The sequence below is a fragment of the Flavobacterium sp. M31R6 genome (assembly GCF_013284035.1).
GTDB lineage: Bacteria > Bacteroidota > Bacteroidia > Flavobacteriales > Flavobacteriaceae > Flavobacterium.
Map to the genome: position 1 here is coordinate 230,686 of NZ_CP054141.1, position 57,671 is coordinate 288,356.

Genomic DNA, 57,671 nt, shown 5'->3' on the forward strand with positions numbered 1-57,671 from the left:
AATATTCTACTTGTATGTAAAAGCAGTTTGTCATTCAGATTTTCAATTAAAACCAAAACATTTAACGCTATTAATTCCGTTTGTAATTGCAAATTTGATGTTTATTCCAAGGCTTTATTTAGCAACTTCCATCGAAAGCATCTATATTTATGAGCACTTTAAGCAAATGTTAGAAATACGTTTTTTTTATATATTAGGGGAACTACAATATGCTTTTTATATTGTTTTGGTATTTATAATTTTAAAAAAATACAAAGAAATTTACTTAGAGAATTACACCAATACAAATAACTCATCGTACAAATGGTTATTTCAAATGACCGTATTTTTTCTAATTGCCCATTGTATTGTTTTATTCAAATCGGCAATAAGGTATACAGATTACAATGTCTTTCTTAACTCATCAAATGTAATTATTGGAACTATTGCACTACTTATAAGTTGTTGGTTTGTATTAAAGGCCCTGAACAATCCTGATCTTTTTAAAGGTGTTGACTCAAATATGCTATTGGTAAATGAAGTAGTTATTTCAACAGAAAAAGAATTAGTAGAGACTCCAAAATCGGCAGAAATTGCTTCTCAAATCGAACTTGTAAAAAAGTATGTTTTAGAAAACGAACCGTTTCTCGAGCCCTCATTAACGATACAAGAATTAGCTAAACAAGTTAACATTCCTGTTCGTGATTTATCTGTTTTGATTAATCATCATATGAATCAACATTTTTTTGACTTTATAAATGAATATCGAATACAAAAAGCGATGCTAATTTTAAAAGACCCGTCTAAAAATAAGCTTACTATTTTGGAAATTCTTTATGAAGTGGGTTTTAATTCGAAATCGTCTTTTAATACTGCTTTCAAAAAGTACACCAATCAAACACCTACAGAGTTCAGAAACTCCTAATTATAAAGGCTTTGTAAAAAGGCGAACGTTACTAAAATAAAGTCGAACCAATTTAATTACAGCAAATTGGTTCGACTTTATTCATTCGGTCGCCAACGTTAAGCTTATGATGCAATTTTGTTTCAAATTAACACAAACAATTAAAAATTTGAAATCATGAAAATTACATCCTTATTTATTTTATTCCTTGTCCCTTTTTTATCCTTAGCACAATTAAAAGAAAACACAAAAGGCAGTAACACTCGGTTGTCATCTGCAAATCCCCAAACTGAAATTATCTTAAAAGATTCTGACCTAAAAAATCAAATTTCTGAAGAAAAATACGTTTTAATAAATGGAATAGAACAATGGGTTACCATAAAAGGGAACCGTTCAAAACCTATTATTTTGTTTATTCACGGAGGGCCAGGAAGTACAATAAGTCCTTACATTGATGTTTTATATAAAGATTTAGAAAAGGATTTTATCATTGTCCAATGGGATCAACGAGGAGCTGGAAGAACTTATGGCCGCAACACACCTCCTGAGGAATTAACCCCGGAATATTTAAAAGCTAATCCTTTAACGCTTGAACAAATGACTAGCGATGGAGTTGAAGTCTCAAAATATCTTTTGAAACATTTAGGAAAACAAAAAATCATTCTTGCCGGAACATCATGGGGTTCTGCTCTTGGAGTAAAAATAGTTACAAAACAACCAGATCTTTTTTATGCTTATGTTGGACATTCTCAAATTGTCAATCCTAGTATTGATCTAGAATTTTATTCTAAAATTTATAAAATGGCTGAAGACAGAAATGACAAAGAAGCTCTTGACATATTAAATTCTATTGGCAAACCTCCTTATAACAGAGCAAAAAATGTAGGCTTCTTATTTAGAGTTTTAAAGAAATATGAAAAAGCAAATTCAACTCCTGCTCCAGACAATTGGTTTGTGCTTGATCCAGCTTATGACAACAGTATTGACAATAAAAACAGAGAAGATGGAGACGATTATTCGTTTGTAAATTATGTTGGTGATGATAAATTAGGAATTCAACCAATAATCACAACCATTAACTTAATGAGAGATAATTTAGAATTTAAAATTCCGGTATATCTAATACAAGGCAATGAAGATATTATGACGCCAAAAGAAAACTCAAAAAAATATTTTGATAAAATTCAAGCACCTAAAAAAGAATATTATTTGTTACCAAAAGCGGCTCATGGTTTTAATCAATCAGTTGTAGAAACACAATATAAAATATTTAAGAGTATAAAAACTTTGTAAATTAAAAACAAAAATCAAGTACTGGATACAATAGCGGTTTAGGAAGATTTGGCATCAAGGATGATTTGCTTCGCCTGTTCGCTATCGCTAGGGTGGCAAATACACGCTATCAGCGTTGTGTGTCATTGCGAAAAAGCGAAATCTCTCTCCTTAGCCCCGATTGAAGTGGAAATCCTTATGAGCTGGGGTTCGGCTTATAAGATTGTAACGAAAAGCGGGACTAATGCTTCCAAAAAAGCCAAATGTTTCTGCTCCAAATCATAATCAAACTCTGATTTATTCCAATAAAAAAGCCTGTCTTGAATTGATCTTGACAGGTTTTTTTTAATTGTAAGAGACAAAAATTATGCTCCTATTTTCTTAGCAATATCAGATGGAACAGCACCTTTATTAACCATCAATGAAGTCGTTTTGTATTTTACAAAATTCTTAGTTACATACAAATAACCTTTATAGTCATTGGTCGCTCCCCAAGAGTTTTTTACAATATAGTACTCTTTCCCCATTTGATCTTTGGCAATACCTACAATATGCATCGCGTGATCATCTGTAGTTTGATAATTATCGAATGCTTTTTGACGAATTTCTTCAGTGATTTCCAATTCTTGTTTTGGACCGTTGAACATATTTTCTTTTTCTTCAGCAGTCATTTCCTCATACTTTTTGGTTGGAACATAAGCTACCCCATTTTTCCAACTAAAGCTTTTCTCACTCACATCTGAAGCCCAAGCTACTGTATAACCATTTTTCAATGCATTATCAATGATAGTAGTCATATCATTCATCTTAACATTGTAAACCAAATCAAATGACCAGTTGTCAGGAACCATCATCATCGTTTTTGTATACAACGGAACGTTAGCATAAGATGCAAATTCTACATATTCGTCTGGATTGATTCCCACTACTTCCTTAGCAAATGTCTGTGGTGTATAGCTTTTTCCTTTATACGTGAAATTCTCTGGAACTTGTCCCAAATAAGAATCAATTACTGCAGCGTATGCTTTTTCCCAATTAGGAGTTAATTCCCCATTTGGATTTTTTACAACTGCTGCCAACATAGCTTCAGTCAAAGAGGCCATTTCAGCAAACTTATTTTTTGAAGTACCATAGTTCAGACCAGTATAAACTTCTTGAGGTACAGCACCATATTTCTTGTACATATTAGTCACGTCGTGCAATTCTCCGCCATCTCCCAATGTTACGGCTCCGTGCATACGCACATAGTTTTTACCTTTTTCAACATAAGCATTTCGAGCAGAGAAAACTTGTGATAATTCTACGGGCTGTTTTCCCATTCTAATCATTTCTGATTCTAAAAAGGAATTGGTAGAATAACTCCAACAAGTCCCTGAAGACCCTTGATTTTTAATTGAAGTATTAGCCAGATTAATTACATCTGTAAACTTGAAACTTTCAGCGCTTTTTTCGCTAACATTTACTTTCAATGAATTGACTAATCCATCTTGAGCAGTCATCGTATTCATACCAACAACTAAAGTAGTTGCGATAAGAAACGATTTGATTGGTAATTTATACATCTTTAAAATTGGTTAAGGTTTTGTAATATGTAACAAAAAAGCATATTTTGTTACATTTCTGTTACTGAATTATTAATTAATAAGGTTTCTTTAAGCCATTTATAAAACTCTTTTTGCCACACCAGAGCGTTTTGAGGTTTTAGAACCCAGTGGTTTTCTTCTGGAAAATAAAGGAATCTACTTTTTATTCCGCGTATCTGTGCCGCTTGAAAAGCTTCTTGACCTTGTCCAATAGGTACTCTGTAATCAATTCCTCCTTGAATAATCAAGATTGGTGTGTTCCAGTTTTGAACATTATTTATAGGATTGAATTTTGTATACGCTTTTTGTGCAGCCGCATTGTCTTTTTCCCAGTAAGCTCCTCCAAAATCCCAGTTGTTGAAGAAAACTTCTTCGGTGGTTCCAAACATACTTTGCGTATTGAAAACCCCATCATGAGCTATAAATGTTTTGAATCTATTGTTGTGAATTCCTGCCAAATAAAATACAGAATATCCACCATAACTAGCACCAACACAACCTAAACGAGCTTTGTCAACATAGTTTTCTTTGGCAACATCATCAATAGCCGAAAGATAATCGTCCATCACTTGTCCGCCCCAGTCTTTACTGATTTGCTCATTCCATTCTACCCCGTGACCTTGCATTCCGCGTCGGTTTGGCGCTACAACTACATATCCATTTGCAGCCATTAATTGGAAATTCCAACGGAATGAATACGATTGGGTTAAAGGAGATTGTGGTCCACCTTGACAATACAACAGCGTTGGATATTTTTTAGTGGCATCAAAATTTGGAGGCAAAATTACCCAAACCAACATTTTCTTTCCGTCGGTTGTTGTTACGTAACGTCTTTCGGTTTTACTCAATGCCAATGTTGAATAAGTCGCAGTATTTACATTGGTCAATTGTTTCCAAGTGTTTTTCTTCAAATTATATGAGAAAATTTCAGCAGCATGATTCATATCAGTCCTAGTAACGATTATATCCTCTCCTGAAAAACCAACCAAATCGTGCACATCAAAATCACCGTTTGTAACTTGTTTTACATTGATAGCGATTTTTGTCAAACCAGGAAAATTAACTTCAAAAAGCTGTAATGTTCCATCGATTGGGGCAATAAAATATATTTTTTTTTCATCATTACTCCATTTGAAACTACTTACTGTTCCATCCCAATTGGCAGTAAGGTTCATTTTCATTCCTTTGAAACTAACAATTAAATCGTTTTTATCCGCTTCATAACCATCGCGTTTCATTTGCAACCAAGTCAAATCACCAGAAGGAGAAAACTGTGGAGCTGTATCGTATCCTAAGTTCCCTTCAGTTCTATTGATAGTTTTTCCAGTTTCAAGATTGTACTCATATATATTGGTATCTGTAGAAAGTGCATATTGAGTACCCGCTTTTTTCTTGCTCACATACACAATACTTTTTCCGTCTGTAGACCAATTGTAATCTTCATCACCACCGAAAGGTTTTTGTGGACTGTCAAAGTTTTCTCCCTTCAAAATATCAATTCCTTCCGCACCTTCTTTATTTTCTTTGTAAAAAACGTGATTGAATTTACCTTCGTTCCAAGTATCCCAATGGCGATAATCAAGGCCATTATAAATTTGAACGTTGGATTTATCTAAATTAGGGTAATAGTCTTTACCTAAAACATTATCGATTTTTACTTCTTGATTGTAAACTACGTATTTTCCATCAGGAGAAATATTTTTATCACCCAAAACATCTTTTGTATCCTTAATTTCTACAGCTGTTCCACCATTAACCGAAACAGTATAATATTTGGAGCTAGATTTGTTTTCTTCGACTGAAGGTGTCGACACTTTGTAAACAACATTTTTACCGTCTTTTGAAATTCCTAAAGGAGTAATTCGTCCTAATTTCCACAGTAATTCTGGAGTCATTACATTTTGAGCACTTGCAGTTAAACTCATCATAGTTAGCATTAAAAGGATTGTTTTTCTCATAATTATTTAAAATACATATTCAGTTTTCAAATATAACATTATAATCATCAATTAGAATAAATGGCGACACATAAAAAAAACTTAAAAAAATGATTCCTTTTAGTGCCGAAAAAAATTGTAAAAAACTAAGTGGTTTTAAAAATTTCAACCGTTAATAGCGTGATAAAAAAACACAACACTAATACGATGATACTGGCAATCATTATTTTTTTCAGAAATGACTGTTCAATTTTTTTGACTTGTGAATCGATATTAACAATGCTCTTAAATTTTGCAAACGATTCAACAGTTTCCAGATATTTATTCCATCCCCCACTCTCATAAATCTGTTTACCAAAATCAGTCAAATCACAGCGGAATCCTTGATCTTTTTCTAATACGACAAGGCCTTTATGGTCTAAAATTTCTGCAAAGACTTTGGAATTTTTTAAGTTAAAACCGCATTCGTCCTTAAAATTGATTCGCATCATAAATTGAGATTTCGATGTATATAGCAGTTTCAAGTTTACTTCTATAAGTTCATCTATATTTTCAAACATAACCAATTATTTAATTTTATTATTATATTTTGACTTAGCCAATAGTTTATTCTAACAATCTAGAGAATATGCCCCTTTTTAATATCTAATTTTACAACACAATTATGATGCCAAACCCCTATTGTTTGAAATCTTAACACATTGCTAACCTTAAAAATAATATTTCAAAAAAATAATCCATATTGACTAACATATTCAAAAGAGTAGTATTCAAAAACTAGAAAATTTATTTAATTTTATAAAAAAAAGTCAAATGCAACTAAGCTATTGGGAATTAAAAAATTGGTTTACTAATATAGACTTCACTATTGTCGGCAGTGGTATTGTGGGTTTACATGCTGGCTTGCGTTTGCGTGAAAAACACCCTGACAGCAAAATATTGATACTCGAAAAAGGAATGTTACCGCAAGGAGCCAGTACCAAAAATGCTGGATTTGCCTGCTTCGGCAGTATTTCAGAAATCATCGAAGATTTAAAAACACATACCGAGGAAGAAGTTATCCAACTCATCCAAAAAAGATGGAATGGCCTACAATTATTGAGAAAACGTCTTGGCGACAATACAATAGATTTCAAACCTTATGGTGGTTATGAGTTGTTTTTAAAGGATGATGAAAGCAGTTTCAGCGAATGTTCCAATAAGTTGTCGTTTATAAATCAAATCTTAAAACCACTTTTCAAATCCGATGTATTTGCCAAAGAAGTTGATCGTTTCGGTTTCGGAGACATCAACGAATATTTGATTTTCAATCCTTTTGAAGCTCAAATTGACACTGGAAACATGATGCAAGCCTTATTAAAACAAGCCTATGAGAAAGATATTTTAATCCTGAACCAACAAACCGTTACCTCTTTTTTAGATAAAGAAAATGGTGTTGAAGTTGCACTCGACGATTTTAGTTTTACTACCAAAAAATTATTGTTTGCCACCAATGGTTTTGCCAATGAACTAACCAAAGGCGGAGTAAAACCAGCAAGAGCTCAGGTTTTAATCACAGAACCTATTCCGAATTTAGACATAAAAGGAACTTTCCATCTAGATAGAGGTTACTATTATTTTAGAAATATTGGTGATCGTATACTGCTTGGAGGCGGTAGAAATCTGGATTTTGAAACCGAAACCACTACAGAATTTGGACAAACAGAAATTGTACAAAAAAAATTGGAAGACTTATTAAAAAAAGTAATTTTGCCCAATCAAGATGTCCGAATTGAACACCGCTGGAGTGGAATTATGGGCATTGGAAACAGCAAAAACCCTATTGTTTCCCAACTCTCTGAAAACGTGTATTGTGGCGTTAGACTAGGCGGAATGGGAGTGGCAATAGGCAGTTTAATAGGAACCGAACTCGCAGATTTAGTATAAAAAATGGCAACCAAAATAACACCCAAAAAAACAACAAAAAAAACACCTGCCAAAAAACATAACAAAAGTTTTATGACCAAAATAAAATGGTTTCTACTAAAAACTTTGTTGTGGTTTTTTGGGATTTCAATTTCTTTTGTGGTGCTTTTTAAATTTGTACCTGTTCCTTTCACCCCATTAATGGTGATCCGTTATTTTGAAAATAAAGCAGCTGGAAAAGAAATATATTTCAGCCATAATTGGGAACCAATCGAAAAGATTTCCGTGAATTTACAAAAAGCTGTGATTGCCAGTGAAGATGGAACTTTTCTGACTCATAATGGCTTTGATTTTATTGCTATGCAAAAAGCATACAAAAGCAATGAAAGAGGTAGAAAGATAAAAGGCGGAAGCACCATATCACAACAAACAGCCAAAAATGTTTTTCTTTGGCAAGGCCGTAGCTACCTCCGAAAAGGTTTGGAAGCTTATTTCACGGTTTTAATTGAGGCTATTTGGGGCAAAAAACGAATTATGGAAGTTTACCTCAACAGTATCGAAATGGGTGACGGCGTTTATGGAGCTTATGCAGCAACAGAACATTGGTATCGAAAAGATGCTTCAAGCTTAACAATGGTTCAAGCAGCCGGAATTGCTGCAATATTGCCCAATCCGAGAAAATACAAAGCCACAAGTTCCTCCTCATACATCAACAATAGAAAGACAAAAATTGTTCGGATTATGAGGCATATCGGAAAGATTGAGTATTAACCCAAGTTCAATTAAAGAGAGCAGAAACATTTGGCATTTTTGGAAGCATCGTCGCGCTTTCTGTTTCAATCTTATAAGCCGAACCCCGGCTTATAAGGATTTTTACTTCAATCGGGGCTAAAGGGAGATATTTAGCTTTTTTGCCATCATTACCTCAAAAAATAAACCCCAATAACAATTTGTTATTGGGGTTTATTCTTTTGAGAAAATTTAAATCTTAGAATTTAAAGGCAACTCCTAAAACAAAGTTTCTTCCCAGATTGGGTATTCCCGAAGTGGCTAAACGAGATAAATGTGGAATATAAGTTTTATTAAACAAATTGTTTCCATTTAAGTTTAGGTCAAAAGCGGTTTTACCCAACTTTACTTTACCTCCAAAACCCATATTCACCAAGGTATAACCATCTGAGGAAATGTCATAACCACTTACTTTCTCTTGACTGAAAGTGGTCGAAACATTTAAAGTGGCAAAAGCATCTTCAATCCAATTTCCAAGTTTAAAATCGGTTTTTATGGTGTTGTCCCAATTGTTTGCCGGAATTTGAGGTAAGTAACCTCCATCTTGCAGTTTCCCTGTAACGGTTTCAAAACTGGATTCAATATGCAACCAATCCAAAGGGTGCGGATGAATATGCAAAGCGACTTCTCCTCCATATAAATTGGCATTATTTTGGATATAGTTATATACATTGAACCCGTCAATTTCTGCTCCAGACGGTGACGAATAAATGTAATCGTTTATGTGATTGTAAAAACCACTCACACTAAACTCAAAATGGGTGCTTTTATATTCCAAATCCAAATCGGTTTGAAGGTTTTGCTCGGTTTTTAAATCAGGATTCCCTATTTCATAACGAAAAGTTCCTTCGTGAACGCCATTCGAAGACAGCTCAGCCAAATTTGGAGCCCTGAATCCTGTTGCAGCATTCAATCGGAAAGACAAATCCTTGGCAAAATAGGTTTTGTAACCCAATGAAGCGTTGAAGCTATCATAGTTTTTATCGAGTGCCTCAAAATATCCTTCCTCACCAACAATACCGTGTTCTTCGGAAACTAAGTGTCGGTAATCAAAGCGAAGACCTCCCTGCAATGAATTCACACCCCAATTGTAAATCCCGGTTCCAAAAACTCCAAAATCATTTGTTGTTGCATTTGGAATTAAAAATTCATCAGCCAAATTTTTATTTTCCTGAGACATTCCTTGGATACCAAAAATGCTTTCTACTTTTCCAATTTTTGGCAAATAGTATTTGATATTATAATCAAATGTGTTTAAAATCATATGCAAAATCGCAACGTTACTGTCTTCAAATTCGCTTCGGTCATTCTTGATATAACCTAAATTTACATCCAATTTTGAATCGCTAAAAAACAGCGTGTTATTCAAAGAAAGCAAATTATTGAAAACACCTTGTTTTGGAAAGGTAGTTTTCTTGGTTGTGGTTTGCTCAGCAATTCCATCTTCGGGAATTCCAACATCGAGATTATTGTAATTGTATCTGAAAATACTAGAAAACTTAGCATTGCTATACCCTATTCCGGCCTTGAAATCCATTTCCTGAAAACGTGTATTTGTAACACGGTCACCATCTGGAATTTTATAATCGGATTGGGTGTTGTAAGCGCCACGTATTAAATATTTCCAATTATCGGTAGATGTTTTCAAGCCTAAAGTTGTGCTCGCTCCAAGCGTATTTGAAAACAATCGTTGCCCAAAATCCCCTTGAAAAGTATTTGCCAAAGCAAATTTTTCGGGATTAAAAAACAAAACGCCTCCCAATGCATCCGAACCATAAAGCAAAGATGCGGGACCTTTAATGACCTCAACATTATCCACCCCAGAATCGTTCAATCCTAAGCCGTGTTCGTCTCCAAACTGTTGATTTTCTAATCGAACGCCTTGTGTATAGACCAAAACTCGGTTGCCACTCAATCCCCTAATTACCGGTTTCCCGATTGACGTCCCAGTTGAAACTTGTGAAACTCCTGGAATAGTCGCCAAGCCTTCAATCAAAGTAGCACTCCCCTTTTCTTGCATTGATTTGACACTTTCGCGATCAACTTTCATTACATTTTGGGATTGCAATTTGGAAAAAGGAGTTGAAACAATAACCTCATCCATCTGAAAAGCCAATTCGTCCATAACGACATCAAGCGTTGGGGCATTTTGAACTTTTTCAATCTTTTTATCTTGGGTTGAAAATCCTACGTATGAAAACACAAGTGTTAAATCTCCACTTGGGAGTTCGGTTAAAGTGTACTTACCGTTTTGATCAGTTTTGGTTGATTTATGCAATTCGGATGCATCAACGACAACTCCTGCCAAAGGATTATTTTTGGAGTCTGTTACCTTTCCACTTATCGAGTTTTGTGCGTGTAAAAATGTGGTAAGCCCTAGTAATAGAGCCACTATATATCTTTTCATTTGAATGTTTGTATTGTTCCAATCAAAGCCCTTTACAAAAAGGCAACTAATGATTGAAAATGTTTTGTGAATAATAGAACTACTGACAAAATCTCTTTTGAAAGCAAGCTCTAAATATGTTTGATTTAAAAACGAACAACCCGAATAAAACCAGGCTCATATTGAAATTATTTCCAAAAAATGGCCTATGCTGGCTCTTTAGCCCTGATGGAAGCGGCATTCCAGCTCGTTTTTTCTACGAGATGGAATATAGCGGACAGCAGGAACAATGTTTACTGATAAAGCCTATTCTTTCGCTCCTAGATAAATTTATCTGTGGAATGTTGTGAAGTGAGTGATAAACTGGGTCGCTTAGATACAATTTGGGGGGCCACGATGGGAATACAAACTACCCGAAAACGAAAAAACGTTTTGTGCAGTTGCAAAGAAATAAGGTATTTTCCAGTTCCCAGCAAAGAATGCGTAGGAATAATTTATTGGCGTTACAAAACTGCTGAACCCAAATTGACAAACATAACAATGGTCAAAACTGTGGTGCTGGTGGGTAAACTCTGAACTGGAATTATAGGTATGATTACAGGTTTTCTCAGAAAATTTTTCTTTTAAATGGCCGATACTGTCAACCGATTGAAACAGTATTGAGAACAATACCGCAACAACCAAAGAAAAATTTAATATGAGCTGTTTCCTTTTCATCAACGCAAAGGTAAGAAAACAAAAAAACTACAACCGATTAAAGTTGTAGTTTTCTTATGAATTAAATATCTATAAAATGGATTAAACCAATTTTGCAGCAATTAAGTATTCTGCAATTTGAATGGTATTGGTTGCTGCTCCTTTTCTCAAGTTATCGGCAACAATCCACATATTCAACGTGTTTGCTTGGCTTTCGTCACGACGAATACGTCCAACGAATACATCATTTTTACCTTCCGCATATTTTGGCATTGGATAAGTAAAAGTATCCAAGTTGTCTTGAACCGTCACACCATCCGTTTGGCTCAAAATAGTTCTTACTTCGTTTACATCAAAATCATTGCTGAATTCAACATTTACCGCTTCACTATGTCCACCAACAACTGGTACACGAACAGCAGTAGCCGTTACTTTGATTGAATCATCGCTTAAGATTTTTTTGGTTTCTTTAACCAATTTCATCTCTTCTTTAGTGTATCCGTTATCTTCAAAAACGTCACATTGTGGGATACAGTTACGGTTGATTTCGTATTTGTAAACCATATCACCTTTTATTCCCGCCACTTCATTTTCAAATTGTTGAACTGCTTTCACACCTGTTCCTGTAATGGATTGGTAAGTAGAAACAATCACACGTTTTATGTTGTATTTTTTATGCAATGGAGCCAAAGCTAGTACCATTTGAATAGTAGAACAGTTTGGGTTTGCAATGATTTTATCTTCTTTTGTCAATTGATTTGCATTGATTTCCGGTACCACCAATTTTTTGGTTGGATCCATTCTCCAAGCTGATGAATTATCAATAACTGTAGTTCCTGCTTCGGCAAATTTAGGAGCCCATTCTAATGATGTTCCTCCACCAGCAGAAAATAACGCAATATCCGCTTTCATATCAACGGCTGTTTGCATACCAACGACCTTGTATTTTTTTCCTTGAAATTCAATTTCTTTTCCAACTGATTTCTCAGAAGCAACTGGAATTAATTCGGTTACAGGAAAATTTCTTTCTGCCAATACTTTCAACATTATCTCGCCAACCATTCCGGTAGCTCCTACAACTGCTATTCTCATCGTAACTATATTATTATATGTGTATATTTATTTTTGAAGTACAAAAGTATGTAATATTCAAAACATAACAAGCGTCTTCACAAAAATTAACAAATTGTTACAAATTAAACAAAATAGAAAAACCACCCATTTATAGAGTGGTTTAGTTAGAATATATAGTGTAGAGCGGTATTGTTTTTTTATAGTTTCTAAGATTCTGAGACTCTAAGTTGCTAAGATTTTAAATAGCACAATTTTTTATTTAACTTAGAATCTTAGCAACTTAGTCGCTTAGCATCTCAGACTTATTTTTTCAGCAAATCTCTAATTTGGGTAAGCAATTCTTCCTGTGTTGGTCCTGCAGGTGGAGCTTCTACCGGAGCTTCTTGTTTTTTGGTTTTTTCATAAGCTTTCAGCACCATAAAGATACAAAAACCAATGATTACAAAATCAAAAACCGTTTGAATAAAAGCGCCATAATTTATGGCAACTTCAGCAATTGCGGGCACTTTTTCCGTTCCATTTTCCATAACAGCTGGAACACCGTCCTGGAGAACAACTTTCAGGTTTTTAAAATCTACCTTTCCTAATAGTAGTCCAATTGGCGGCATCAAAACGTCATTTGTAAAAGAGGTGACAATTTTTCCAAAAGCCCCACCAACGATTACCGCTGTTGCCAAATTCACTATTTCGCCTTTCATCAAAAAGGCTTTGAAATCACTAATAAATCCCATAATGTATTGATTTTGGTTAGTTTATAATGTAACGAATATACTTATTTTTGGGAAATAAATTACTATTATTCTCTATAAAAAACACGTTTCACTCTTTGTGAAATACTCGTAAGGATTTCATACGGAATCGTTTTCAATTGTTCAGCCATATAAGTTACAGTTGGGCTTTCGCCAAAAATCACTACTGCATCTCCTTCTTTACATTCAATCTCGGTCACATCAACCATTAACATATCCATGCAAACGCTTCCAAGAATGGATGCTTTTTTATTTTTTATCGTTACAAAACCAACCCCATTTCCCCAACTTCTGGCAATACCATCGGCATAACCAATAGGAATTGTGGCAATTTTAGACTCCCTGTTTGCCATAAATCGTCTGCCGTAGCCAACACTTTCTCCTGATTGAATTGTTCTGATTTGGGAAATAATGGATTTTAAGGTTCCCACATTCTCAAGGTATTTTTGTTCTTCTGAATCATTGGAAACACCATAAAGACCAATTCCCAAACGAACCATATCGTATTGTGCTTCTGGAAAATTACTAATCCCAGATGTGTTCAAAATATGGCGAATAGGAGTAATAGCCAATTCGTTCATCAATTTCGACGATAATTTCTCGAATAAATTAATTTGATACTCCACAAAATCCTTATGTTGCAAATCATCACTTGTAGCCAAATGTGATAAGACACTCTGCACTTTGACTGTTGAGTTTCCTTTCAGAGTGGCTATTAAATCATCTATTGTATTTGCCTCAAAACCCAGACGATGCATTCCGGTGTCCAACTTTATATGAATCGGAAAATCTTTTAATTTCTTTTGCTCTGCAATTTTGAGGAAAGCATTTAGTCCTTTCAAGCTATAAATCTCAGGTTCCAATTGATGCTGAATTATAGCCGGAAAGCTCGTATTTTCAGGATTCAAAACCATAATTGGCAATTTGATGCCTGCAGTTTTTAATGAAATCCCTTCATCGGCGAAAGCCACTCCCAAATAATCTACTTTGTGATGTTCCAGTAATTTTGCAATTTCAAATCCTCCGCTTCCGTAACCAAAAGCTTTTACCATTGCCATCATTTTAGTAGCGGGTTTTAGCTTTGATTTAAAGAAATTAAAATTATAACTTATTGCATTCAAATTAATCTCAAGAACTGTTTCGTGTGTTTTCTCTGCAAATGCTGCCACGATTTCTTCAAACTGAAAAGATCGCGCTCCTTTAATCAGTATGGTTTCATTTTCGAAATGCAATTGCTCCAAATGCAATAAAAACTCGTTGGTGTCTTTAAAAAAGATAGCATTCGGCAGTTTTGTTTTCAATGTCGAAATCGTTTCACCAATTCCAATAAAACGGCTGATGTTATTGGAAACGATTAACTCGGCCACTTTAGAATATAATATTTCATTAGACAATCCGCTTTGAAAAATATCCGAAAGCACGACAGTTTTCTTCTGATGTTGCTTTTGACTTTCTAGGAAATCCAACGCTATTTTTAAAGATTGAAAATCGGAACTATAACTGTCATCTATAAGACTGCAATTATTGTTTCCTTTTTTTACTTTCAAACGCATTTCTATCGGATACAATAATTCGATTCGGTTTTGAATGGTTTTGGCATCGTATTCAAAATACAATAAAACCGATAGACAAGTAATCACATTTTCGACCGAAGCATCGTCCACAAAAGGAATTTTCAAGGTTGAAATATTTCCTTTATAAGTATATTCAATGAGTGTATGATCGTGAGTATGTTCTTTCTTGGAAACAAAAACAGTCGCAGTTGTATCTGTAAAAGACCAAGAAAAAAGCCCCCTAGCCCCCGAAGGGGGAATATGCTCACTCAAATAAGATAAACAGTTATCAACCAATTTGCTTTTTTGATAAATCAAAACCTTCGATTGTTGGAAAAGCAGCATTTTTTCTTTGACTTTTTCTTCCAGATTTTTAAACCCTTCATCGTGGGCAGAACCTATATTGGTTAAGATTCCAATTGTTGGCTGAATGATTTTCTCCAGTTTCTCCATTTCTGAAACAGTTGAAATTCCGGCTTCGAAAATACCTAGATTGTGTTTTTCATTAATAGCAAGTACCGACAACGGAACACCAACTTGAGAATTATAACTTTTAGGACTTCGGATAATATTGTAATCGGGACTCAATAAAAAATTGAGCCATTCCTTTACGATTGTTTTGCCATTGCTTCCTGTCACTCCTATAATTGGAAACGAAAAAAGACTGCGATAATGAGCGGCAATGTGTTGTAAAGCTTCCAATGTATTTTTGACAATCAAAAAATTGGCTTTTGCCTTAAGACCATCGGGAATATGGGTCACGACAAAATTCCGAACGCCTTTATCAATTAAATCTTTTAGGTATATATGAGCGTCGTTATTGGTTCCAACTAATGCAAAAAAAAGTGTTTTTTCATTGTTTTGCAAAGAACGACTGTCAATGGAAATATTATCAATTTCTAAATTATTGGTGTTTCCAATTTCTTCAGTATTCAGAATTGACGCGATTTTTTTTAGGGATAAATTCATTTTGGAGAAGATTTAAAAATTGTAAAACACATTATTTTGTTCTTTTAATTTTTAAAGGTTCTTGCCGGCAATCAAAGACATCGACAATTTCGATTAAATTTATTTCTAAATTCACATAATAAATTATCTTATAGTTGGCATATAAAAAATAACGAAATTCTTGTTTTCTATCAACCAACAGCTCTTCTTTTTGACCTATAAATGGATACTTCTGAAGTATAAGTACTTCTTTTGAAATTTCTTTTACCTTGTTTTTTGCTGTTTTTAAATTGGATTTGCTTTTATAATATAAAAATATTTTTCGCAATTCATTTTTGGAATATTCTGTCCAATTTAATGTTAACTCCATTTTTCAATCTCTTTCAATAACTCGTTTGCTTCAATAACCCGTCCGTTTTTCGAATCATCCATTGATTGATCGATTCTGTTTTCAAACTCTTCCATAGTCATCGGGTGAAACTCTTTATCACTGTAGTTTTTCTTTTCTTTTTTTAGAAAATTTTCTAGACGAGCTACAATCTCTTCGTTCTGTATAGAAAGAAATTCTTGAATAAACGCTATTTTCCTAGTTTGTAAGTCCATTGCAATTAATTTTACATCAAAGTTATAAAAAAACGAAATGCATTTTTGTTTATTTCACCTTTTTATTGAAACTAAAAAAACATTAATAATAGCTTTTATTCCATTACTTCCCTTCATCTTTCCTCATCGCGTGATAATAGGCAGCGCGACTCAATGGTTCATATTCCTCAGTTTCACCTAGCATTACAAGTTTATCGTTATCAGTTTTACGGAAACTGTAATTGGCTAGATTTCCTGTTCGCGTACACACCGCATGCACTTTAGTAACGTACTCAGCTGTCGCCATAAGCGCGGGCATAGGCCCAAAAGGATTACCCTTGAAATCCATATCCAATCCAGCAACAATGACGCGAATTCCTTGATTGGCAAGGTCGTTGCAAATCGTTACAATTTCGTCATCAAAAAACTGCGCTTCATCAATCCCAACCACATCACAGCCTAATGCCAAAATAGCAATATTCGCCGCAGCGGGAACGGGTGTGGAGCGAATTTCATTACTGTCGTGCGATACCACCATTTCCTCATGGTATCTAGTATCAATTGCGGGTTTGAAAATCTCTACTTTTTGCTTGGCAAATTGTGCTCTTTTCAACCTACGGATGAGTTCTTCGGTTTTTCCCGAAAACATTGAGCCACAAATGACTTCAATCCATCCAAACTGCTCTTTATGATTTACTGTGTTTTCGAGAAACATTTTGTATTTTTCTAGCTTAAAAAATGAATAGTTTTTATTACTTTGTAACGGTAATAAATCGCATGGGTAAACTCAATTTTACCTAGTAAACGTTTTGAAATAAAGTGTTCGAATTTGATGAAGTTATTTTGAAACATTTACTTGGTTTCAAAAGTAGATAATTTTTATCAAATCGAAAATTTGAGAGGTCTTATTTAAATAATAAATAGTAAAAAAGAAATCTATACCTCGCCAGCTAGTACAAACAAAGAATAATTTTATATAAAGCCATATTCATTATAATTTCAGAAGCCATGAAAAAAAAATTGGAAGCCGACTTAATCAGCATTGCTCATAGAATTTTACAACTTAAAAATAAATCTGACATCAATCAACTTTTTTTGGAAACACAAAAATTATATGAAAAATTAGCAGTTTTACGATTTGTGGAAGAGCATTTTTCGGATGCTAAACCAACAATTGGTCAAGCTGAAGTTGTCGAAAAAATGAAAGAGTTTTTCGAAAACATAGCGGTTCCCGAATTTCAAAGACCTCCTTCAATTATCAAAGCCGATATAGAGGAAGCTCCTGTGGCTGAAATTATTGAGGACAAATCTATCAGCCCTATTAAAGTTGAAGAAGTAATAAAGGAAGAAGACAACAAAGTTAAACTCGAAGAAATCATTGCTACAAGCGATGAAGTTCCTACATCCGATATTCCTGAACCTTTATTAGAAGAAACAAAAGTATCTGAAGACATTATTGCCGAAAAAATAGAAGAAGAGACGCCAATTGAAAAGCCAATGTTCCTTTTAGAAGAAACAGAAATTGAACCAATAGCCACTACAATTGTTGAGCCAATAGAAACTGTAAAACCAGAATCTCCTAAGAAAAAGGAAATAGTCCAAATATCTTTTGATGACTTGCTTGGCGGTAAATACACTGCCCCTGATTTTGTAAAAGTTTCTCCTTCGGATAAAAAACAAGAAACGGATTCTATTCAACCAACTCCTGATTTTGATTTTCCAAAAGAACCTATTTCAAATGCTCCACAAACAACATTCGAAAAAGCAGAACCTAAAACAATTACCCTGAATGACAAATTAGCAAAAGAAATTAACATTGGACTGAACGACCGAATTGCTTTTGTTAAACATTTATTTGGCGGCAATAATGAAGATTACAACCGCGTAGTGAATCAACTCATCACATTTGATACTTTTATCGAAACCAAAGCTTTTATTGACGAAATGGTAAAACCAGATTACAATAATTGGGAAGGAAAAGAAGATTACGAACATCGTTTTATGGAAATCATAGAGAAAAAATTCTTGTCGTTTTAAGGGTTTCAACTTTACTCATTTCCCATTTTATATTTTATTAAATCCTCTCTTTAAGCAAGAAAAATGTCAAAATTATATATAGTCCCTACTCCTATTGGCAACCTCGAAGACATGACTTTTCGTGCCATTAGGATTCTTAAAGAAGTAGATTTAATCCTTGCCGAAGACACTAGAACAAGCGGCAAACTGCTCAAGCATTTTGAGATCGGCACACACATGCACAGTCATCATATGCATAACGAACACAAAACAATCGAAAATGTAATTTCCAGATTAAAAGCTGGTGAAAACATAGCCTTAATTTCTGATGCGGGAACACCAGCGATTTCCGATCCCGGATTTTTGCTCACTCGCGCTTGTATCGAAAACGGAATTGCAGTAGAATGTTTGCCTGGAGCAACGGCTTTTGTACCAGCTCTTGTCAACAGTGGTTTACCCAATGATAAATTTGTTTTTGAAGGTTTTCTTCCCGAAAAAAAAGGAAGACAAACCCGATATATGGAACTTGCCGAGGAAACCCGCACGATGATTCTATATGTTTCTCCACATAAATTGGTTAAAACCTTAGCCGAATTTATTACCTATTTTGGCGAAGACCGTACCATTTGTGTTTGCAGAGAATTATCAAAACTACACGAAGAAAATGTTCGGGGAACTGCTCGAGAAGTACTCACACATTTTGAAAAAACAGCTCCTCGTGGTGAGATTGTCGTAGTGGTTGCAGGAAAAACAATTGTAAAAGAAGCCAAGAAAAGTAAATTTCAAAAAGACGAAGAATAAATATATGAATATCAATACCTTTTTAGACAAACTAAAACAAACTCCAACAGCGATAACATTCGCAGAAACGATTGCAACAATAGAAGAAAACTACACTTTTACGCCGACTGCTTTTAAAAACGGAGAACAACACAATGCAGCTGGAGAAAACTCGGGATCTTGCAAATTATTTGCTTTTGCGCTATTGCAAAAATTATCCGTTGCCGAAACTTTAGCGTGTTTTGGAGCTTATTATTTTGAGGAAGTATTGGGAGATGCAAATGGAACCAATCACCAAAACATTCGCAATTTCATAAAAACTGGTTGGGACGGAATTCAATTTGAAGGAGAAGCATTAGTTTTGAAATAGTTTTATTTAAAAAATTAGACACTAAAACCTCCAAAAAATGCGTTGGACACTTAAGCCAAAACCTGCTGAAGAAAAAATAAAGCATCTAGCCCAAGCTTTGAATGTAGAAGAATTTGTCGCTGCTTTATTGATACAAAGAGGCATTGAAACTTTTGAACAAGCCAAGCTTTTTTTCCGACCAAGTTTAGACGATTTACATGATCCTTACCTAATGAAGGATATGGACAAAGCTGTCGAGCGCATCGAAAAAGCCATCTCAAATCAAGAAAATATACTTATATTCGGCGATTACGATGTCGATGGAACCACCGCAGTATCACTTGTTTCTTCTTACTTGAAGAGCTATTACCCTAATATTGCCACTTATATTCCAGACCGCTATAACGAAGGTTATGGAGTCTCCTACGCAGGAATTGATTTTGCCGATGACAATGGTTTTTCGCTCATCATCGCTCTGGATTGCGGTATAAAATCCATAGATCATGTCGCTTACGCAAAAGATCGAAACATTGATTTCATTATTTGTGATCACCACAGGCCAGGAACATTTCTACCCGAAGCCGTTGCTGTTTTAGATCCAAAACGTGAAGACTGCAATTATCCTTACGATGAATTATGTGGTTGTGGGGTAGGTTTCAAACTTATTCAAGCTTTAGGTGCCAATAGAAATCAAACCATTGAAGATTTGGTTTTGTATCTTGATTTGGTCGCCACAGCAATTGCAGCCGATATTGTGCCCATGACTGGTGAAAACCGTGTACTTGCTTATTTCGGATTACAGGTAATTAATGCGGAGCCAAGACCCGGAATTAAAGCATTAATACATCAAATAAAAAAGAAAACACTAGACATTACTGATGTTGTATTTATAATTGCACCTCGAATCAATGCCGCGGGCCGTATCAAACACGGTAACCATGCCGTCGAATTATTGACTGAATTTGATTTTGAACAAGCACAACAATTTGCTTCCGAAATTGAACAATACAATACAGATCGAAAAGATTTGGACAAACAAATCACCAAGGAAGCGCTCCAGCAAATTGCCCAAAACCAGGAAGAGAAGAACTTTACTTCGGTGGTTTTTCAAGAAGATTGGCACAAAGGAGTTATTGGAATTGTGGCTTCACGACTAATTGAAACCTATTATCGTCCCACATTGGTTTTTACAAAAAGTGGCGATAAATATGCAGCTTCAGCACGATCGGTAAAAGGATTTGATGTGTACAATGCACTCGAAGCCTGTTCGGAACATTTGGAACAATTTGGAGGACACATGTATGCTGCGGGAATGACTTTAAAGGAAGAAAACTATCAAACCTTCAAAAATGCATTTGAAAAAACAGTGCAAGAAACCATCCATCCCGATCAATTGACTCCAGAGATATCTATTGATGCCGAAATTAATTTTGAAGACATTTCACCAAAATTAATTCGGATCCTGAAACAATTTGAGCCCTTTGGTCCATTAAATATGACTCCTGTTTTTTTGACCAAAAAAATAAAAGACACCGGCTATGCCAAAACACTAGGTTCTGAAGATGAGCATTTAAAGCTATTTGTAAAACAAAATAACTCCGAAGGTCTTAACGCTATTGGTTTTGGACTAGGAAATAAAAAAGAGTTAACCTCTAATCAAAAAGAATTTGATGCCGTATATTGCATCGATGAAAATGAGTGGAATGACAAAGTGAGCATTCAATTACGATTAAAAGATATTAAATAATTCAAGATTAAAATGAAAAAAAACGATCCATACGCAGCCCTGAGATTCAAAGAATTCAACACCTTTTTGTTGATTCGTTTTGCCATGGTTTTTGCCTGGTCAATGCAGTTTATCATCATCGAATGGGAAGTATATAGAATTACAAAAAGTGCACTTTCGCTTGGTATTATTGGTTTAATGGAAATCATTCCTGCCATCTCTGTGTCATTATTCGCAGGACATTTTGTCGATCAAAATGAAAAAAAGGGCCTTTTATCCAAATGTATTCTAGGATTTTCAGTAATTAGTTTGGGATTGTTTTTAATCACTTGGCCAAAGGTAAATGTTGGTTTGCCTACAACTACTATTCTATATACTATCTATGGCCTAGTTTTCTTTGGGGGAATTGTCCGTTCGTTTTTAGGGCCAACTGTTTTCTCGCTTTTGGCATTAATTGTTCCTAAAAAAGCCTATTCAAACGCAGCTACTTGGAGTAGTTCTGTTTGGCAAGTGGGTTCTGTTGTGGGACCAGCCGTGGCAGGTTTCGCTATTCATTTAATCGGAGTTCACTGGTCTATGTGTTTGGTTCTTGCGTGTTCTCTTTTTGCTTTAATAATACTAACTCAAATTGAAAAAAAGCCTATTTTGAATCCAAAAATTGGCGAACCTGTTATGGACAGTTTGAAAGAAGGAATCAAATTTGTTTATAACAACAAATCTATCTTAAGTGCTTTAACCCTTGACATGGCTGCGGTTTTGTTTGGAGGCGCGGTAGCGTTACTACCTATTTTTGCTTTAGACATTTTAAAAGTAGGCCCTGAAGGATTTGGGTTTCTAAGAGCCGCACCAGCTGTTGGTGCCATTTTAACCATGTTTTTTACGGCCTACGTTCCTGTGAATAAAAATGCCGGTATGAAATTATTGACCGCCATCTTCCTATTTGGTGTATGTATCATCATATTTGGTCTTTCTACAAGTTTCTGGATTTCGCTTTTAGCTCTATTTTTCAGTGGGGTTGTCGATGGAATTTCGATGGTTATCAGACAAACTATTTTACAGCTTAAAACTCCCGATCACATGCGCGGTCGTGTAGCCTCTGTAAATTCAATATTTGTAGGTTCTTCAAACGAGTTGGGTGCTTTTGAAAGTGGACTAACCGCAAAACTGATGGGAACCGTTACTGCTGTCGTATTTGGCGGAAGTATGACACTTCTTATTGTCGTTTTCACAGGATTGGTATCTCCTGAATTTAGAAAATTGGATTTGCAAAAAGATATGGATGATCATGAAAAACATGAATAATTATTTTCTTTCTAATTTATTCAAATAAAAAGTACATTTACTGCAATGGCAAAAACAAAAATACTTTTTACGATTGCAGCCTTGGTAACTTTTTTGACTAGTTGCAACAACAAATCAGACGAATATATTGATCCTCGCGGAACCGATTATGCTGGATCCGAAAGCTGTATCCAATGTCATCAAACGCAGTACGAATCAGCTTTTCACAGTTCGCATTCCAAAGCGACAGCACCTGCTATTCCGGAGAATGTTTTGGGTGATTTCAGCAAAGGGAATCCTGTTTTTGTTTATGACAAAAACACCAAATTAGTAGTAGAGGAACGCAACGACAGCCTTTATCAGGTTCTATACAAAAATGGCAAAGAAATGGAAGCCCATCGATTTGAAATTGTTTTTGGAACCAAGCATGCACAAACTTCTGTTTATTGGCACAATAATAATACTTACGAGCTACCTCTTTCTTATTACACATCAGTTCACAGTTGGGCAACAAGCCCTGGTTTTCCATCAGACAAGCCTTATTTTGATCGAAAAGTAGTTAAAGATTGTTATTCCTGCCACAGCTCTAACATCAGTAGTCGAACAGTCGATCAAAGCTCTAGAGAAAACAGCTTTCTTACCATGGACGCCGAAGATATCATCAATAAAAAAACAATCGTTTATGGAATTGACTGCGAGCGTTGTCATGGGCCAGCGAAACAGCACGCCGAATTTCATCTTAAAAATCCAAATGTAAAAGTGGCCAATAGTATCGTTAGCTACCAATCTCTTAGCAGACAGCAAAAATTAGACGCTTGTGCTCTTTGTCACTCTGGAAATGACGGTATCAAAGTAAAATCGCGTTTCGAATTTAAACCAGGAGATAATCTTTCGGAATATATGAGAAGTATGAGCGATCCTAGCGGCACCGCTGAATTTGATGTTCACGGAAATCAATATCGATTATTGGCACAAAGCAAATGTTTTATCAAAAGCGAAAAAATGGATTGTATTACCTGTCATAATCCACATGAAAATGCATCTCAAAATCTAGCTTCCTATTCTAAAATTTGTATGTCTTGCCATCAAGAAATTAAACATAGTGCGGCTACTCTTAAAACCATGCCTGTCTCATTATTGGCTAATAATTGTGTAGAATGTCATATGACAAAAAAGTCATCGAATGCCATTCGTTTTCAGCTTTCGAATAATGCCGAAATGTCTAATTATATTTTAAGAACACATAAAATTGCAATCTATCCAAAAACGTAAAGTAAATAATTTCGCTTTTATTTTTGGACAATATTCCAAACACTAATTTTGGTTCTGGTTTGAAAACCTAATTTTTCATATAGCTTGATTGCTCCAACATTGGACTCTGCAACATGTAAAAATGGTGTTTTGTTTTTTGCAAAAATAGCATTTACAGCATGGGTAACTAATTGCTTTGCGTATCCTTTTCCAGTGTGTCCCGGATGAGTAATTACAGCGCTTACTTCGGTGTATTCATCCATTTGCATTCGTTCGCCAGTTACAGCAACGAGTTGATTGTCTTTATAAATACCATAATAATTTCCTAATTCAGCAGTCTTCTTTTTAAAATACTCGGGATAAACAATTTTGACCAATCCCAATAAATCGTCTAAGTGTTCCTCCTCTAATTTTACAATCTGATCTTCAATGTTTCCCTCAATTTTATCATGAATAATCATTTGTAAACAGATTAATTCATTGTTTAACTTTAGGCTGTCAGGCACATTTGGTTTCTGGCCAATAATAAAAAAATTACTGGCTAATTTAGAGTATTCAGAAATAGATTGCTCCATGTTATCAAGAGCAATAAAACCTCCAAAAGGACAATAATCGGGATGATAAAATTTTATAGTTCCAAAATCAATTCCAAAATTTTTATGCGTTTCGGACACTGAATACCAAACGGGATTGTCTAATTTATTATTACCAGTTACCATCTTTATTTATTTATGAAATACCGAAAGTGAGTTGTATTAATTGTAGAATTTATTCAAACTTTTTAACCTCGAATGTTTCACCATCAAAAACTCCATAAGTAAAATACGTAATCCAATCACCCAGATTTACATATTCCGAATTTTCGCCAACAGTCTTAATCATTGGCAAATGACGGTGACCAAAAACAAAATAATTATAATGTTTGGTTTCCAATTTTCGTTTGGCATAAATAATAAGCCATTCGTTTTCCTCTCCCAAGAATTTAACGTCTTCGGCACCGGAAATCAATTTATTTTTAACAGAAAGATATTGAGCCAATTTAACTCCAAGATCGGGATGAAGCCATCTAAAAAGCCATTTAGAAAACGGATTGGTAAATACTTTTTTCATGCGTTTATAGCCTAGATCCCCGGGACCTTTTCCGTCACCATGACCAATCAAAAAGGTTTTATCCCCAAAAGTAAATTCTTTGTTATCGTGATAAACGGGAATGTTCAACTCGGTTTCAAAATAATCGGTCATCCATAAATCATGGTTTCCCACAAAGAAATAAATAGGAACTCCGCTGTCGCGAATTTCGGCCAACTTACCTAAAATACGAACAAAGCCTTTTGGAACAACCGTTTTGTATTCGAACCAAAAATCAAATAAATCACCCAAAAGAAATATGGCTTCGGCATCGTCTTTTACCTCGTTTAGCCAAGCGACAAACTTTTGCTCTCTTGGAAAACTCAACTCTGGAGTTGGTGCGCCAAAATGCTGATCGGAGGCGAAATAGATTTTTTTATTGTTGGATAATTGCATGAACTACTTATAAATTATTGATTGTCGCTTGCAAACCATTCGGCGAATGAAGATTCTGTTTCCTGCAATTTAAGAGAAAAAAGTTCAATGTCTTGAGGTAATCTGCGAATGATTCTTCGGGAAAAATCGACAACCATATTCTCGCTAGTTGGCTGATAATCCACTAAAATCACATGATGTCCTCGGTTTTTTAGTTCGTTTGCCAATTCGATATGTGGAGTTGTTTCATTGAAAACAGTAGCGTGATCAAATTGATCGACAATCTCTTCTTTCACAATTTTTTTCAGATCCGAAAAATCAATGACCATACCAAACTTCACATTGTTTCGTTCCGTAATAGGTTTCCCAATTACGGTAACCGATAACTTATAACTATGACCGTGCACATTTTTACATTTCCCATCATATCCGTATAAAGCATGACCGGTTTCAAAATTAAATTGTTTGGTAATTCTAATATTGCTCATTGAAGATCTATTTTGGTTGCAAATTTAAGGAATTCGCATGAGAAATAGCCCGTAAATGTCGGGCAAACATATTTGCCTAATTATTACGCAAAGATTCCCGAAGAACTCGCAGAGAATCGCAAAGATTTTTATGATTGTGCTTAACTTGAATAAATTATTTATGTTTTACCTAAATAGAATTATAAAAAAGGTGAATGTGTTATTAACGATATAAGAAATATAAATTCATAGAAGAAAACTTAAATGAACTTATATTTCTTATATGGTTAATTGAATTAAAAACATGTTTTTACCGTGAAGCCCTAGCCCTGATGGAAACGGCATCCTTTTTATGGGGTGATTTTTCTTCACCTCATAAAAAGATATAGTGTACAGCAGGAAATAGCTCCTAATAATTCGTGAAATATTTCGATTACAGTAAATATAATTGTTATTTTGTAGAATCAAATTTTAGTTCATTATGTTCAAAAAACATTTTAAATATATTCCTTTTTTAGTTCTACTTTTTTTTATTAGTTGTGCCAAAAGAGGCGCCATTACTGGTGGTGCGAAAGACACCATTGCTCCAACATTAAAATATAGTTTCCCTGAAAATTATTCGGTTAAATTTCAAGGCAATAAAATCAAACTTGTTTTTGACGAAAATATCAAGCTTAAAAACCTGAACAAGCAATTGATTATTTCGCCTCCAATGAAGAATGAACCGTTGATCACTCCTACAACAGCCACAAAAGTACTGACTATCACTATAAATGATACGCTACAACCAAACACAACGTATAGCCTAAATTTTGGACAAAGTATTGCCGATAATAACGAGGGAAATCCATACAATCAGTTTAAATATGTGTTTTCTACAGGAGATTATATCGATTCTTTGGCACTTGGCGGAAGGGTAAAAGATGCTTATGATAAAGAAGTTGCTTCTTTTGTTTCGATTATGCTTTATGAAGCAAATGAAAAATTTACCGATTCTACCATTTATAAAGAGAATCCTAGATATATTACCAATACTTTGGACAGTTTAAAAACATTCCGATTGGAGAATTTGAAAGCAGGAAAATACCATTTGGTTGCTATGAAAGACAATAATAGCAATAACAAATTCAATCCCAAATCAGACCGAATTGGGTTTAGTAAACAACTTGTAACAATTCCGAATGATACTGTTTTTGAATTGGAATTATTCAAAGAAGTATTGCCTTTTAAAGCCATTAAGCCAAGCCAAATTTCTGGAAATAGATTAATTGTAGGTTATGAAGGAAATCCGAAAAGCAATGGTGAAATAGCCAAAATCACTTTGAAAAACAATGGTGAAATTATACCTTCAATAGTTACAAAAATAAATAAAAAAGACTCTTTGCAAGTCTGGTATAAGCCTTTGAAAGTGGATTCGCTTTCGCTAAATATTGTAAAAAACAAGTACCAAAAAGACTTTACTTTTAAGATCAAAAATCAAAAAAGTGACACTTTGAGTATTAAGGCTATTCAATCAGGTGTTTTGAATTTTAGAGATCGATTTACTTTGGAATCCAGCACTCCATTGGTGAATTTTGACAAATCAAAAATGAAACTTGTTGACAAAGATTCGACTGCCGTTGCATTTACTACAGCATACGATGAATACACCCAACAATTATTTATCGATTTTAAAATAGAAGAAGCCCAGAAATACCATTTAAAATTTATGCCTGGTGCCGTTACGGATTTTTTTGAAAAAACAAATGACACTCTATCATTTAAAACGAGTACCCGAAATCTTGCAGACTATGGAAATATCATAATGAAACTAAAAAATGTAAAACGTTTTCCAGTTATTATTGAATTAACAAATGAAAAAGGTGATATTGTCAAGGCAAGCGAATATACGGATGGCAAAACGGAAATTGAATTTAATTTACTAGAACCAAGCGTATACACGGTTAGAGCGATTTATGATGACAATAAAAACAAGGAATGGGATACCGGAAACTATCTTGAAAAACGACAAGCTGAAGAAGTAATCTATTCTTCCAAAGAAATAAATCTTCATGCTAATTTTGATTGGGAAGAGACTTTTGACTTAAGCCTTCCATATGTTCCAGAACCCAAGAAGAAAATCCCAAAGGACAAAGAAAAAGGCAAAAAAAGTAGCTCATTTTAACACAAAAGAATCTTGATCACTTAAAAAATTAAACTTTTTTCTGGCTAAGAGCAGTTCGGCTTTATTTAATTCGATAATAAAAACCCCTTTTGTCTCTATGGGTTCCATAATGTAATCTCCCAAGAAATTGACAACTTGGGAATGTCCATTATATTGAAAATTGTTATCGTCTTCCCCAATTCTATTAACCCCAATGGTATAACTCATGTTTTCTATGGCACGTGCTTTTAGCAAAGCATCCCAAGCGTTTATCCTTATCTTTGGCCAATTAGCAACATAAATCAACACATCATATTCTTCCACATTTCTGGAAAAAACAGGGAAACGTAAATCATAACAAATCAGCGGGCAAATTTTCCACCCTTTATATTCAATAATTAATTTATTGCTGCCAGCTGTATAAACCTTGTCTTCTCCAGCCAGACTAAACAAATGCCTTTTGTCATAAAATTGAATTTCGCCCGAAGGAAAAACAAAAACCAATCGGTTGTAGAAATTTTCTTTTTCGACAATAACTAAACTTCCTGTAATTGCTACGTTTTTGGCTTTAGCCAAATGTTTTAACCAAGTAATTGTTTCGCCATGCGTAGTTTCGGCAACATCATTGGGCTTCATGGTAAATCCAGAAGTAAACATTTCAGGGAGAATGATTAAATCAACACTTTCAGAAATGGCATTGATTTTTTCTCCGAGTTTTTTTCTGTTTTTTTCCGGGTTTTCCCAGAATAAGGATGATTGGATAAGTGCAATTTTCATTTTGAATAATTTGCTGTTTCACAAAGATACGCAAAGATAAAAAGAGATTCATAAAGGTTTTATTAAACAAAAAAACGTCCCGATAATCGGGACGTTTTTGATATAAACTATTTTAAAATCTTATTTCAAACTTGCAGAAAGATATTCTCTGTTCATACGAGCAATGTTTTCAAGGGAAATTCCTTTTGGACATTCGATTTCGCAAGCTCCAGTATTGGTACAATTACCAAAACCTTCTTCGTCCATTTGACGCACCATGTTCAACACACGGTTTGTAGCTTCTACTTTTCCTTGTGGTAACAATGCATATTGTGAAACTTTTGCTCCAACAAATAACATAGCAGAACCATTTTTACAAGTTGCCACACAAGCACCACAACCAATACATGCTGCTGCTTCAAATGCCTTATCAGCATCGTCTTTAGGAACTGGAATGGTATTGGCATCGATAGTGTTTCCTGAAGTATTCACCGAAACAAATCCTCCTGCTTGCTGAATTCTATCAAAAGCTGTTCTGTCCACAACTAAATCTTTAATTACTGGGAAAGCAACACTTCTCCATGGCTCAACTACAATTGTATCCCCGTCATTAAACATTCTCATATGCAATTGACAAGTTGTAATTCCAGTATCTGGTCCGTGTGCACGTCCATTGATATATAAAGAACACATTCCGCAAATTCCTTCACGACAGTCGTGGTCAAATGCAATTGGTTCTTTTCTTTCGTTTACTAATTGTTCGTTCAATTGGTCTAACATTTCCAAAAACGAACTGGCTGTAGAAACATTATTTAGTTTGTATGATTCCATTTTCCCCTTTTCTTTGGAGTTTTTTTGACGCCAAATCTGAAGAGTTATATTGATATTTTTTGCTGCGCTCATAATTCTATTATTTGTAATTTCTAGCTGCGATTTTGATAAACTCGTATTTCAATTCTTCTTTGTGAAGTTCCGATTTTGTAACATCGTATCCTTTGTTTTCCCAAGCTCCTACAAAAGAGAAGTTTTCGTCATCACGAAGCGTTTCCCCTTCAGAATCCTGATATTCTTCACGGAAGTGGCCTCCACAAGATTCTTTACGTTGCAAAGCATCCATAGCCATCAATTGTCCTAATTCGATGAAATCGGCAACACGAAGTGCTTTTTCTAATTCAGGATTCAATTCATCTGCACTGCCTGGAACATAAACATCTTTGAAGAACTCTTCTTTTAAAGCTGCGATTTCTGATATAGCCTCTGTTAAACCTTTCTCATTACGCCCCATTCCAACTTTATTCCACATAATCAAACCTAAACGTTTGTGGAAATGATCCACCGTTTTAGTTCCATTATTAGACAAGAATTTGTTGATTTGCTCTTTCACACTATTTTCAGCAGCTACGAATTCTGGCAAATCTGTAGAGATTTTTCCAGTACGAATATCATCTGCCAAATAATTAGAAACAGTGTAAGGCAATACAAAATATCCATCAGCTAAACCTTGCATCAAAGCTGAAGCTCCCAAACGGTTCGCGCCATGGTCAGAGAAGTTAGCCTCTCCTGCAACGAAACAACCTGGAATAGTAGATTGTAAGTTATAATCAACCCAAACTCCACCCATTGTGTAGTGAACAGCAGGATAGATTTTCATTGGAGTTTCATATGGATTCTCATCCGTGATTTTTTGGTACATTGTAAACAAGTTACCATATTTTTCCTCCAACCATTTTTTTCCTAATGTAAGTATTTCTTCTTGAGAAGGATTGTGATTTCCTTTTGCGTAAGCTGTTTGTTTTCCTTTAGATTGAATCTCTGTAGCGAAATCCAAATAAACACCTTCATTGGTATCGTTAGCCTCAATTCCGCGACCTTCGTCACAAACTTCTTTTCCTGCTCTTGAAGCAACATCACGAGGAACTAAATTTCCAAATGCTGGATATTTTCTTTCTAAGTAGTAATCTCTATCTTCTTCAGCAATTTGGACTGGTTTTAATTTACCTGCACGAATCGCTTCAGCATCTTCTTTTTTCTTTGGAACCCAAATACGTCCAGAGTTTCTTAATGACTCAGACATCAACGTCAATTTAGATTGATTGGTTCCGTGAACTGGAATACAAGTTGGGTGAATTTGTACGTAACAAGGATTTGCGAACAAAGCGCCTTGTTTGTGAATTTTCCAGCCAGCAGTTACATTTGATCCCATTGCATTTGTAGAAAGGAAATAAACGTTTCCGTATCCTCCTGTTGCAATAATTACGGCGTGAGCAGAATGTCTTTCTAAATCTCCGGTAATCAAGTTACGGGCAATGATTCCACGAGCTTTTCCATCAACCTTTACCAATTCCAACATTTCGTGACGGTTGTACATCTCAACTTTCCCTAAACCGATTTGTCTTGATAAAGAAGAATAAGCTCCTAATAATAATTGTTGTCCTGTTTGTCCAGCAGCGTAAAAAGTACGTTGTACCTGTGTACCACCAAAAGAACGGTTGTCCAACATTCCTCCGTAATCACGGGCAAAAGGAACACCCTGAGCCACACATTGGTCAATGATGTTTCCAGAAACTTCAGCTAAACGGTGAACGTTTGCCTCACGAGCTCTGTAATCTCCCCCTTTAATTGTATCATAGAACAAACGAAAAGTACTGTCTCCGTCATTTTGATAATTTTTTGCAGCATTGATTCCTCCTTGTGCAGCGATTGAGTGCGCACGACGTGGAGAATCTTGGTAACAAAATGCTTTTACATTATAACCCATTTCGGCAAAAGACGCAGCCGCCGAAGCACCAGCTAATCCAGTTCCTACAACAATAATATCTATTTTTGGTCGGTTGTTTGGTGCAACTAACTTTAAGTGGTCTTTATAATCAGTCCATTTTTGTGAAATGTGACCTTCTGGTATTTTAGAATCTAGTTTCATAAGTTGATCTTTATTTTTTTTAATCGGTCTTATGTAATTCGCATAAATAATCTGATTTTAACAAACCAAATCGTTTGTGCTCATTTCATTATAGATTGATATTAATTATTAAAATGATGAAATAGCGCAATGAAAATAAATCCAAAAGGAACTATAATTGCAAATGCATAACAAATTTTATGCAATGACTTTCCTATTTTATTGTCGAATCCCACTGATTGCAAAGAGGATGTGAAACCATGCCAAAGGTGTAAAGCCAATAATACAAATGCTACACAATACAATCCTGTACGAACTGGACTTTCAAATTTAGCCACCAATTCAGGATAATATCTAGTTTCATCAATTACATTTGATTCCACATATTTGTAAATCATTTCATGAACCCAGAAATCATAAAAATGCAATCCTAAGAATGCCAATACGACCAAACCTGAAATAATCATATTTCTGGATGCCCAAGATGCATTTGCAGCACCATCGTATTTTACATAGGCAACAGGCCTAGCATTTCTATTTTTCAACTCCAATACAAACCCCATAACGAAGTGAAAAACCACACCTACAACCAGAACAGGTTGCATTACAAATTGGATTAACGGATTGTAACCCATAAAATGTGACATCGCATTAAATGAATCGGCACTAAAAACCGATACGAAATTAATAAAGAAATGCAGCGATAGAAACATAATCAAGAAAAGTCCTGAAAGCGCCATAGCCACTTTTTTAGCTATAGACGACTTCAATATTGCAGATTTTGCCATAATAATATAAATGTTTTATTTTTTTAAAAAGTCGAACAAATTTAGGCTTTTTAATAAAGAATTACAACATTTTACACAATTTTGCTGCTCTATTTATAATCATTTTAAAGTGTTTAACCCTCAATTTTTCAAGTATAAAAAAATAAAAACTTAACACTTTACAAATCCGAATGTTACTTAAACAAAGCTTAATAAAACACAAACGACTCTTATATCGATTACTCAATAAAAACTTTCTGAAGCCAAGAAAAATTATCAATAAATTCAAAAAACATGTCTTTATGCTTCAAATAAATAAAAACAATAAAAACATTGCTTTTTATCATACCAATGTAATTGTTATTCAAATGTGGAGTTTTAATTTTGCAAAAAAATAATCAACAATGAAAATCGGAATTGATGCAATAGCTTTTAATGTTGCCAAATTACACTTACCTATAAAAACATTAGCAATCGCTAGAAACATAGAACCCGAAAAACTAGAAAAAGGATTGGGTTTATTAAAAATGACTTTACCGGATACTCATCAAGATACAGTTGTCTTTGGTGCTAATGCTTTGACAAAACTAATCCAAGACAACAACATCAAATTAGACGATATTGCCCGGATATATGTTGGAACCGAGAGCGCCATTGATAGCTCAAAACCCATAAGTTCGTTCTTGATTTCTTTAATGGAACAAAAATTTGGAGAGAACTCTTTATCCGAATGTGATGTTGTGGATTTCACTTTTGCCTGTATTGGCGGTGTGGATGCACTACAAAACTGCCTTGATTTTGTTCAACTCAATCCAGACAAAAAAGCAATTGTTGTCACTACCGATTTTGCTAAATACGACTTGAATTCAACTGGAGAATATACTCAAGGAGCTGGTGCAGTTGCCATGCTGATCACTTCAAATCCAAGAATTATAACTTTTGAAAATCATTGGGGAGTAAGTACAAAAGGAGTTTTTGATTTCTTCAAACCTTACAGAACGGTTTCGAAAAAGGAAATCACAGGAAATACAAATAACGAATCTTGGTTTGATAATTTAGAAAGCGAAATTGAAATCCACAAAGACCAACCCGTTTTTGATGGTCAATATTCGAACCAATGTTATATGGATCGAACAAGAGAAGCTTATTTTTCCTTCAAAAAAACAAAAAACACAACTGAAACTGTATATAATAATTGGACAAGCATTGTAATGCATTTGCCTTATGCATTTCAAGGTCGAAGAATGTTATCAGAGATTTATGCTTTGGACGCTTCTACTCCAATTCTTTCTGGAGAAGAAACTGCATCCGAATATCAGAATAAATTAAAAGAAATCAGCAAATCTGAAGATTACAAAACATTTGTTTCTGAAAAATTACAGCCTGCAGAATTGGCTTCTTCTCTAATCGGAAATTTATATACTGGTTCCATTTTTATGGGATTGCTTTCTACTCTGGCACATTTCTATGACAACAAAAAAGAAATTACGTCTGAAAAATTCGGTTTTCTAGCTTACGGAAGTGGTTCCAAATCTAAGGTTTTTGAAGGCACCATTCAACCCGAATGGAAATCAGCCATAAGCAATGTTGCTCTTTTGGAAACGCTTGAAAATAGTTTTGAAATTGATTTTGAAACTTATGAAAAATTACACAAAAAGGAACAAAAACAAAGCATCCAAGAACCTAAAAACGAATGGATTTTGGATCGAATAGAAACCGAAATACCCAATTTAATCGGGGCCCGTTATTATAAATGGGTTGACTAATGTTAAGTGATTTTAGATTGTAGATTAACGAATTTTGACTTTAGATTTTGTAATAGCAAATAAAGACCTTTATGTTTTCCGGGTTAGCATATCCGAAATCAAAAATCGTTAATCAAAAATCAGCAATTTTTTATCATTTAACTAAACTTAGCTATATATTCTTGAACCGTTGCATCCGTCTTTTCATTTCTAACTTTTTGTTCCAAATGAATTGGAGGCGAAGCTCTCTCTAAACAATTTTGTACCGAGCAAGTTTCACAAGTCACCCCAACTAATTGTCTTTGCACCGAATCACCCTCAATGAATTTAAACTTTTTCTTAATGGAAGGCGTTATCAAAATTCCAACCGAAATACTTCGCAAACAGTTTTTCTTAAAAGGATCCGGAGTCGCCGATGAAAAAACAAGATACTCATTATTACTATTTTCATAGCGTGAAATCTGCGCGTCAAAAAAATGTTCTTTCTTTTGTTTCAAAGACTCCACAATTGTTTTTATAGAAACCCATCTTCTGCAATAATGCTCATTCATTTCGTTGGCATGAGGCTCTTGCTGATTGGTAATATGTAATTCCTTTTTTATTTGATAAGTATCTGAGCCAATTTCATGGGACAAACGAAGAAAAAATAAGTTCTTTATCTGAAAATCCTTTGGCAAAATATTGGTCAAACGCTGATAGAATGATTCAGGAGAAACATTGAATTTACTCATCAATTGAACCATTTCTTGAGGTTTTGGATTGCTGTTGGATAAAAATACATTCAATTCATCTATCAAATGTTGTCTTGGCAACAACAATGCTCCAGCAAAATAAGAGGCGTAAAAATTATTGAGAACCTGGTCAAAGTTGTCAAATTTTATCCAACTGAAGGTGTATAATCTTTCGGTAATTTCAAGATAATTATACGCTATTTCCTTAGCCAAAATAAAAGCTCTCTGAGAAGAATCAATTCCCTTTGAAAGCAACAATGTCTTACTTTTTGGAACAAAAATGGAACGCAAATCCCCCAACTCATCCTGCTCTGAGAAAACAATTTCTTCTATGGTATAGCCATATTCCTCAATCAATATAGCCGACAACTCCTCTATAGAAATATTGGCATCAATATTAATGTGAAATGCTTTGCAGAACGACAGTACTTTTTCCTCAAGATCCTCGAAGTAATTATTGTGTGCTTCTTGATAAGAACGCAATGAGGCCAAGAAAAAACTTTCTCTTGTTAAGTTATAATGCTGCGCTATTTCAATAATGGTACTGATAAAGGCATTGACTTTGGCAGGAGCATTGGCAATAATATCAATTAAATCCGCTTCCTGAATCCCGAAAAGATCCAACGGAATCTCCTTCAAAATTCCCGATTTTAATATTTCCCCAATCGGCGCAAGATTATTATCGAGTTTTAATGACACCATATGGTCGTAGGTTACGTCCAATTTCTCCGCCAAAAGAATAATTTTTTCCGTTTTGGGATATTTTTTTCCTTTTTCAATCTCATTCAAATACGATTTTGACAGCTCCGTTATTTTGGCCAAGCCAAATAATGACAAATCTTTATTTGTTCGAGCCTGCTTGAGTTTAAGCCCAAAAATCAACTTGATATATTCCTTTTCTACGTTCATAAAATCAAAGATAAACTAAAAAAAGAAAAACCTCAAAAAAAATATTTTTCATTTTTAGCGAACGTTCGCTTGTTTTGTAAAAAACTTTTTGTAGTATTGCAGTATCAAAATGAACTAGTTATGAAAAACCAGACAGAAACCATCGAAAAAAAATTCCAAATAACAAATGGAATCACACAGCAGTATCCTGAAATATTGACGGATAGCGCCATTGAATTCTTAACTGAATTGCATCAAAAATTTAATAACAAAAGACTTTCGTTATTAGAAGACCGTAAAAGACAACAGGTCTTATTTGATGCAGGAGCTTTACCTTGTTTCCAACCGGAAACAAGAATGATTAGAGAAAGCAATTGGGTAGCCGCAACTACTCCAAGAGATTTACTAGACAGAAGAGTAGAAATCACAGGTCCTGTGGATCGTAAAATGGTCATCAACGCACTAAATTCTGGAGCCAAAACATTTATGGCCGATTTTGAAGATAGCACTTCCCCTACTTGGAGCAATTTAATGGAAGGGCAACAAAACCTGATCGACGCCGTAAACAAAACCATAACACTTGAAGATCAGATAAAAAATAAAAAATACGCTCTAAAAGAAAAAACAGCTGTTCTAATTGTAAGACCTCGTGGATTGCATTTGAATGAAAAGAACATACTTATCGACGGACAAGAAACTTCGGGCTCTCTAGTTGATTTTGGCTTATATGCTTTCCATAATCACGAACAATTATCCAAAAACGGAACTGCACCTTATTTCTATTTACCAAAATTGGAACATTATCTCGAAGCAAGATGGTGGAATGAGGTTTTCGAATTTGCACAAGAATATCTTGGAGAACAAAACGGAACTTTCAAAGCAACCGTTTTGATAGAGACAATAACAGCAAGTTTTCAGCTGGACGAAATCATCTTCGAATTAAGAGACCATATCGTGGGATTGAATTGTGGACGATGGGATTACATTTTTTCATTCATCAAAAAATTAAGAAAGAACAAAACCTTTCTTGTTCCAAATCGTGATCAGGTAACCATGACTTCGCCTTTTATGAGCGCTTATTCACAATTGGTTATTCAAAGATGTCACAAACGAAACATACACGCAATTGGCGGAATGGCGGCACAAATTCCAATCAAGAATGATGAAGAAGCCAATAATATTGCTTTTGACAAAGTAGTAACCGACAAGCGAAGAGAAGTTCAAAACGGGCATGACGGAACTTGGGTGGCCCATCCCGATTTGGTTCCCTTAGCTATGTCAGTATTTGATAAATATATGACTACTCAAAACCAGATTCATGTAAAAAGAGAAGATGTAAATGTAGTAGCAGAAGATTTACTGGCAGTCCCAAAAGGAACCATTACCGAAGAAGGTGTTCGCAAAAACATCAGTATTTCGGTTCTATATATTGCCTCATGGCTCAACGGACAAGGCGCTGCCGCTTTACATCATTTGATGGAAGACGCCGCTACTGCCGAAATCTCAAGATCTCAATTGTGGCAATGGCTTCAAAACGAAGTGATTTTGGACAACAACAAAACACTTACCGAAGATTATTATCACCGTCTGGCAATGGAAGAATTTGAAAAAATCAAAAAGATTGTCGGTGATGAAAACCACGAAAAACAAAACTATCATTTGGCAGAACAACTGCTCGATACTTTAGTAGTCAATGAAAATTTTATAGAATTTCTAACCTTAATCGGATATAAACATCTGTAATAATTTCAATGTCAAAAATCAATGTCAATGTCAAAATAAAAAAATCAACCAACAAATAACCAACAAACGCTATTAAACGAACACCATGAAAACAACCGAGACAAGAATTCAAGAATTAGTTACCGACTGGATTACAAACCCAAGATGGAAAGGAATCGAACGACCGTACACTGCCGAAGAAGTTGTAAATCTTCAAGGATCTTATCAAATTGAGCACAGCATTGCCAGAATGGGAGCTACCAAATTATGGAACAAACTCAATTCACAAGATTTTGTGGCAGGATTGGGCGCACTTACAGGAAACCAAGCCATTCAAGAAGTGGAAGCTGGACTGGAAGCCATTTACCTAAGTGGCTGGCAAGTGGCAGCCGACGCCAATGTGGCGGGCGAAATGTACCCTGACCAATCCTTATATCCTGCGAACAGCGTTCCTTTGGTTGTGAAAAGAATCAACAACGCACTTTTGCGCGCCGATCAAATACAAGTGGTTAACGGAACAACTGACAAAAAGGACTATTTGGTTCCAATAGTTGCCGATGCCGAAGCTGGTTTTGGAGGTAATCTAAATGCGTTCGAATTAATGAAATCGATGATCGAATCAGGAGCTTCTGGAGTTCACTTTGAAGACCAATTGAGCTCTGCCAAAAAATGCGGACATCTTGGAGGAAAGGTTTTGGTACCTACTCAAGAAGCCATCAATAAATTAATTGCTGCAAGATTGGCCGCCGATGTAATGGGAACGCCAACACTTATCGTGGCAAGAACTGATGCCGATGCTGCCAATTTATTGACCAGCGATATCGATCCGAGAGATGCCAAATTCATCACAGGAGAAAAAACAGCCGAAGGATTCTTCTATGTAAACTGTGGTGTGGAGCAAGGAATTGACCGCGGATTGAGTTATGCACCTTATGCCGATTTGATTTGGATGGAAACCAGCAATCCGGATTTGGCCTACGCTAAACAATTTGCAGAAGCCATCCACAAAAAATTCCCTGGAAAAATGCTGGCTTACAACTGTTCGCCTTCATTCAACTGGGCGGCCAAATTATCTGTTGCCGAAATGGAAACTTTCAGGGAAGACTTGGCTGCAATGGGCTACAAATTCCAGTTCATCACTTTGGCCGGATTCCATGCCTTGAACACCAGCATGTTTGAATTATCCAAAGCTTACAAAGAAAGAGGAATGGCCGGTTATTCTGAATTGCAGGAAAGAGAATTCGCATTGCAACAACACGGTTTTAAAGCCGTAAAACACCAAAATTTTGTTGGTACATCTTATTTTGATGCCGTACAAAATACCGTTACCACAGGAAAATCTTCTACAACAGCTATGAAAGATTCTACCGAAGTAGCGCAGTTTTAACTTTAACTACTTTTTCTAAAAAGCACGGAGAAACCCTAATTTCTTCGTGCTTTTTCGTTTATAACCTTTATTTGGGCGCACAGTCAAAACAAGAACTTTAGTGCAAATAATTAGTGTTTTTATTTTCACGCAGATTTACGCAGATTTACGCAGATTTACGCAGATTTACGCAGATTTACGCAGAAAAAAAGTGAAAATCTGCTGAATCTGCATGCTGTTTTTTTTAAAATTTCCCCCTTAACTTAATGATATTGTCCTTTAGCCCCGATAGCAGTGGAAATCCTTATAAGCCGGGGTTCGGCTTATAAGATTGCAACGAATAGCGGGACCAATGCCTGTTAAAAATGCCTAATCTTTCTGCTTCAAAAAACAATAATAAACTCCCGTCTATTCAAAGCCATTATTAAAATCTTAAAAAAAACTATACATATACTAATTACATTCTTAAAGTTACTATTTTTGATGATTCAATACCCAAAATCATTTTAAAATGAAGTTGCCACAATTTAAAATCATAAAATCAATAGAAAAGTGGCAATACCATATTCCAATAAAAAATTAATAAATACAAATACGTATGAAATACCACCAAATTGACCGCGCCCTTTTTATAAAAAACAGAGCAAAATTCATGGCTCAAATGAAGCCTAATAGTGTAGCAGTATTTAATTCTAATGATATTTATCCCGTTTCTGCAGACAGTACATTGCCATTTGCACAACACCGCGATATCTTTTATTTATCTGGAGTAGATCAAGAGGAAAGTATCTTATTACTTTTTCCAGATGCTCCTTACGAAAATCAAAGAGAAATACTATTCTTAAAAGAAACCAGTGCTCATATTGCTGTTTGGGAAGGTGAAAAACTGACCAAAGACCGCGCTTTTGAAGTTTCTGGGATTAAAACCGTTTATTGGTTACAAGATTTCGAGAAAATCCTGAACGAAATGATGACTTATTCAGACATCATGTACATCAACACCAACGAACATTACCGTGCTTCTATTGAAACCGAAACCCGTGAAGCTCGTTTCATAAAATGGTGGAAAGACAAATATCCAGCACATCAAGTTGCCAAAAGCAACCCAATATTGCAACGCATTCGTTCTGTCAAAGAAACAGAAGAAATTGATTTAATCCAGAACGCTTGTAACATCACCGAAAAAGGTTTCCGAAGGTTACTGTCATTCGTAAAACCAAATGTTACCGAATACGAAATCGAAGCTGAATTGGTCCACGAATTCATTCGCAACCGTTCCAAAGGTTTTGCTTACACACCAATTATTGCTTCTGGAAATAATGCCAATGTTTTGCATTACATCGAGAACAATCAGCAATGTAAAGCGGGTGATCTAGTATTACTAGACGTTGCCGCTGAATACGCAAATTATTCTAGTGATATGACACGTATGATTCCAGTTTCGGGAAGATTCACAGACAGACAAAAAGAGGTTTACAATGCTGTTTTGAGAGTTAAAAACGAAGCAACCAAAATGCTTACTCCAGGAACTCTTTGGAAACAATACCATGTAGAAGTGGGCAAAATCATGACTTCCGAATTACTTGGCTTAGGACTAATCGACAAAGCCGATGTTCAAAACGAAAACCCGGAATGGCCAGCTTACAAAAAATATTTCATGCACGGAACATCACACCACATGGGATTGGATACACACGATTACGGATTATTGCACGAGCCAATGAAAGCCAATATGGTTTTTACAGTTGAGCCTGGAATTTACATCCCAGCTGAAGGTTTTGGAATTCGTTTGGAAGATAATGTTGTTGTTCAGGAAAAAGGAGAGCCTTTCAACTTAATGAGAAACATCCCGATTGAAGTGGATGAAATCGAAAATTTAATGAATTCTTAGTTCAGATGGCAAAAAAAATATTCCTATTTGTCTTTCTATCTTTTTTTGGGCACACATTTGCCCAAACCGAGGGTTTTGCAAAAAACGAAGATTCCAGTCAAACCTATTATAAAATATTTGGCAAGGGTACACCAATTTTAATAATAAATGGTGGCCCCGGAATGAATAGCAATGGGTTTGAACCTATGGCAAAAACATTGGCCGAGAAGTATCAAACCATTGTTTATGACCAAAGAGGTACTGGAAAATCAACCTTAAAAGAATTAAACGACAAAACGGTTTCGATGAAATTAATGGCCGATGATATTGAGTCATTAAGAAAACATTTGAAAATCCAAAAGTGGACAATTCTTGGTCATTCTTTTGGCGGAATGTTGGCCTCTTATTATGCCACAATTTACCCAAACAGTATTGATAAATTAATTTTGTCATCTTCTGGCGGAGTAGATTTGAGTTTGTTAAAAGGTGAAAACCTAATTGAGGCTGGCTTGAGCAAAACCGAAAAAGATTCTTTGAACTATTGGAATGATAAAATCGAAAAAGGCGACACGACTTACACTGCAAGAATTGGCAGAGGAAGAGCCATGGCGCCTGCTTATGTTTACGATAGAAAATTTGTCCCTATCATTGCCGAAAGATTGACACAAGGCAATTCGACCATAAATTCATTATTATGGGGTGATATGCAAAAAACAAATTTTGACTGTAAAAACAAGTTCTCAAATTTCAAGAATCCTGTTTTAATCATTCAAGGAAAGCAAGATATCATTAGCAAGGAAATTGGGGAAATCAGTTTAAAAGCATTTCCAAATTCAAAAATGGTGCTGCTTGAAAATTGCAAACACTATGGTTGGCTTGACGCAAAAGAAAAGTATTTCAGCACAATTGAATCTTTTTTAAAAAGTTAAATGATTGATTTTATAGATTATAAAAACGGCTTTCAGGAATGGAAGCCGTTTTTTGTTTTCAATAAAATACTGAAACAATAAAATATGACAAAACAAAATAGGGCATCATTTTTTGAACCAACAAAACACGTAATAGTAGTGCAAAACACTATAATGCTAACCAAAACAGTCCCTAATACGCCTTATTTATACACCCAATACACCCAATTATCATCCCTACACCCCCTAATTAATACCCCACAAGCTCCCCATTTGCACCCCCTCTACACCCCATTAATAGCCCTATAATTACCCAAAAGACACCCTAAACATGCTAATTTATAACCCTAATAGACCACACTAGCACCCCTTATAGCTATACAATCCATTATAGTTTCTATCCATTTCTTTTTTCAATCCCAAGATTTTCTTTATGCTTTCACCTTTCGGCAACCTTATTTAGTTTAGGACAACAAGAAATTAAAGCTAACAGCTAGGCTGAGTTTTCTTCCGCAATTCAACAAAATTTTAGTCTTTCAATTGTAACATTACAAACCCTCATTCGACTCATTTAAAAAACTAAAATTCAAGAAATCATGCAAGCACACGAAATAGATTATCAGATTTTTGGAGAAGAAATGCAGTATGTGGAAATAGAATTAGATCCACAGGAAATCGTAATTGCCGAAGCGGGCAGTTTTATGATGATGGAAAATAACATCCAGATGGAAACCATATTTGGAGACGGTTCTGAGCAACAATCAGGTTCTGGTTTATTTGGCAAACTTTTGAATGCCGGAAAAAGAGTTCTCACAGGCGAAAGCTTATTCATGACAGCATTCCTGAATCAAGGAAATACCAAAAGCAAAGTTTCGTTTGCCTCGCCATATCCCGGAAAAATTCTTCCAATTGATTTAACGCAATTTCAAGGTAAATTTATCTGTCAAAAAAGTTCTTTCCTATGTGCTGCCAAAGGCGTTTCGGTTGGAATCGAGTTCTCCCAAAAACTAGGTCGTGGTTTATTTGGAGGCGAAGGTTTCATTATGCAAAAAATAGAAGGCGACGGAATGGCTTTTGTTCATTCTGGAGGAACAATGGCCAAAAAAGAATTGGCTCCCGGTGAAGTACTAAAAGTGGACACCGGCTGTATCATTGGTTTTACAAAAGATGTCGATTATGACATTCAATTTATAGGCGGAATCAAGAACTCTATTTTTGGAGGAGAAGGTTTGTTTTATGCCACTTTGAAAGGTCCTGGAACTGTTTACATACAATCATTGCCTTTCAGCAGATTGGCGGACAGAATCATCGCATCGGCACCAAGATCAGGTGGTAACAGCCGTGATGAAGGAAGTTTACTAGGTGGACTGGGTAATCTTTTGGACGGGGATAATCGATTTTAAATTTTTTATAAATTGTAATTGCTAACGGCTTTCAGAGATGGGAGCCGTTTTTATTTTATAAATTGCTTTCTCCAAATGTAGCATTTCGGAATTTAAAAAATTAATTTTGCATTTGTAAACTATCAACAAATACTTATCCCATTGGAAACACTTCTCTACAAAAACACACAAATTTCATACTCAGATACCGGAAAAGGAACCGCAGTAGTTTTGTTGCATGGTTTTTTGGAAAACAAAACTATGTGGGATGCATTTGTTCCTGAATTAAGTAAAAAGAATCGAATCATAACCATCGATTTATTGGGTCACGGCGAAACCGAAAGTTTGGGATATATCCAAACCATGGAAGAAAATGCCGATGTGGTTCATGAGGTTTTATCCAAACTGCGAATTCGAAAAGCGATTCTTGTGGGACATTCTATGGGAGGATATGTTGCTTTGGCTTTCGCCGAATTGTATCCCGAAAAAATGAAAGGATTGGTATTACTTAACTCTACTTCGAAAGAAGACAGTTCCGAAAGAAAGAAAAACAGAGACCGAGCCATCAAAGCCGTTAAGAAAGATTACGAGACCTTCATCAGACTTTCTATCGCCAATTTGTTCAGTGAAGAGAACCGAGAAATCCTTATCAAAGAGATAGAAGAAGTAAAAATTCAAGCCTTAAAAACGCCATTACAAGGAATTGTTGCCTCACTTGAGGGAATGAAAGCTAGAAAAGACAGAGAATTTCTTTTACACACTACAACTTATCCAAAATTATTGATTTTAGGAAAAAAAGATCCTGTTCTCAATTACGAAGAAAACTTGGAACAAATAAAAAATACCGATGTCGAATTGGTCACTTTTCCGGATGGTCACATGAGTTCTATTGAAAATCAAGCGGAGTTACTTACTGTTTTAGCGTCTTTTATCAAAAAGATTTAATCAAAGCTATATACACAATCCCATTGTGTTCTTTGCGCAACCTTAGCGACCTTTGCGGTTAAACCTTCTCTTCAAAAGAAATTGTCACATCCAATATCTCATTCAACAACAAAACAATTTGTTCCAAATAATTAGATTGGATTTCATTATTTATAATGGCAACACTCTCTTTTTCTTCTTTGAAATTAAAAGACAAAAAACCTGATTTTAAGTTTTTAAAAGAAATAATTCCAGCCTCGATCGGTTTTCCATTAGCATTGTTCTCATACATATAAGCATACGCCAAAACCTGAATAATTTTATCATTTTTGATATCTTCAGTTAATCCTTTCCAAGATTTAAGCGTGACACTGGCTTTCTCGACTTTACCCGTTTTATAATCAATAATTCTAATTGTTCCGTTGCGTTCTTCAATCCTATCCACATTTCCCTTAATTAAAACAGGAAAAGGCAGACTTGAATCTTCAACTATTCTTTCAAAAGTCTTTTCAAGCTCCAGAATCTTTATCGCATCACCGTTTTTAATACTCTCCAATTCTACTTTAAGGAAGTTAAAAACATTACGCTTTGCTACTTCAAAAGCCAATAGATTTCGCCCCTTTTTTATTTCTCCTTCTTTGTAAACTACTTTAAATTGGATCAAGACTTCAGAGTCAATTTTCTTAATACAATTTTGAATGTCTGTTTCTGAAATAAACTTACCAATAAACGGTTCATACAAAACCTTTAAAGTCTCGTGAATAATAGTCCCCAAAGTATTCAAGGCAATATTTTCCTCTACCTCTTCAACTTCACTAATTCTCAAAATCTTTTGAAAATAAAACTGAATCGGATTCCGTATATAACTAGTCAATGCTGATGGTGAAAATCCTTTTTCGGCTATTTCTTTCAGGCGCAACATCACCTTCTCCGATTTTGGAATTACCATTGGCCGATATGCCGTGTCAGGTAAAACTGCATTGTAAATTTCGTGTGTTAAAGTGTGGTTACGTTGTTTCTCTACTTCCAATTGGGTAATGAAACGGCTCTTTTCACCTGCGTCCAGACCTTCGCTTTCGGTATTATACAGCAAATAAATATTTTTTGCACGTTGCAGCAAATGATAAAAGTGATAGGTATAGATAGCATCTTTCTCTTTAAAAGTTGGCAATCCCAATTCACGCTTTACATCATAAGGAATAAAAGAATTTTGCGATTTACCGGCCGGAAATTTACCTTCATTCATAGAAGTGATAATTACAGTTTCAAAATCCAACACTCTACTTTCCAAGACACCCATGATTTGCAAACCATTTAAAGGCTCCCCTTCAAAAGAAACTTCAGCCAAATCAATTACTTGCTTATAAATGGCGTACAAGGTATCAATGGTGTCAATTTCTTTGTGTTGTGAATAGTAATTAATCAGTTTATTAATTACTTTAAAAATGGCATAGACAAAAGTTTTCGCTATTTTTTCCTCTTCATTTTCATTGCTCAAATTAGTCTTAACTTGTAGCAATAAACTAGAGATTATTTCTAAAACAGCAATAGAACCTTTCTCCCACTTTTGAAATACAAGCAAGAATAAATCACTAGCATTATCATTTAATTCCAATAATTTATGATGGCTGATAAACGTGTAGTTATTTTTATTAATAATCCCAACCAAAGCACTTGTATTGGCATAAGGTTCAATTAACGGATGGGTTAATATATCCAACACATCTTTATAATAAAAAACATAGCTATTATTACTTCGCGACAATGCATTGGTGTGCATTTTAAATAATTTGGCAATCAATATTTGTGCCGGATTATTTTTACTGGAATAGCCCATGGTAATATTCAAAGCTCCAACAGAACTAGGCAAGGAATACAATAGTGGAATCAACAAATTCTCTTCTCCCAAAACAATAGCCACTTTATCTAAGGTGGCAGTTGGATTTTCAATGTTGATTTTTTCTATAATACTTCCTGCAATCTTGGCTTGACCGATGGTTTTCGGAGTTCCAATGACTTGAATATTTTTGGTAGCCGAAAAATCATCCACAATCCATTCAAAAGGATTTCTCTTATAGTGCTTCCAACTTTCTTTAAAACGACGCACAAATAAACCGGCATCATGATAGGGATCATTTAGAAACGTTTGATCAGCATCCCAATATATTTTGGCCTGCTCTGAAGCAATAAGATGTTGAATTATTTTTTCCTCAGAAGCGTTCAAAGCATTAAAACCTGCAAAAACAAAATGTTTTCCTTGAATTGATTTTGAAAAACCATCTAAGTTCTTAACTGCTTCACGATAAATTAACCCTTGATATCCGATTCCATTTTTAAGCAAATGCTCATAAAGAGATTGGTAATATTTTGGTAACAACTTCCAAAAATCAATATAATTTTCGAGTAACTGCGTTTTGTTCTCAACTTCAATTCCCCATTTCTTGATATCCTCAATGTCTTTTAAGTACGATAAGACATAATTTGGATCTAACAAATAACGATCAATTTCATTAAAATCCTGAAGTAATGTTTTTGCCCAATTGGCAAAAAGTTCAAATGATTGCTGATTGTTTCTTTCTGTGATAGATAAATAGATCTCATAAAATTCAAATAGCAATTCTATGGGATCAATAGTTCTTATCCCTGCGATATTTTGGACAAAATCTTCAATACTGATGATTTCTGGCGAAAACATATTTTCCGCTGTTTGCTTTTTTAATGCTTCAACAAGAAATATTTTGGCGCGTTTGTTGGGTAAAACCACTATAGTATCGGCAATTATATTATGATACTCCAATATTATTACAGCAGCAATTTTATCTAAAAAAGAATTATTTGTCATTTTATAAATATAAAAAAAGCCATTCAATTAAGAATGGCTTTTTAAAATTATTTAGAGAATTGATTACAATTTACCTTCGTATATTGTACCTATGTGTCTAATTTCAGTTCTTCTGTTTAATGCTCTACCTTCTTTAGTTTTGTTAGTAGCAACTGGTTTAGATGAACCATAACCAGCAGAAGTTAAGTTAGCAGGATTAACACCTTTTTCAATTAATTTATCCATAACAACTTTAGCTCTAGCTTCAGAAAGTTTTTGGTTTAATTTAGCGCTACCTGTGTTATCTGTGTGACCTTCGATAGCAAATTTAGCGTTAGGGTAGTTTTTAAGGATTTCTTTAATCGCTTCTAATCTACCATCTGTAGCTCCTTTATCAGCAGTCTCAAGTATAGCTTTACCAGTTACGAAGTAAACTGCTCTAGCTTGTACTTTAAGTTCTTGTAACACTTGCTCAGTTACTTCTGGACAACCTTTGTTACTTGCAGGACCAGGTACTGTAGGACAAGCATCATCTTTATCTAATACTCCATCTTTATCAGCATCTAATTCAGGACATCCTCCATTTGAAGCTGGACCAGCTACTGTAGGACATTTGTCTGAAGCATCAGTAACACCGTCACCATCTGTATCAGGACAACCTTGGAATTGTTTCAATCCAGCTACTGAAGGACAAGCATCATCAGGATCTGCTACACCGTCACCGTCTGTATCAGGACATCCTTGGAATTCAGCTGGACCAGCAACTGTAGGACATTTGTCTTTAGAATCTTCGATACCATCAGCATCTGTATCAGGACAACCATTGAATTGTTTTAGACCTGCCACTTCTGGACAAGCATCATCTTTGTCATAGATTCCATCTCCATCAGTATCTTTAGCTCCAAACTTAAAAGTTAAACCTGCAGAATATTGAGTGTAAGAAGGTGCATCTGGAGTGTTTGTTCCAGCATATTGTCTATCTCCAAAAGATTTTTTATAAACACCTAGCAAAGAAAGACCTACGTTTTCAGTAAACCAAAAGTTTAATCCAACTCCAGGATTTACTGTTCCGTAGCTTTCGTCTCCTAAGAAAGTATAACCTCCACCAACACTTAATGTAGGCTCAACTACCTTAGATTTTAGTAATTCCATAAAACTGTACGTAACTGTAGCATCAATACCATAGTACATCAAATCCCCTGGATTCACAGCTGCAAAATCATTTTTATCTGGTGTACGACCAGGAACAGCTACAACAAATTTATCAATTTGATTGATAGATCCTGTAAGTCCTACAATAAAACCACTTCCTACGTATCTTGAAACGTTGATATAAGAAACTGAAGGAAGAATATTCCAGTTATCACTTACCATAAAAGGCTGATCAAAATGACTCATAAAGTCTCCACCAGCACTAGATCTGTAGTCAATCGCGTTTACTCCAAAACCGATAGCCCATTTATTGTTACTGTCTTGTGCTTGAGAACTTAATCCCATCACCATCGTTACAGCAACTAAAAGTTTGTTAAGATGTTTCATACTTGTTATTTTTAATTACAATTAGTTAATTTCAAACAAAAGTAGGACGATTTTCTGTAACAACAAAATAAAATGTTAAATAAAACACTTCGTAAACACAAAATTTAACAATTATATTACAGCAAGTCTCTTACCCACAACCACAAAAGCATCAATTGCTTTATCCAAATGTTCTTTTGTATGAGCTGCTGATAATTGCACTCTTATCCTAGCTTTATCTTTAGGCACCACTGGAAAAAAGAAACCTATTACATACACACCTTCTTTTAAAAGTTCATTAGCCATATTTTGTGCTAATTTTGCATCATAAAGCATCACTGGAACTATAGCTGAATCCCCTTCTACTATGTCAAAACCTGCTTTTTTCATTCCTGCTTTAAAGTAGTTGGTATTCCATTCCAATTTATCTCTAAGCGCAGTATTTCTTTCTAATAACTCAAAAACCTTGATCGATGCCCCCACAATAGCCGGAGCCAATGAATTTGAAAACAAATAAGGTCTGGAACGTTGACGGAGTAATTCAATTATTTCTTTCTTTGCTGTCGTATAACCCCCCATCGCTCCTCCTAGAGCTTTCCCCAATGTACCTGTAATAATATCTATACGCCCCATTACACCTTTGGCTTCAAGCGTTCCTTTTCCCGTTGCTCCAATAAATCCTGCAGCATGACATTCATCCACCATAACCAAGGCGTCATACTTATCGGCTAGGTCACAAATCTTATCTAATGGCGCCACAACTCCATCCATTGAAAAAACGCCATCAGTTACAATTATTTTAAAACGAGCTCCCGTTTCATTGGCTTTAATCAATTGCTGTTCCAAATCTTCCATATTGCTGTTCTCATAACGATAACGAGCCGCTTTACATAAACGCACTCCGTCAATTATAGAAGCATGATTTAAGCTATCCGATATAATGGCGTCATTTTCTCCAAATAAAGGCTCAAAAACACCTCCATTTGCATCAAAAGCCGCAGCATATAATATCGTGTCTTCCGTTCCATAAAAATCGGCTATCTTTTTTTCCAAAGTTTTGTGAATGTCTTGTGTCCCACAAATAAAACGCACAGATGACATTCCGAAACCATGAGTATCCATTGCATCTTTCGCAGCCTGAACAACTTCTGGATGAGAAGACAATCCTAAATAATTATTCGCACAAAAATTTAAAACTTTTTCACCAGTAGAAATAGTGATTTCCGCTCCTTGTGGAGAAGTTATTATTCTTTCCTTTTTGAAAATTCCGTTTTCTTCAATAGTTTGAAGTTCTGATTGTAAGTGTTGTTGAATTTTACCGTACATTTTATTAGTTTTTAAATCTTAACAATTAAATGCAAATAGGCTATAAACTTTGCTATTTGACAATTCTTTATTTTTTTACAAATGTACTACATCGATTTCGACTCCTATGTACACAAGTGCTTTTTTTAGTACTTTGAATCCCATCTTTTCGATAGCCATTTGATAGTTTTCCAATTGATATTTGTATTTTGGATTAGGAAAACCTGTTTTATAGTCCAACAAAAAAACTTCTTTCGCCCTATTTATTACTATTCGGTCTGGCTTGACTGTACCACCCTCTTTTTGAATAATCGTTTTTTCGTTCAAGACCTCATTCCCTTCCGCAAAATGATCCAATAAATCTCGATGGTTAACTATTTCAATAATAGCATTATGAACAATGTCTTTTTGAAATATCGTAATTAATCCGTTTTCAATTGCTTTATTAATTGCCAATTCCACATCGCTTTTGGTAGCTACAAAAGAAAGAATTTCGTGTATCACATTACCAAACTCAATAGCTTCTTGTTGATGCGTTCCCCACATCAATGCTTCCCTTTGGGCAATTTTTATATTTTTAGGATTCAACACATCTGAAACAACAGGGATATTTTTGGAAGTATCAATATGTTTCGTTTTTTCAGATAATTTAGTTTGATCTCCAAATTTATATTCGAGTTGGTTTTCATCATAAAGCCCTTGTTGAATCAAATATTTTATAAAAAATGAAGCCATATTGCTCGGATATTCACCGTCTTTTCTGGGTTTTACATTTTGAGAAATAACATACAGTTGTTCCTCTGCTCTGGTTAAAGCCACATACAATACGTTAATATTATCCAACAATTCTTCTTGTTTCTTTAAATTATAAACTGCCGAAGCTTCTTCTCCAAATTCTTCAATAGCACTACTGTTATCCACCAACACTTTCGGCATGTCAAAATCTTGCTCTTCCGAATTAAGCCATAACTTATCTTTCGGTTTTCTATTATAATCTTCTTCAGCAAAAGGCATAATAACTATTGGAAATTCTAATCCCTTTGATTTATGAATAGTCATAATCCGAACTGCATTCGTCCCTTCCGGAGAAGGAATGCTGAATTTCTCCGAGTTTTTATTCCAATAATTCAGAAAATCTGAAATTCCGGCTTGATTACGAACATCTCTTTCTAAAACAATGTCTAGAAAATACTGAACATAAGCCGTTGCCGATGATTGAATTTTTGAATTTTCATCTCTCTTTAGAAACTTCGAAATAATTATTTCAACAGCTTCATACAATGATTTTTTTCTAATGTTTTGAAATGATAGTTCTATATTACAGTTTTCAAGCCATTTCTCGAAAGTCACTTCCTCTTTCAACTCCATTCCTTTGGCTATAAAATCGTGAACAGGCAATTCATTTTGTTTGTTTTGTGCCAAATATTGCAAAAAGTTAGCCTTTGATTCCAAATCCGAACTATTCTTCAAATATTTTAAAATGTGAATAATCAATCGGACTTCGGTCGCATTTTGAATCATCAATGTTTCGGAAGACAAAAGCGGAACACTTTGTTCCGTCAAATAATTGGCAACTGCAATTCCTTGGCTTCTTTTTCGAGTCAGAATCACAATGTCTTTATATTCAAAACCTTCTTTTACAACTTTTTGAATAGTATTTAGCGTAGCCAAAACATACAAAGCCGTTTTGTCCAATGTCTCTTCATCCTCTTCTGCCGATTCAATTTCTGGTAAAAAAGAAATATTCACATAACCGCCTACTTTATTATTTATCTTTTGACGGCTATGATTTTCGTATAAATCTTTATAATCGACATTGCTAAACTCATTGGACAATAATTGAAAAAAGTCATTATTGAATTCAATCACTTGAGAATAACTTCTGTAATTCTTGTCTAAATGCTCTAGTTTTTTTTCCGGGTTGCTAAAAGGGTTTTGGTCTTTACTTAACTCTATAAACTGTTCTGCTTTACCGCCACGCCAGCGGTAAATAGATTGTTTTGGATCGCCCACAATCATCAAAGTTCCTTTTTGACCCGAATCATCTTGTCCTGCAAGCGCATTATCAATAAGCGGAATCAGGTTTTGCCATTGCATTTCGGAAGTATCTTGAAATTCGTCAATAAAAAAATGACTATACTTTTCACCTAATCGTTCATATATAAAAGGAGCGGGCTGATTTTGGATTTCGCGATGAATAATTGCGTTGAACTCGGTTATCGAAAGTACGTTTTGTTCGTTTTGAATTTTTGTCAATTCATTACTAACGGTATTCAATAACGATAAAGGCGTGATGTTTTTCAAAAAGGCTTTATAGAAATTTCGCTTTTCGAAGTTTTTATAAATTTCTGAAAGACTTTGCAACAAATCGGGAATGATGTTTTCGATTAACGCTCTATCTTTTGCTGTTTTATTGATGGCAATATCATCAAACTCCCAAAACATTTTATTTTTTGAGTTGAATTTTCCATCAGTAATACTTTGAAGATGATTAGGAAAAGTTCCTCTGGAAAATGATTTTAAATCAATTGCATTTTTATCAATTAGCAATAATAATTCACTAGCAAGATTTGCATTTTCTTTTTCTAAAGCTGCACAGACTTGAATTAATTTTTCTTTTACGGCTATAAAATCACCGATTGATTTGTCGTGAAAATGAGTAATTTCATTTCGGTTATTTTCATTCAGTACTAATTTTCCTGTTTCCAAAATTTCACGCGAAATATCCCAAGATTTGTCATCATCGGTTTTTTCCATCGTGAAATCGATGAGTAATTTAGTCAAAGTTTCATCTTCACCGGCTTGTGCAATAATGGCGTCAACCGCTTCGATTAATAGATTTTCGGTATCTAAGGTAACCTCGAAAGTCATTGGTAATCCCAAATCGTGTGCAAAAGCACGAATTACTTTGTGTGTGAATTTGTCAATCGTGGATATATCAAAAGCAGCATAATTATGAATAATGTGCTTAATGATTTGTTGAGATTTGATTTTTATTTGAATAATGGAAAGTCCTGTGTCAACGGATAGGTCCTGCATTAAATCCGAAGCTTTGGAATTAGGTTCCTCTTTGGCAAATTCGGATAAACTGCCAACAATTCGGCTTTTCATTTCGTGCACCGCTTTGTTGGTAAACGTTATTGCCAGAATGTTTCGGTAAGCATCATTCTTATTTGCTGTTAGAATTATTTTAAGGTATTCTTTTACAAGAGCATAAGTTTTACCAGAACCTGCGGAAGCGTCATATATAGCGAAAGAAGGTCTTTCCATTTCGATTTTTGATTTCTGATTAACGATTATTGATTTCTGATTTTCACTAATGCTTCTTAAAATGCCTAATGCCCTAGCCCTGATAGTCGAATTGCTCTCGCAATTACCTATTTCTTGCTCCTTTAGCAAGAAAAAGATACAAGCGGATAGCAGGAAAGAGCTCCTGATTACTCGGATTTAAAAAATAAGAATTGTATTATCATTTTATTTGATGAAATTATAACGAAATAGAATTTTCAATTCCAAAGTTAAATGTTTAATTTTGAATAAAATATTTATAAATCATTAAACAACTATATTATGGCTTTTGAATTACCACAATTACCTTATGCGTATGACGCATTAGAACCTCATATTGATGCTCGTACAATGGAAATTCACCATTCAAAGCATCACAATGCTTATACGACAAATTTGAATGCAGCTATCGCTGGAACTGATTTGGAAGGAAAAACAATTGAGAACATCTTAATTAACCTAGATAAAACGAATGCTGCGGTTCGCAATAATGGTGGTGGATTTTACAATCACAACTTGTTCTGGACTGTTATGTCTCCAAATGGAGGTGGATTACCAACTGGTGAATTGCTAGAAGCTATTGAAAGTTCTTTTGGGACTTTTGAAGAATTTAAAGCAAAATTTGCTAAAGCCGGAGCTACACAATTTGGTTCTGGATGGGCTTGGTTATGTGTACAAAAAGGTGGGAAACTTGACATTTGCGGAACTCCAAATCAAGACAATCCATTGATGCCGGAAGTAGGTTGTGGTGGAACTCCAATTTTAGGAATGGATGTTTGGGAACATGCTTATTACTTACATTACCAAAACAGAAGACCAGATTATATTGAAGCTTTCTTCAATGTGATTAACTGGACAGAAGTATCTAGACGTTTTGCTTTAGAAAAATAAGAATAAAGATAAAATTCATATATGATAGACGAATAGACTGAAAAGTTTATTCGTCTATTTTTTTTGATCTATACGTTTATCATTTTTCTATTTCGCAACTACTATTTTGTTTTTGGGACTTTATTCCAATAAAAAAGGCGAAATTTTACTTTCGCCCTTTTTGCCCCAAATCTACCATAAACTTAACCTACTAAAAATTATGGTACTCAAATATACTTTGAACTTAACTAGTATAAAATTATTTTCGATGAAAACCCTAAATATTCGATAAATTACTAATTAATTGATTTTCAGTATTTTAAATTGATTTTATTCCAATAAAAAAGGTGAAATTTTACTTTCACCCTTTTTGCCCCAAATCTACCATAAACTTAACCTACTAAAATTATGGTACTCAAATGTACGTCGATAATCACTTTATTGAAAATATTTTCGATGAATGCCACAAATAAACGATTATTAGCTAATTTGTTGATTTTCAGAATATTTAACTTGTTATTTTACTCTTAATTTATCCAAATAAAACTTGATTTTATTCCAATAAAAAAGGTGAAATGTTACTTTCACCCTTTTTGCCCCAAATCTACCATAAACTTAACCTACTAAAAATTATGGTAGTCAAATATACTTTGACATTTGTTACTTTTAAAATATATTCGATAAATTCCCTAAATACTCGTTAATTGGATAATTTATTGATTTTCAATATATTTAACTTATTATTTTGGTTTCAATTTATCCGTAAAAAAAGAAACCTTGACTTTATTCCAATAAAAAAGGTGAAATGTTACTTTCACCCTTTTTGCCCCAAATCTACCATAAACTTAACCTACTAAAATTATGGTAGGCGAATATACTTTGAGATTTACAACTTTGAAAATAAAGTCGACAAAACACACACAAACCCGTTTATCGGTAAAGTAAATTAATATGCTCTTGCGTCTTTTCCTTCATAAAAATTCATGAAAGCCCTGTTAACCACACGATTACCTCCTGGAGTAGGATAATCACCAGTAAAATACCAATCCCCTAAATTTTTTGGACAAGCTACATGTAAATCCTCTACCGTTTGGAAAATAATTTTTACTTCTGCATTAATTTCTGGTGAACTTAGCATTTCGGCTATTTTATCTGAAACCTCTTGAGCAGTAAACGGTTCATATATCGCTGTAACGTAATTTACAACGTCATTATCGTGGTAATTTTCCTGAGCTTTACACTTAGCATAAACATCATCAACGATATGGTATAAATTTCTTTCTTTCAACAACTCCAATGCAGCTCTAAAAGCAACAAGTCCTTCCAGTTTTGCCATATCAATTCCATAACAATCCGGGAATCTTATTTGTGGTGCAGAGGATACAATAACAATTCTTTTTGGATTCAAACGATCCATCATTTTGATAATACTCATTTTAAGAGTTGTACCTCTTACAATACTGTCATCAATTATTACAAGATTGTCGGTTGGCTTTATTACACCATAAGTAACATCATAAACGTGAGCCACTAAATCATCTCTACTACTGTCTTCGGTAATAAAGGTTCTCAATTTAGCGTCTTTTATAGCCACTTTTTCTGTTCTGATTTTTACAGAAAGTAATTTCTCCAATGAATCAACTGTTAACGTGTCTTTGTTTTCGAGAATGTAATTTTTCTTTCTTTGATTCAAAAAGTCTTGAGCCGCCTCCACCAATCCGTAGAAGGAAGTTTCGGCAGTATTTGGAATATATGAAAACACAGTATTATCAGTATCATTATCAATAGATTCTAATACTGCTGGAAGAATTAATTTTCCTAGATTCTTTCTTTCTTGATAGATTTCGGCATCACTACCTCTTGAAAAATAAATACGCTCAAAAGAACATGCTTTTTTAACAGTTGGCGTAAGTATCTCCTTCATAGAAATATTTCCGTTTTTCTTAATGATTAACGCACTTCCTGGGTCAATTTCTTGAACACTTTCGAATGGTACATTAAAAACAGTTTGAATAACAGGTCGTTCCGATGCAACAACAACAATCTCATCATCTTGGTAATAATAAGCTGGGCGAATTCCTGCAGGATCTCTAAAGACAAATGCATCTCCATGACCCAATAAACCAGCCATAGCATATCCACCATCAAGATTTTTTGCTGAACGTGAAAGTATTTTTGCAATATCTAAACGATCTGCAATAACTGGTGAAGCTTCTCTTTTAGAATAACCCTCAGCTTTGCAATCTTGGTACAATTGCATCACTTCCTTATCTAAAAAGTGACCAATTTTTTCCATTACCGTAACCGTATCAGCCATTTCTTTTGGATGTTGCCCCAATTCAACAAGGTTCTCAAAAAGTTCTTTAACGTTGGTCATGTTAAAATTACCTGCTAAAATTAAGTTTCTGTGCATCCAATTGCTCTGACGCAAAAATGGGTGAACACTTTCGATACTGTTTTTACCAAAAGTCCCATAACGTACGTGTCCTAAAAATAATTCCCCTATATAAGGAATATTCGCTTTTAATTGGGACATATCATCCGCGTATTCTGGATGGGCAACCATTTCTTCGTTTATTCTTTCATTTATTTGCTTGAAAACATCTTGAATCGGTTGTGCATGATTGGAACGCACACGACTGATGTATCTCTCACCAGGCTCCACATCCATTTTAATACTTGCAAAACCAGCACCGTCTTGACCTCGATTGTGCTGTTTCTCCATCATTAAGTACATTTTTTGGATACCATAGAAAGCAGTTCCGTACTTTTCTTTATAGAATTCAAGGGGTTTTAAAAGTCTAACTAAAGCTATTCCACATTCGTGTTTTAAAGCGTCGCTCATTGTTTTATTGTTTGTAGTTATTGGTATTTAATGATGTCTCTATTACTATCCTTCTTATAAATACGATGCAAATTCGTACTCTTTCTTATAAATATTGACTGTACTAATTAAAAAAAGCCTCATATAGAGGCTTAAGAACATTATAATTCTATTTCAAACTGGGTCAGAGACTTGAACTGTTTCAACCTTGAGACCACTTCATCTTTATCCAAATCAAGCATTCGTTCCGTTCCGAATTTCTCTACACTGAAAGAAGCTAAATTAGAACCGTGAATTATTGCATTCTTCATATTATCAAAAGAAACATTTTCACTTTGTGTAATATATCCTGAAAAACCTCCTGCAAAAGTATCTCCTGCTCCTGTTGGATCAAAAACTTCTTCTAATGGCAATGCCGGAGCAAAGAAAATTTCTTCACCATGAAACAATAACGCTCCATGTTCTCCTTTTTTGATTACCACATATTTTGGTCCCATTTCGTGAATTTTTGCAGCTGCCTTTACCAAAGAATACTCTCCTGAAAGCTGACGGGCTTCTTCATCATTTATAGTGATAACATCTACTCTTTTGATGATTGCCAATAATTCCGGTAAAGCACAATCCATCCAAAAGTTCATGGTATCCAAAACCACTAATTTTGGTTTTGTTTCCATTTGGTCCAAAACACTGCTTTGAACTAGTGGATGCAAGTTACCCAACATCACAATTTCGGCATTTTTATAGTCTTGAGGAACTTTTGGTTGAAAATCTGCCAAAACATTAAGTTCTGTAACCAAAGTATCTCTTGAATTTAAATCGTTGTGGTACAATCCGCTCCAGAAAAAGGTTTTACCTCCCTTAACAACTTCAATACCTGAAATATCAATATTTCTATCGGTTAACAAATCAAGATATTCTTGTGGAAAATCGTCACCAACTACAGAAACTATAGCTGATTGAACATTGAAAAAAGAAGCTGATAACCCTATATATGTTGCTGCTCCCCCTAAAATTTTATCTGTTTTTCCAAAAGGAGTTTCAATTGCGTCGAAAGCTACTGTTCCGACAATCAATAATTTATTCATTAGGTATGTTTCGAATTAGGGTGCAAAGATAGTCCATAAGTTGCAATATTGCAAAGGGTCAGACTATCAAAGTTTTCATAAAAGTTTACCCTCTTCTTTTTCATAAAAAGCATCAATAGATAGTTGCTT

44 protein-coding genes (2 of these 44 only partly in view) are annotated in these 57,671 nt (G+C 34.8%); 19 read left to right on the top strand and 25 right to left on the bottom strand.

Going from position 1 to position 57,671, the window contains the following annotated elements:
* Both HQN62_RS00995 and HQN62_RS01000 read left to right on the top strand, forming a co-directional pair.
* A protein-coding gene (locus HQN62_RS00995; RefSeq protein ID WP_254454463.1) for a helix-turn-helix domain-containing protein crosses the window boundary here: on the top strand, positions 1-904 show its 3' portion. Its footprint begins 5 nt before the window's first position; the window shows 904 of its 909 coding nt (coding positions 6-909); its start codon lies beyond the left edge, outside the window; it ends in the stop codon at positions 902-904.
* A 156-nt stretch (positions 905-1,060) separates the two neighbouring features.
* Positions 1,061-2,176, top strand: a complete 1,116-nt coding sequence (locus tag HQN62_RS01000) for an alpha/beta hydrolase family protein (RefSeq protein ID WP_173502978.1) — start codon at positions 1,061-1,063, stop codon at positions 2,174-2,176.
* Positions 2,177-2,520: 344 nt separating this feature from the next.
* Here HQN62_RS01000 and HQN62_RS01005 read toward each other — a convergent pair whose 3' ends face one another.
* The 3 genes from HQN62_RS01005 to HQN62_RS01015 all read right to left on the bottom strand — a co-directional run bounded on the left by HQN62_RS01005 (position 2,521) and on the right by HQN62_RS01015 (position 6,235).
* Positions 2,521-3,717 carry a C1 family peptidase gene (locus HQN62_RS01005; protein WP_173502979.1) on the bottom strand — a complete coding sequence of 399 codons (1,197 nt, stop codon included), beginning with the start codon at positions 3,715-3,717 and terminating at the stop codon, positions 2,521-2,523.
* A gap of 50 nt (positions 3,718-3,767) precedes the next feature.
* Positions 3,768-5,696, bottom strand: coding sequence for a S9 family peptidase (locus HQN62_RS01010; RefSeq protein ID WP_173502980.1), 1,929 nt, complete (start codon positions 5,694-5,696; stop codon positions 3,768-3,770).
* 125 nt (positions 5,697-5,821) lie between these two features.
* Complete coding sequence (locus HQN62_RS01015; protein WP_173502981.1) at positions 5,822-6,235, bottom strand: hypothetical protein; 414 nt, start codon at positions 6,233-6,235, stop codon at positions 5,822-5,824.
* A 253-nt stretch (positions 6,236-6,488) separates the two neighbouring features.
* Between HQN62_RS01015 and HQN62_RS01020 the strand changes: the two genes are divergently transcribed.
* The gene (locus HQN62_RS01020) at positions 6,489-7,601 is read left to right on the top strand and encodes an NAD(P)/FAD-dependent oxidoreductase (protein WP_173502982.1); all 1,113 of its coding nucleotides are present in this window, start codon (positions 6,489-6,491) and stop codon (positions 7,599-7,601) included.
* Between the two features lie 3 nt (positions 7,602-7,604).
* Positions 7,605-8,351, top strand: a complete 747-nt coding sequence (gene mtgA / locus HQN62_RS01025; RefSeq protein WP_173502983.1) for a monofunctional biosynthetic peptidoglycan transglycosylase — start codon at positions 7,605-7,607, stop codon at positions 8,349-8,351.
* 217 nt (positions 8,352-8,568) lie between these two features.
* Here the strand turns inward: mtgA and HQN62_RS01030 are convergent, their stop codons facing one another.
* The 7 genes from HQN62_RS01030 to HQN62_RS01060 form a co-directional block, all read right to left on the bottom strand.
* Complete coding sequence (locus HQN62_RS01030) at positions 8,569-10,776, bottom strand: TonB-dependent receptor (protein ID WP_173502984.1); 2,208 nt, start codon at positions 10,774-10,776, stop codon at positions 8,569-8,571.
* Between the two features lie 777 nt (positions 10,777-11,553).
* Positions 11,554-12,543, bottom strand: coding sequence for an aspartate-semialdehyde dehydrogenase (locus HQN62_RS01035; protein ID WP_116796819.1), 990 nt, complete (start codon positions 12,541-12,543; stop codon positions 11,554-11,556).
* Positions 12,544-12,827: 284 nt separating this feature from the next.
* Complete coding sequence (gene mscL / locus HQN62_RS01040; RefSeq protein WP_173502985.1) at positions 12,828-13,256, bottom strand: large-conductance mechanosensitive channel protein MscL; 429 nt, start codon at positions 13,254-13,256, stop codon at positions 12,828-12,830.
* Positions 13,257-13,321: 65 nt separating this feature from the next.
* Positions 13,322-15,796 carry a bifunctional UDP-N-acetylmuramoyl-tripeptide:D-alanyl-D-alanine ligase/alanine racemase gene (locus tag HQN62_RS01045; protein WP_173502986.1) on the bottom strand — a complete coding sequence of 825 codons (2,475 nt, stop codon included), beginning with the start codon at positions 15,794-15,796 and terminating at the stop codon, positions 13,322-13,324.
* Positions 15,797-15,827: 31 nt separating this feature from the next.
* Positions 15,828-16,145, bottom strand: a complete 318-nt coding sequence (locus HQN62_RS01050; protein ID WP_173502987.1) for a type II toxin-antitoxin system RelE/ParE family toxin — start codon at positions 16,143-16,145, stop codon at positions 15,828-15,830.
* Positions 16,136-16,378, bottom strand: coding sequence for a hypothetical protein (locus HQN62_RS01055; RefSeq protein WP_173502988.1), 243 nt, complete (start codon positions 16,376-16,378; stop codon positions 16,136-16,138). Before HQN62_RS01055 ends, HQN62_RS01050 begins: the two co-directional genes overlap by 10 nt.
* Positions 16,379-16,481: 103 nt before the next feature.
* Complete coding sequence (locus HQN62_RS01060) at positions 16,482-17,072, bottom strand: thymidine kinase (protein WP_173502989.1); 591 nt, start codon at positions 17,070-17,072, stop codon at positions 16,482-16,484.
* A 293-nt stretch (positions 17,073-17,365) separates the two neighbouring features.
* Between HQN62_RS01060 and HQN62_RS01065 the strand changes: the two genes are divergently transcribed.
* The 6 genes from HQN62_RS01065 (at position 17,366) to HQN62_RS01090 (ending at position 23,781) form a co-directional block, all read left to right on the top strand.
* Positions 17,366-18,394: a hypothetical protein gene (locus tag HQN62_RS01065; RefSeq protein ID WP_173502990.1), complete on the top strand. Its 1,029-nt coding sequence runs from the start codon at positions 17,366-17,368 to the stop codon at positions 18,392-18,394.
* Between the two features lie 63 nt (positions 18,395-18,457).
* Positions 18,458-19,174, top strand: a complete 717-nt coding sequence (rsmI, locus tag HQN62_RS01070; protein ID WP_173502991.1) for a 16S rRNA (cytidine(1402)-2'-O)-methyltransferase — start codon at positions 18,458-18,460, stop codon at positions 19,172-19,174.
* A gap of 4 nt (positions 19,175-19,178) precedes the next feature.
* Positions 19,179-19,523, top strand: a complete 345-nt coding sequence (locus HQN62_RS01075) for a HopJ type III effector protein (protein ID WP_173502992.1) — start codon at positions 19,179-19,181, stop codon at positions 19,521-19,523.
* Between the two features lie 37 nt (positions 19,524-19,560).
* Positions 19,561-21,249 carry a single-stranded-DNA-specific exonuclease RecJ gene (gene recJ, locus HQN62_RS01080; protein WP_173502993.1) on the top strand — a complete coding sequence of 563 codons (1,689 nt, stop codon included), beginning with the start codon at positions 19,561-19,563 and terminating at the stop codon, positions 21,247-21,249.
* A 12-nt stretch (positions 21,250-21,261) separates the two neighbouring features.
* Positions 21,262-22,530, top strand: a complete 1,269-nt coding sequence (locus HQN62_RS01085) for an MFS transporter (protein ID WP_116796809.1) — start codon at positions 21,262-21,264, stop codon at positions 22,528-22,530.
* A gap of 45 nt (positions 22,531-22,575) precedes the next feature.
* Positions 22,576-23,781 (top strand): cytochrome c3 family protein, encoded by a 1,206-nt coding sequence (locus HQN62_RS01090; RefSeq protein ID WP_173502994.1) that lies wholly within the window; start codon positions 22,576-22,578, stop codon positions 23,779-23,781.
* A gap of 17 nt (positions 23,782-23,798) precedes the next feature.
* On the opposite strand, the gene HQN62_RS01095 is transcribed toward HQN62_RS01090, so the two are convergent.
* From HQN62_RS01095 to HQN62_RS01105, 3 genes are read right to left on the bottom strand one after another with little or no spacing between them, the layout of a single operon-like run.
* Complete coding sequence (locus HQN62_RS01095; protein WP_173502995.1) at positions 23,799-24,479, bottom strand: GNAT family N-acetyltransferase; 681 nt, start codon at positions 24,477-24,479, stop codon at positions 23,799-23,801.
* 49 nt (positions 24,480-24,528) lie between these two features.
* Positions 24,529-25,284 carry a UDP-2,3-diacylglucosamine diphosphatase gene (locus HQN62_RS01100; protein WP_173502996.1) on the bottom strand — a complete coding sequence of 252 codons (756 nt, stop codon included), beginning with the start codon at positions 25,282-25,284 and terminating at the stop codon, positions 24,529-24,531.
* Between the two features lie 14 nt (positions 25,285-25,298).
* Positions 25,299-25,751 carry a 6-pyruvoyl trahydropterin synthase family protein gene (locus tag HQN62_RS01105; protein WP_173502997.1) on the bottom strand — a complete coding sequence of 151 codons (453 nt, stop codon included), beginning with the start codon at positions 25,749-25,751 and terminating at the stop codon, positions 25,299-25,301.
* Between the two features lie 460 nt (positions 25,752-26,211).
* Here HQN62_RS01105 and HQN62_RS01110 point away from each other — a divergent pair, with 460 nt between their 5' ends.
* A complete protein-coding gene (locus HQN62_RS01110; protein WP_116796804.1) occupies positions 26,212-27,894 on the top strand; it encodes an Ig-like domain-containing domain in 1,683 nt (560 codons plus the stop codon).
* Here the strand turns inward: HQN62_RS01110 and HQN62_RS01115 are convergent.
* The 4 genes from HQN62_RS01115 to HQN62_RS01130 form a co-directional block, all read right to left on the bottom strand.
* Positions 27,886-28,650: an amidohydrolase gene (locus tag HQN62_RS01115; RefSeq protein ID WP_173502998.1), complete on the bottom strand. Its 765-nt coding sequence runs from the start codon at positions 28,648-28,650 to the stop codon at positions 27,886-27,888. The genes HQN62_RS01110 and HQN62_RS01115 overlap by 9 nt on opposite strands.
* Positions 28,651-28,770: 120 nt before the next feature.
* Positions 28,771-29,532 carry a succinate dehydrogenase/fumarate reductase iron-sulfur subunit gene (locus tag HQN62_RS01120; protein WP_173502999.1) on the bottom strand — a complete coding sequence of 254 codons (762 nt, stop codon included), beginning with the start codon at positions 29,530-29,532 and terminating at the stop codon, positions 28,771-28,773.
* A gap of 7 nt (positions 29,533-29,539) precedes the next feature.
* Positions 29,540-31,549: a fumarate reductase/succinate dehydrogenase flavoprotein subunit gene (locus tag HQN62_RS01125; protein WP_173503000.1), complete on the bottom strand. Its 2,010-nt coding sequence runs from the start codon at positions 31,547-31,549 to the stop codon at positions 29,540-29,542.
* Positions 31,550-31,650: 101 nt separating this feature from the next.
* Positions 31,651-32,316, bottom strand: coding sequence for a succinate dehydrogenase cytochrome b subunit (locus HQN62_RS01130; RefSeq protein WP_116796800.1), 666 nt, complete (start codon positions 32,314-32,316; stop codon positions 31,651-31,653).
* Positions 32,317-32,699: 383 nt separating this feature from the next.
* On the opposite strand from HQN62_RS01130, the gene HQN62_RS01135 reads away from it, so the two are divergent.
* Complete coding sequence (locus HQN62_RS01135) at positions 32,700-34,061, top strand: hydroxymethylglutaryl-CoA synthase family protein (protein ID WP_173503001.1); 1,362 nt, start codon at positions 32,700-32,702, stop codon at positions 34,059-34,061.
* Positions 34,062-34,198: 137 nt separating this feature from the next.
* Here the strand turns inward: HQN62_RS01135 and HQN62_RS01140 are convergent, their stop codons facing one another.
* Entirely contained in the window at positions 34,199-35,680 is a 1,482-nt protein-coding gene (locus HQN62_RS01140) for a helix-turn-helix domain-containing protein (RefSeq protein ID WP_116796798.1), read from the bottom strand.
* A 120-nt stretch (positions 35,681-35,800) separates the two neighbouring features.
* Between HQN62_RS01140 and aceB the strand changes: the two genes are divergently transcribed.
* The 6 genes from aceB (at position 35,801) to HQN62_RS01170 (ending at position 43,852) form a co-directional block, all read left to right on the top strand.
* Positions 35,801-37,402, top strand: a complete 1,602-nt coding sequence (aceB, locus tag HQN62_RS01145) for a malate synthase A (protein ID WP_173503002.1) — start codon at positions 35,801-35,803, stop codon at positions 37,400-37,402.
* Between the two features lie 85 nt (positions 37,403-37,487).
* Positions 37,488-38,768 (top strand): isocitrate lyase, encoded by a 1,281-nt coding sequence (gene aceA / locus HQN62_RS01150; protein ID WP_116796796.1) that lies wholly within the window; start codon positions 37,488-37,490, stop codon positions 38,766-38,768.
* Between the two features lie 577 nt (positions 38,769-39,345).
* Complete coding sequence (locus HQN62_RS01155) at positions 39,346-40,638, top strand: aminopeptidase P family protein (RefSeq protein ID WP_173503003.1); 1,293 nt, start codon at positions 39,346-39,348, stop codon at positions 40,636-40,638.
* Positions 40,639-40,643: 5 nt separating this feature from the next.
* Positions 40,644-41,546 (top strand): alpha/beta fold hydrolase, encoded by a 903-nt coding sequence (locus HQN62_RS01160; RefSeq protein WP_173503004.1) that lies wholly within the window; start codon positions 40,644-40,646, stop codon positions 41,544-41,546.
* A 575-nt stretch (positions 41,547-42,121) separates the two neighbouring features.
* Positions 42,122-42,928 (top strand): TIGR00266 family protein, encoded by an 807-nt coding sequence (locus HQN62_RS01165; protein ID WP_173503005.1) that lies wholly within the window; start codon positions 42,122-42,124, stop codon positions 42,926-42,928.
* A 141-nt stretch (positions 42,929-43,069) separates the two neighbouring features.
* Positions 43,070-43,852, top strand: a complete 783-nt coding sequence (locus tag HQN62_RS01170; RefSeq protein WP_173503006.1) for an alpha/beta fold hydrolase — start codon at positions 43,070-43,072, stop codon at positions 43,850-43,852.
* A gap of 58 nt (positions 43,853-43,910) precedes the next feature.
* Here the strand turns inward: HQN62_RS01170 and HQN62_RS01175 are convergent, their stop codons facing one another.
* The 4 genes from HQN62_RS01175 to HQN62_RS01190 all read right to left on the bottom strand — a co-directional run bounded on the left by HQN62_RS01175 (position 43,911) and on the right by HQN62_RS01190 (position 52,745).
* On the bottom strand, positions 43,911-46,673 hold the full coding sequence (locus tag HQN62_RS01175) for a PD-(D/E)XK nuclease family protein (protein ID WP_173503007.1): 2,763 nt from the start codon (positions 46,671-46,673) through the stop codon (positions 43,911-43,913).
* Positions 46,674-46,736: 63 nt separating this feature from the next.
* Positions 46,737-48,191: an OmpA family protein gene (locus HQN62_RS01180; protein WP_173503008.1), complete on the bottom strand. Its 1,455-nt coding sequence runs from the start codon at positions 48,189-48,191 to the stop codon at positions 46,737-46,739.
* 111 nt (positions 48,192-48,302) lie between these two features.
* On the bottom strand, positions 48,303-49,496 hold the full coding sequence (gene kbl, locus HQN62_RS01185) for a glycine C-acetyltransferase (protein ID WP_173503009.1): 1,194 nt from the start codon (positions 49,494-49,496) through the stop codon (positions 48,303-48,305).
* 75 nt (positions 49,497-49,571) lie between these two features.
* Complete coding sequence (locus HQN62_RS01190) at positions 49,572-52,745, bottom strand: UvrD-helicase domain-containing protein (protein WP_173503010.1); 3,174 nt, start codon at positions 52,743-52,745, stop codon at positions 49,572-49,574.
* A gap of 300 nt (positions 52,746-53,045) precedes the next feature.
* Here HQN62_RS01190 and HQN62_RS01195 point away from each other — a divergent pair, with 300 nt between their 5' ends.
* Positions 53,046-53,654, top strand: coding sequence for a superoxide dismutase (locus HQN62_RS01195; protein WP_116796785.1), 609 nt, complete (start codon positions 53,046-53,048; stop codon positions 53,652-53,654).
* Positions 53,655-54,579: 925 nt separating this feature from the next.
* Here HQN62_RS01195 and HQN62_RS01200 read toward each other — a convergent pair.
* The 3 genes from HQN62_RS01200 to rnhA form a co-directional block, all read right to left on the bottom strand.
* Entirely contained in the window at positions 54,580-56,478 is a 1,899-nt protein-coding gene (locus tag HQN62_RS01200; RefSeq protein ID WP_173503011.1) for an amidophosphoribosyltransferase, read from the bottom strand.
* A gap of 140 nt (positions 56,479-56,618) precedes the next feature.
* Positions 56,619-57,542, bottom strand: a complete 924-nt coding sequence (locus HQN62_RS01205) for a PfkB family carbohydrate kinase (RefSeq protein ID WP_173503012.1) — start codon at positions 57,540-57,542, stop codon at positions 56,619-56,621.
* A gap of 75 nt (positions 57,543-57,617) precedes the next feature.
* Positions 57,618-57,671 carry the 3' end of a ribonuclease HI gene (gene rnhA / locus HQN62_RS01210; RefSeq protein WP_173503013.1) on the bottom strand. 426 nt of this gene lie beyond the right edge of the window, so the window shows 54 of its 480 coding nt (coding positions 427-480); its start codon lies beyond the right edge, outside the window; the stop codon is at positions 57,618-57,620.

Bases quoted from the DNA above. Each gene is read 5' to 3' on its own strand.
- aceB (WP_173503002.1), top strand. From the start codon at position 35,801: ATGAAAAACCAGACAGAAACCATCGAAAAAAAATTCCAAATAACAAAT.
- HQN62_RS01165 (WP_173503005.1), top strand. From the start codon at position 42,122: ATGCAAGCACACGAAATAGATTATCAGATTTTTGGAGAAGAAATGCAG.
- aceA (WP_116796796.1), top strand. From the start codon at position 37,488: ATGAAAACAACCGAGACAAGAATTCAAGAATTAGTTACCGACTGGATT.
- HQN62_RS01105 (WP_173502997.1), bottom strand. From the start codon at position 25,751: ATGAGCAATATTAGAATTACCAAACAATTTAATTTTGAAACCGGTCAT.
- HQN62_RS01155 (WP_173503003.1), top strand. From the start codon at position 39,346: ATGAAATACCACCAAATTGACCGCGCCCTTTTTATAAAAAACAGAGCA.
- HQN62_RS01065 (WP_173502990.1), top strand. From the start codon at position 17,366: ATGAAAAAAAAATTGGAAGCCGACTTAATCAGCATTGCTCATAGAATT.
- HQN62_RS01115 (WP_173502998.1), bottom strand. From the start codon at position 28,650: ATGAAAATTGCACTTATCCAATCATCCTTATTCTGGGAAAACCCGGAA.
- HQN62_RS01005 (WP_173502979.1), bottom strand. From the start codon at position 3,717: ATGTATAAATTACCAATCAAATCGTTTCTTATCGCAACTACTTTAGTT.
- HQN62_RS01200 (WP_173503011.1), bottom strand. From the start codon at position 56,478: ATGAGCGACGCTTTAAAACACGAATGTGGAATAGCTTTAGTTAGACTT.
- HQN62_RS01110 (WP_116796804.1), top strand. From the start codon at position 26,212: ATGTTCAAAAAACATTTTAAATATATTCCTTTTTTAGTTCTACTTTTT.
- HQN62_RS01195 (WP_116796785.1), top strand. From the start codon at position 53,046: ATGGCTTTTGAATTACCACAATTACCTTATGCGTATGACGCATTAGAA.
- recJ (WP_173502993.1), top strand. From the start codon at position 19,561: ATGCGTTGGACACTTAAGCCAAAACCTGCTGAAGAAAAAATAAAGCAT.
- HQN62_RS01000 (WP_173502978.1), top strand. From the start codon at position 1,061: ATGAAAATTACATCCTTATTTATTTTATTCCTTGTCCCTTTTTTATCC.
- mtgA (WP_173502983.1), top strand. From the start codon at position 7,605: ATGGCAACCAAAATAACACCCAAAAAAACAACAAAAAAAACACCTGCC.
- HQN62_RS01055 (WP_173502988.1), bottom strand. From the start codon at position 16,378: ATGGACTTACAAACTAGGAAAATAGCGTTTATTCAAGAATTTCTTTCT.
- HQN62_RS01010 (WP_173502980.1), bottom strand. From the start codon at position 5,696: ATGAGAAAAACAATCCTTTTAATGCTAACTATGATGAGTTTAACTGCA.
- HQN62_RS01085 (WP_116796809.1), top strand. From the start codon at position 21,262: ATGAAAAAAAACGATCCATACGCAGCCCTGAGATTCAAAGAATTCAAC.
- HQN62_RS01075 (WP_173502992.1), top strand. From the start codon at position 19,179: ATGAATATCAATACCTTTTTAGACAAACTAAAACAAACTCCAACAGCG.
- HQN62_RS01050 (WP_173502987.1), bottom strand. From the start codon at position 16,145: ATGGAGTTAACATTAAATTGGACAGAATATTCCAAAAATGAATTGCGA.
- HQN62_RS01020 (WP_173502982.1), top strand. From the start codon at position 6,489: ATGCAACTAAGCTATTGGGAATTAAAAAATTGGTTTACTAATATAGAC.
- HQN62_RS01135 (WP_173503001.1), top strand. From the start codon at position 32,700: ATGAAAATCGGAATTGATGCAATAGCTTTTAATGTTGCCAAATTACAC.
- HQN62_RS01205 (WP_173503012.1), bottom strand. From the start codon at position 57,542: ATGAATAAATTATTGATTGTCGGAACAGTAGCTTTCGACGCAATTGAA.
- HQN62_RS01095 (WP_173502995.1), bottom strand. From the start codon at position 24,479: ATGGTAACTGGTAATAATAAATTAGACAATCCCGTTTGGTATTCAGTG.
- kbl (WP_173503009.1), bottom strand. From the start codon at position 49,496: ATGTACGGTAAAATTCAACAACACTTACAATCAGAACTTCAAACTATT.
- HQN62_RS01190 (WP_173503010.1), bottom strand. From the start codon at position 52,745: ATGGAAAGACCTTCTTTCGCTATATATGACGCTTCCGCAGGTTCTGGT.
- HQN62_RS01120 (WP_173502999.1), bottom strand. From the start codon at position 29,532: ATGAGCGCAGCAAAAAATATCAATATAACTCTTCAGATTTGGCGTCAA.
- HQN62_RS01045 (WP_173502986.1), bottom strand. From the start codon at position 15,796: ATGAATTTATCCCTAAAAAAAATCGCGTCAATTCTGAATACTGAAGAA.
- HQN62_RS01125 (WP_173503000.1), bottom strand. From the start codon at position 31,549: ATGAAACTAGATTCTAAAATACCAGAAGGTCACATTTCACAAAAATGG.
- mscL (WP_173502985.1), bottom strand. From the start codon at position 13,256: ATGGGATTTATTAGTGATTTCAAAGCCTTTTTGATGAAAGGCGAAATA.
- HQN62_RS01090 (WP_173502994.1), top strand. From the start codon at position 22,576: ATGGCAAAAACAAAAATACTTTTTACGATTGCAGCCTTGGTAACTTTT.
- HQN62_RS01100 (WP_173502996.1), bottom strand. From the start codon at position 25,284: ATGCAATTATCCAACAATAAAAAAATCTATTTCGCCTCCGATCAGCAT.
- HQN62_RS01180 (WP_173503008.1), bottom strand. From the start codon at position 48,191: ATGAAACATCTTAACAAACTTTTAGTTGCTGTAACGATGGTGATGGGA.
- HQN62_RS01015 (WP_173502981.1), bottom strand. From the start codon at position 6,235: ATGTTTGAAAATATAGATGAACTTATAGAAGTAAACTTGAAACTGCTA.
- HQN62_RS01035 (WP_116796819.1), bottom strand. From the start codon at position 12,543: ATGAGAATAGCAGTTGTAGGAGCTACCGGAATGGTTGGCGAGATAATG.
- HQN62_RS01060 (WP_173502989.1), bottom strand. From the start codon at position 17,072: ATGTTTCTCGAAAACACAGTAAATCATAAAGAGCAGTTTGGATGGATT.
- HQN62_RS01175 (WP_173503007.1), bottom strand. From the start codon at position 46,673: ATGACAAATAATTCTTTTTTAGATAAAATTGCTGCTGTAATAATATTG.
- HQN62_RS01130 (WP_116796800.1), bottom strand. From the start codon at position 32,316: ATGGCAAAATCTGCAATATTGAAGTCGTCTATAGCTAAAAAAGTGGCT.
- HQN62_RS01030 (WP_173502984.1), bottom strand. From the start codon at position 10,776: ATGAAAAGATATATAGTGGCTCTATTACTAGGGCTTACCACATTTTTA.
- HQN62_RS01140 (WP_116796798.1), bottom strand. From the start codon at position 35,680: ATGAACGTAGAAAAGGAATATATCAAGTTGATTTTTGGGCTTAAACTC.
- HQN62_RS01160 (WP_173503004.1), top strand. From the start codon at position 40,644: ATGGCAAAAAAAATATTCCTATTTGTCTTTCTATCTTTTTTTGGGCAC.
- rsmI (WP_173502991.1), top strand. From the start codon at position 18,458: ATGTCAAAATTATATATAGTCCCTACTCCTATTGGCAACCTCGAAGAC.